This is a genomic window from Nocardioides sp. NPDC000445 (assembly GCF_040300245.1).
Classification (GTDB): Bacteria; Actinomycetota; Actinomycetes; order Propionibacteriales; family Nocardioidaceae; genus Nocardioides.
The window spans coordinates 281969-338424 of sequence record NZ_JBEPDH010000001.1; the positions used below are offsets into that span (position 1 = coordinate 281969).

The window sequence follows — 56456 nt, forward strand, 5'->3', positions numbered from 1 at the left end:
CCCCGGAAGGAGGGCGTGCCCCGCCCGTCATCCTCACCGCTGCGCGTCAGTCCCGGACTTTCACCGGGTTCCCTGACCCCATCAGGCATGGAGTACGACTGGCAGGGCGAGACTACCGACTTGGGGACACGGCGCCGAATTGCTCGCCGCCCGGCCGGGTTTGTGCCAATGTTCGGCTACTCGAAATCTTCCGAGGCCACCCCATAGATGGAGTCTTCCGTGACAGGCTCGGCTCACCGGCAGTTGTTCGTTCTGGCGCCCATCCCGGCGCTCGCGCTCGGCCTCACGGCCTGCGCCACGACCTCGGAGTCGAAGGTCTCGATCGGTCTGGTCGTGCCGACCTCCGGCGTCCACAAGTCGATCGGCACCGACATGAGCCGGGGCTTCGACCTCTACCTCGACCAGCACGGCGGGGAGCTCGGCGGCCGGCTGGTCGACGTGATCGAGGCCGACGAGGGCGACCGCGCCGAGACCGGCGTCACCGCGGTGACCAGGCTGATCCAGGACGACGAGGTCCAGGCGGTCGTCGGCCTGGCGAGCTCGGAGACGGCGCTCGCGGCCAAGGACGTCGCGAACAACAGCGAGACGCCGCTGATCGTGACCGGCGCCGGCGCCGACGAGTTCGCCGATGGCTCCGACTACCTGTGGCGTACGTCCTCGACCAACTCGGACCTGGGCGGTGCGCTCGGGACGGCGGTCGCCAAGGAGACCGACGGAGGCACGGCGTACGTCATCGGGTCCGACGACGCGGCCGGTCACGAGTTCTCCGACAGCTTCATGATCTCCCTGGAGGCGTCCGGCAGCAGCGTCGCCGGTCAGAGCTACACGCCGGCGGGCGTGACCGAGGAGTGGTCGGGGCTCTTCGACAAGGCGAAGGACTCGGGCGCCGACGCGATCTTCGCCGCCTATGCCGGCAAGGAGGCGGAGGCGTTCGTGCAGCAGTACCGCGAGTCCGGGCTGGCCAAGAGCACCCGGCTCTACGGCCCGGGCTTCCTCACCGAGGGCGACGTGCTGTCCGCTCTGGGCAGCGCCGCGTCCGGCGTACGGACCGCGCTCCACTACAGCGACACGATGGACTCGCTGATGAACGACGCCTTCGTGAAGGACTACCGCGAGGCGTACGACGCCACCCCGACGGTCTACTCGGTGCAGGCCTACGACGCCGCGGCCGCGCTCGACAAGGCGCTCGACCTCTCCGACGACGTCAACCGCAACGAGATCGCCGACTCCCTCGGCTCGGTCGGCACCATCGTCAGCCCGCGCGGGAACTGGACCTTCGACCCCAACCACAACCCCGACCAGCCCTACTTCCTGCGGGTGGTCAAGGGCACCGCCGACGGTCCCCGCAACATGGTGGTGCAGGAGATCGCCTCAGCGGGCAGCTGAGTCCGATCTCAGCTCGGCCCGGGTGGCGGCCAGCTCCTCGCGTACGGCGGTGAGGTCCTCCCGCAACGAGGTGAGGATGGCCATCATCTCGGCGTCGGACTTCTCCTCGTGCTCGGCGAGCGTCTCGACGCTCTCCATGCCGGAGACGACCACGGCGAGGAAGAGGTTGAGGACGGCGAAGGTCATCACCAGGATGAAGACGACGAAGAAGATCCAGGCGGAGGGGTCCACGGCCATCACCTCGCGGGCGATGTCGGGCCAGGCCTCGCCGGTCATGGTCTGGAACAGCGTGAACGCGCTGGTGCCGAGGTCGCCGAAGTACTCCGGCGCGATCTCGCCGTAGAGGTTGGTCGAGATGACCACCGCGACGTACATCATCAGCCCCAGCAGGGCCGCGACCGAGCCCATCCCGGGCATCGCCGCGATCAGGCCGTCGACGACGCGGCGCATGGACGGGACCGAGTTGACCAGGCGCAGCACGCGCAGGATCCGCAGTGCCCGCAGCACCGACATCGGCCCGGTAGCCGGCACCAGCGCGATCGCGACGATCACGGTGTCGAAGATGTTCCACGGGTCGCGGAAGAACTTCGGGCCGTACGCCACCAGCCGCAGCACCAGCTCGACGACGAAGACTCCGAGGAGCACGCTGTCGAGGAGCGCCAGCTCGCGGGCGAGGTGTTCGGGGACCATCGTCTCCACACCGAGGACCACCGCGTTGAGGATGATCACCCCGATGATCGTCTTCTGGAAGAGGTCGTCCTCGACCAGCGCACGCACCCGGGCGCGCACCGAGATGTTGCTCGAACCCATGCTCGCGATGTCCTCCTGTGACCGTGACCGCGGCCGGAGCCTATCGGGCCGAGCCGGGTCTCAGGTCGTCGCCAGGTGCAGCGCGAGCCCCAGACCGGCCAGACCGACCAGCCAGCGCAGCGGGCGCTCGGGGGCGACCCGGACGATCGCCGGCCCCAGGAATCCGCCGATCACGGCACCCGCTCCGAGGGCGATCGCGGCCGGCCAGTCCACGGGGGCGAAGAAGACGTACGCGATCGCGGCGGTGCCGTTGGCCACGCCGGTGGCGACGTTCTTGACCGCGTTCGTGATCGCCAGGGCCTCGGTACGCTCGAGCACCAGGACGGCCAGCGCGATGATCCCGACCCCGGCGCCGAAGTAGCCGCCGTAGATGCCGAGCACGAACACGATGACGCCCCAGCCGAAGCCGCGGGCGAGCGTACGTCGCCCCTCGACGTCTGTCGACGAGTCCTGCCGCGGCGGCCGCGCGGCGGCGCGGGCAGCCGCCCAGGACCGGATCCGGTCGCGGAGCAGCAGGAGCAGCGCTCCACCACCGACGAGCCAGGGCACCACGGTCTCGAACGCCTCGGCAGGCGTGGTGAGCAGCAGGGCCGCGCCGACCGCGCCGCCGAGGAAGGAGGCCAGGGCCAGCCAGGCGATCCTTCTGCCCTGGCCGCGCAGCTCGCGCCGCGAACCCGCGACGGTGCCGCCGGTGACGCCGAACATGGCCACCGTGTTGGTGACGTTGGCGACGACCGGCGGCAGCCCCGCGGCCAGCAGGGAGGGGTAGCTGACCAGCGAGGCCAGACCGGCGACCGAGCCGGTCAGTCCCGCACCGATGCCGGCGAGCAGGAGCCAGGCGAGCTCGGCGCTCACCGGGCTGTCAACGGACCAGGCACGGGCGCTTGGGGTCGAAGGTCCACCCCGGGACCAGGTACTGCATGGCGACGCCGTCGTCGCGTACGCCGAGCCCGTGCTCGAGGTAGAGCTCGTGTGCGGCCGCGACCCGGTCGCGGTCGAGGCGGATCCCGAGCCCCGGGGCGGTCGGTACCGCGACGGCACCGTCCCGGATCTCCAGCGGAGACTCGGTCAGACCCTGGCCGTCCTGCCAGATCCAGTGGGTGTCCAGCGCGGTGATCTCCCCCGGTGCGGCGGCGCCGACGTGGGTGAACATGGCCAGCGAGACGTCGAAGTGGTTGTTGGAGTGGGAGCCCCAGGTCAGCCCGAAGTCGTGGCACATCTGGGCGACGCGGACGGAGCCGGACATGGTCCAGAAGTGCGGGTCGGCCAGCGGGATGTCGACGGCGTTGGTGCGGATCGCGTGGGACATCTGGCGCCAGTCGGTGGCGATCATGTTGGTCGCCGTACGCAGCCCGGTGGCGCGCTTGAACTCGGCCATGATCTCGCGGCCCGAGTAGCCGCCCTCGGCGCCGCAGGGGTCCTCGGCGTACGCGAGCACGTCGTCCTTGCCCTCGAGCAGCCGGACCGCGTCGGCGAGCAGCCAGCCGCCGTTGGGGTCGAGGGTGATCCGGGCGTCGGGGAAGCGCTCGTGGAGCGCGGTCACCGCGGCGACCTCCTCCTCACCGGCGAGGACGCCGCCCTTGAGCTTGAAGTCGGCGAAGCCGTAGCGGGCCTGGGCGGCCTCGGCGAGACGTACGACCGCCTCGGGGGTCAGCGCGACCTCTCGCCGCACGAGCTCCCAGTCGTCGGCGCCGTCCTTCTCGCGGAGATACGGCAGGTCGGTCTTGTCGGGGTCGCCGACGTAGAAGAGGTAGCCGAGCATCGGCACCGAATCGCGCTGTTGCCCGTCGCCGAGCAGCTCGGCGACCGGCACACCCTGCGCCTGACCTGCGAGATCGAGGAGCGCGGACTCCAGCGCGGTGACGGCGTGGACGGTCGTACGCAGGTCGAAGGTCTGGGCTCCGCGGCCGCCGGCGTCGCGGTCGGCGAACCGCTCCGCGACCTGCCGCAGCAGGGTGCGATAGCGGGTGACGGGCTGGCCGACGAGCAGCTCGGCCGCCTCTTCGATGGTGCGCCGGATCGGCTCGCCGCCCGGCACCTCGCCGACACCCTCGCGACCCTCGGAGTCGGTGAGGATCGCGATGTTGCGGGTGAAGAACGGCGCGTGCGCGCCGCTGAGGTTGAGCAGCATCGAGTCATGGCCCGCGACGGGCACGACCTCGATCTTCCCAATGGTGGGCACAGTGGTCGTGGTGGTCATGGCAGCTGCAGCTCGCCGTCGATCCGGCGGGCGAGGTGCCACGGGTTGTCGTCGCGTACGGCCTCCGGGAGGATCGCGGCAGGTACGTCCTGGTAGGCGACGGGGCGCTGGAAGCGCTCGATCGCGAGGCTGCCGACCGAGGTGGTGCGGGAGTCGGAGGTGGCCGGGAACGGGCCGCCGTGGACCATCGCGTGCCCGACCTCGACGCCCGTGGGCCAGCCGTTGAAGAGGATCCGTCCGGCCTTGAGCTCGAGGGCCTCGACGACCTGGGCCGCGGCCTCGTTGTCGGCGTCTGTCGCGTGGACCGTCGCGGTGAGCTGGCCCTCGAGGGAGGCCAGGCTGGGCAGCAACTCCTCGACGGTCTCGTAGCGGACCACGACGCCGGAGGCACCGAAGACCTCGTCGGTCACGCCGGCGAGACCGGCGGCCTCGACGAGCTGGGGCGCGGGGGCGTCGGTCTCCCCGGCGGTGCCCTCCCCGACGACGGTGACACCGTCGGTGGCACGGAGGGCGGCGGTGCCCTTCTCGTAGGCGGCGGCGATGCCGGAGGTCAGCATGGTCCCACCGACCGCATCGGCCGTGGCCCGGCCGGCGGCGGCCAGGAAGGCGTCGCCCGCCCCGCTCTTCGGGAGGAAGAGCAGGCCGGGGTTGGTGCAGAACTGGCCGGAGCCGAGGGTCAGCGAGCCGACGTACGCCGTGGCGAGCGCATCGACGTCACCCTCGAGCGCCCCGGGGAGGACGACGACGGGGTTGATCGAGGACATCTCGGCGTAGACCGGGATCGGCTCGGGTCGGGCCGCCGCGGCCGCGACGATCGCCAGCCCGCCGCCGCGGGAGCCGGTGAAGCCGACGGCCTTGATCCGCGGGTCGACGACCAGGGCCTGGCCGAGCTCGATGCCGCCCTTGAAGTCGGTGTCGAGGAGGAAGGAGAAGGTGCCGGCGTGCAGTCCGGCCTTCTCGACCGCACGGGTGATGGCCTGCGCGACCAGGTAGCCCGTGAGCGGGTGGGCAGGGTGGCCCTTGACCACCACGGGGCAGCCCGCGGCCAGCGCCGAGGCGGTGTCGCCGCCGGCGGTGGAGAAGGCGAGCGGGAAGTTGCTGGCACCGAAGACCGCCACCGGGCCCAGGGGAATCTGGCGCTGACGGATGTCGGCCCGCGGGAGCGGGGTCCGGTCGGGGATGGCCGGGTCGATGCGTACGCCCAGGTGGTCACCGCGCCGCACGACGCCGGCGAACATCTTCAGCTGGCCGGTGGTGCGGCCGACCTCGCCGCTGATCCGGCCCTCGGGCAGGTGCGACTCGGCGACAGCGGCCTCGACGATCTCGGCGCGGGCCGCCTCGATCTCGGCGGCGACGGCTTCGAGGAAGTCCGCCCGGGCCTCAGGGGATGTGGCGCGGTAGCCGGCGAAGGCCTCCGCCGCGGCGCTGGTGGCGGCGGTGACGTCGGGCTGCTCGGAGTCGGCTCCGGCGATGATCGAGCGGTAGCTCATGTTCCCTTCCTATCGGGTCGGTCTCTCAGGGGCGGATCGGCGTCAGGCGATCCGGGCGATCAGTTCGCGCAGCTCGTCGATCTCGTCCTCGCGCAGGTCGGTCAGCGGCGGGCGGACCGGGCCGGCGGGCCGGCCGATCGCGGTCAGGCCACCCTTGACGATCGACACGGCGTAGCCGGCCGTGCGGTCGCGGATGTCGAGGTAGGGGATCACGAACTCGTTGAGACGACGGTAGACCTCGTCACGATCCTGGGCACGCACGGCGTCGTAGAACTCGATCGCCCACTTCGGCGCGAAGTTGAACAGCGCCGAGGAGTACGTGCTCACGCCGAGCTGGAGCAGCGGCAGCGCGAAGGTCTCCGCCGTCGGCAGGCCGCCGATGTAGATGAGCCGGTCGCCGACCCGGGCGTAGGTGCGCGTCATCTGCTCGACGTTGCCGACGCCGTCCTTGAAGCCGATCAGGGTCGGATTGCGCTCGGCGAGCTGGTCGACGGCCTCGTCCCGCAGCACCGCGTTGGCACGGCTGTAGACGATCACGCCGAGCCCGGTCGCCTCGCACACGCGGCTGGCATGCTCGACGAGCCCCGCCTGCCCGGCCTCGGTGAGGTACGGCGGCATCAGCAGGATCCCGTCCGCGCCCGCGGCCTCCGCCGCCTTCGCCTGCGCGACCGCGTTGGCCGTGCTGCCCGTCGCCGGTGCCAGCACCGGCACGGCCCCCGCGACCTCGTCGACCGCGGCGCGTACGACCTGGTCGGTCTCCTCCGCGTTCAGCGAGAAGCCCTCACCCGTGCCGCCGGCCGCGAAGAGCCCGGCCACGGGGTACTCGGCCAGCCAGCTCAGGTGCTTGCGGTAGCCCTCTTCGTCGACCTGGAGGTCCTCGTTGAAGTGGGTGACCGGGAACGAGAGAAGCCCGCTCTTGAGCTGGGCGGCCAGGTCGGTCGGGCTGTACTCGGTCACGAGTCACGTCCTTCAGGTGTTGGGTGTGCTGTGGGGAAGGTGGTGACCATCACGTTAGGAACGTTCGATGATGCTTGTCCAAGCCCGAATTTGAATCTCGTGATACTTTGGGGGCATTGCGGGGTCTGCTTGTTGCAGGCGGGTTCTTTGGGGCTGGAGGGCCGCCGACCCTTGCTTTGAGGGTCTTCTCGCCGAACCCCGGAGTCAAGGACGGCCTTCGGCCGCCGGCTTCGCCGGCCGCTTCGCGGTCCTTGACACCGGGGCCCGTCGAGAAAGAACTTGGCTGGCTATCGGGGCGGCGGCCCGGGTGTGGCGCAGCGCAATCGTGCTTGGGACGGGTGAGGTTGATGGGGTGGAAGGGTGGCCCTTCGGGCCACTTACCATCCACAGAAGCGAGGTCGTTCGCTCACCGCGAAAATGGGGCCTGATCAGGGAAAATAGATAGCCAGACAAGGGCGGGGAGCGTAGAATCAGACCCATCACAGCACACCTCCGAGGAGAGGACAGCGATGAGTCTCGGCCGCTCGATCGACCCCTGGGGCACCAACCCCGGCGACGCGATCGACGCTGCCCTGAACGCCATCGAGACCGCCCTCCACGACCTCCTCTCGACCGATCCGGCCTATTGGCGGACCGGGCAGAAGAAGGACCTCCTCGAGCGGCTGGAGAAGCTCCAAGCCCAACAAGCCGCATTGAAGCTGCGAGTGCTCGCCACAGCCGGCGACATTGCTGAGGAGACCGGCGCGAAAGACGCCTCCGGATGGATGCGGACCGAGCTCCTCGTCGACAAGGCGGTGGCTCGCTCCCAGGTGAAGCTCGCGGCGGCAGTCGCGAAGTACGACCTCGTCGCTGACGGTCTGGCCGAGGGTGTGGTGTCCCAGGACAAAGCACGAGTGATCACCCAGGCCCTCGACAAGATCGAGACCGACCCCGCCGCGAGCACCGAGGACCTGGTGTTGGCCGAGAAGCTGCTGGTCGACTACGCCACCCGTCTGACCGCCAACGAACTGCGCATCGTCGGGAACCGGATCCTGGCCGAGATCGACCCCGAACGATTCGAAGCCGCCGAAGCCAAGGCGTTGCAGCGCGAAGAAGAGCACGCCCAACGGCGCACCTTCTTCTCCTCCCGCGACAACGGCGACGGCACCATCGACATCCACGCCCGGGTCTCCCGCGCGGTCGGGATGCGGCTGCGAACCTTGCTGGACTCGCTGGCCCAGCCCAGGAAGCTCTCCGCCGAGGACAAGGGCCGCAAAGCCCCCTACGACCGGCTGCTCGGCCAGGCGTTCGCCCGGGTGGTCGAGACCTACGACGTCGACCAGTTGCCCCGCCACGGTGGCCACGGCACGACGGTGTTCATCACCATGAGCGTCGAGGACCTCCGCAGGGACCTCGGCACCGCCGCCCTGGGGTTCGACGGGGAGCAGATCACCGCCGCCGAAGCCCGACGGATGGCCTGCAACGCAGACCTCGTCCCGGTCGTCCTCGGCACCGACTCCGAGATCCTCGACTTCGGCCGCACCGCCCGGTTGGCGTATCCAGTCCAACACCGAGCGCTCCGGCTACGGGACAAGTGTTGCCAAGCCGAAGACTGTGACGCCCCAGCGGCCTGGACCGAAGCCCACCACCTGAAACCGTGGTCCGAGGGCGGGAAGACCGACATGGCGAACATGGTCTTGTTGTGTGCGAGTGATCATCGCCGGATCCACGACCCCGACTACGCCTATGAGCGGCTTCCGGATGGGCGGATCCGGTTTACCAGGCGCACCCGAACCACCTGATCGAGGCAGGGCCGACCGGCATCGCCGTGCCGGTTCCACCCGATCCTCTTCAAGCGAGAGCGTCGCAGTCCTCGGCATGGCCGCTGTCCGTCCACCCGATCCGATCCATATCCAGGGCAGGGTGGCGAGCGGCTAACCGGGCAGCATCCCCGCCAAAGGTCAGCGCGCACGCACTGCTGGGCCCATTCGGACCGCCATTGTCCCACCCTTTACGGCCTCGCTTGTGAAGCGTTCACAAGGTGTCATCGTCTTGTAAAAGGGTGAGGAGACCATCCGTTCCCAGGGATACCTGGCCCGAACGCCCAAGCCCGTACGCAACCCAAGGAATCCGCGCCACACCCCGCCGCCGACCCGATAGCCAGCCAAAATTCTCGACGGAGCCCGGTGTCAAGGACCGCGAAGCGGCCGGCGAAGCCGGCGGCCGAAGGCCGTCCTTTACTCCGGGATTCGTTGAGAACACCATCCGTAACGGGTCGGCGGCCAGTCCCTCAGCGATTCATCTCGATGATCGCATCGAGAACCCGGCGTACGACCGGACTGACAGACCCTCGCGCCCAGATCGCATGGAGCTCGACGGGGCGCTCTGGGTCCTTGTCGAGGCGAGTGTCGCCGCCGCCGTGCTCGATGGGGCGGAAGACGACGCCTTCCACGTGCAGCGAGCTGGCCGAGACCGGGACGAAGCCGACGCCTCGCTCGGCGGAGACCAGGAGCATGGCGGTGAGGACCTGATGCACGCGCTGCTCGATGCGGGGGTGGGCGTTGGCCAGGAAGCGTACGGACAGCTCGTGGAAGTAGCGCGACTGCTGGGGGTGATAGCCGATGACGGGTTGGCCCTCGAAGTCCTGCGGCGTCAGCGGTCGGTCGAGCTCGGCCAGGGGGTGGCCCTGCGGGAGTACGGCCATCAGGGGCTCGCGGGAGACGACTCTCGAGGAGAGCAGCTCGGTGTCGAACGGCGGGCGGGCCAGGCCGATGTCGAGCTCGCCGTGGCGGATGCCGTCGACCTGGGCCAGGGTGACCCGCTCGGAGAGCCGCACCTCGACATCGGGGAGCTCGACGGTGAGGCGGCGCAGCAGGGGTCCCAGGATCGAGATCGCGGAGACCGCGGTGAAGCCGAGCCGGACCACGCCGGCGGCGCCCGCGTCCACCCGGCGGGCCAGGTCGCCGGCGCTCTCGACCAGGTTGAGCATCCGGTAGGCCTCGTCGAGGAAGGCCGCTCCGGCACCGGTGAGAGCGACCCGGCGGTTGTCCCGCTCGAGCAGCTGGGCGCCGACCGCTTTCTCCAGCTTCTGGATCTGTCGCGACAGCGGCGGCTGCGTCATCCGCAGCCGTTCGGCTGCGCGGCCGAAGTGGAGCTCCTCGGCGACCGCCACGAAAGAGCGCACCTGATCGAGCGTGATCATCTGGCCAGAGTAGACCACGATGCACCAGGTGGAACACTCTATGCCGAATCGGGCTTGGACCGGTATCGCTAAGACTCTTAGTGTCGGTGGTCACACGACGTCGGGCCATCCCCTGCCACAACCAGCCCGACCACCAGGACCTAGGAGCAACGATGCGTACCACCACCCACCTACTCGCCGCGACCGCCGGCGTCGCGGCCCTGGCCCTCTCCGCCTGCGGTGTCTCGAACACCACCGGAGGCAGCGATGACGGCGAGGACTACCCCGCCGGCAACGTCGAGATGTACGTCGGTGCCTCGGCCGGCGGCTCCAGCGACCTGATCAGCCGGGCGGTCTCCAAGGGCCTCTCCGACGAGCTCGGCGCCTCCTTCCCGGTGATCAACATGGAGGGCGCCAACGGTGCTCTCGCCGCCAACAAGGTCGCCAAGGCCGAGCCCGACGGTCAGACCATCGCGATCCAGAACGCCTCCCTGTTCGCCATCACGCCGCTCGCGGTCAGTGAGGAGGAGGCCACCAGCATCGACGACTTCGACGTCGTCCAGGGCGTCTCCCGCGACGACTACGTCATGGTCGCCGGCCCGAAGAGCGGCTTCAAGTCGCTCGACGACATCAAGGCGGCCAAGAAGAAGCTCACCTACGGCACCACCGGTGTCGGCACCGGCTCACAGCTCTCCTGCGGCCTGACGTTCGGCACCAGCGACGTCGAGGCCGAGGCCGTGCCGTTCGACGGCGGCGCGCCCGCCCTCACCGCGGTGCTCGGCGGCCAGGTCGACACCGCCTGCATCCAGGTCGGCGAGGCCATCGAGAACATCGAGTCGGGCAAGCTGACCCCGCTGAGCGTCTTCGGTCCCGAGCGGGTCGACTACCTGCCCGACGTCCCGACCGCCCAGGAGCAGGGCCTCGACGTCGAGGTCGCGCAGTACCGCTTCATGACCGTCCCCAAGGGCACCCCGGACAACGTCAAGGACACCCTCGCCGAGGCGATGCAGGCCACGTTCAAGACCGAGGAGTACCAGGCCTTCAACAAGCAGAACAGCCTCACCCCGATGGAGATCTCCGGCGACGAGGTGGTGACCCAGCTCGAGGAGGACAAGAAGCGGTACGCCGACCTGGTCGAGCAGTACGGTCTCGACCTCGGCGAGGGCTGAGCCTCTCCCGGCGGCGCAGCACCCAGCACGTACGAACCCACGAAGGCATGACGATGAGCGACGAACGCACCCCATCTCCTGACCAGGACATCCTGGCCGAGATCCAGGCCGAGGTGGCCCATGAGCTGGAGGAGGAACGCCCTCCCGCCGGCGGACCGGTCTACCAGGTGGTGGGTGCGCTCGTCGCTCTCGTCGTCGGCATCGGGGGCGCGGTCCTCTCCTACGGCTACGGCCTCGGCTCGCTGCGCCAGCCCGGGCCCGGCCTGTGGCCGTTCGTGGTCAGCATCGCCATCACGCTGATGGCCGCGGCGCTGCTCGTCGTCGGCCGGCGACTGACCGACAGCGAGAAGTTCACCCGCTCCAGCATCCTCCCCGCGGTCGGCCTGGTCACCTTCATCGTGCTGGCCCTGCTGATGCCCGTGATCGGCTTCGAGATCCCCTCGCTGCTGCTGTGCGTCGTCTGGCTGAGGTTCCTCGGCGGCGAGTCCTGGCGCAGCACGATCATCACCTCGGTCGCCACGGTCGCCGCGTTCTACTTCCTGTTCCTCTACGGGCTGCGCATCCCGCTGCCCCACCTGTTCTGAGCGGAGCCCCCAGTGGACGTCAACGCATTCCTCGACGGCTTCGGGCTCGTCACCGAACCGCAGAACCTGCTCTACTGCCTGATCGGCGTGCTCATCGGCATGCTGATCGGCGTACTCCCCGGCCTCGGGCCGGCGGCCACGATCGCCATCCTGCTGCCGATCACCTACAGCATCGACCCGGTCTCCGCGATCATCATGCTGGCGGGCATCTACTACGGCGCCCAGTACGGCGGCACGATCACCTCGGTGCTGCTCCGGCTGCCGGGTGAGGCCTCATCGGTCGTCACCGTCTTCGACGGCTTCGCCCTAGCCAAACAGGGCAAGGCCGGCACCGCCCTCGGCATCGCCGCGATCGGCTCCTTCGTCGGCGCGACCGTCTCCATCCTCGGCCTGACCCTGGTGGCACCGCTGATCGCCGGCTGGGCGCTCAACTTCGGTGACCCGGAGTACGCCGCCCTGGCCCTGCTCGGCGTCCTGCTGGTCGCCACCATCGGCAACGGCAACAAGCTCAAGGCCATGATCGCGGCCGCGTTCGGCCTCCTGCTGGCCACCATCGGCCGCGACAGCTTCAGCGGCGCCGAGCGCTTCACCTTCGGCAGCCTGCAGCTCACCGAGGGCATCGACTTCGTGGTCGTCGCGATGGGTCTGTTCGGCGTCGGCGAGATCCTCTACAACCTCGAGGAGCGGCACGGGAAGCCCCACGTACCCGCCGCCGTGGCAAACATCTGGCCCTCCCGCAAGGACCTCAAGCAGTCCTCCGGCGCGATCGGCCGCGGCTCGGTGATCGGCTTCGTGCTGGGCGTGCTGCCCGGTGGCGGCGCCGTGATGTCCTCCCTGGCCGCGTACGCCACGGAGAAGCGGATCTCGAAACACCCCGAGCGCTTCGGGCGCGGTGCCATCGAGGGCGTCGCCGCCCCCGAGACCGCCAACAACGCGGCCGCGACCTCGTCGTTCATCCCGCTGCTGACCCTCGGCATCCCGGCCAACGCGTCGATGGCGATGCTCTTCGGCGCCCTGCTCATCCTCGGCATCTCGCCCGGTCCGCAGCTGGTCGAGGAGCGCCCCGACCTGTTCTGGGGCGTCATCAACTCGATGTACATCGGCAACCTGATCCTGCTCGTCCTGAGCATCCCGCTGGTCGGCATCTTCGTCCGCATCCTGCGGGTGCGGCCGGCGATCCTGGCCCCGATCACCGCGCTGATCACGATCCTGGGCGTCTACACGATCAACAACTCCACCTTCGACATCTTCGTGATGATCGTCTTCGGTCTGATCGGCTACCTGATGAAGAAGGTCGGCTTCGAGCCCGGCCCGTTGGTGCTCGCCTTCGTCCTGGGCTCGATCGTCGAGGACGGCGTACGCCGCTCCCTGCTGATCTTCGACGGTGACCCGACCGGGTTCTTCACCCGCCCGATCTCGGGCACCATCCTGGCCGCCTTCCTCCTGGTCGCCCTCTGGCCCGCGGCCAAGGCGATCCTGACCCGGCGCAAGGCCGCCACCGTCACCGCGGCCCCGGCCGAGCGCGACGACGCCGACACCCCGACCCGCTGAGAGAGGCACACCATGACCATCCTGATCGGCTACGTACCCACACCGGTAGGTGAAGCGGCTCTCGAGGCCGGCCTGGCCGAGGCGGCAGCCCGCGGCGACGACGTCGTCATCGTGAACAGCCCGCGCCGCGGCGCCACCGTGGACGCCGACCTCGTCGACGAGGCCGCGGCCGCGAAGCTCGTTGCTCGCGCCGCCGAGGCCGGGGTGAGCGCCCGCGTCGACCACACCACGCACGGCGCCGACGTCGTGGAGACCTTCGACGGCCTGGTCGCCTCGACCAGCGCCCGGCTGATCGTGATCGGGCTGCGCCGCCGTTCGCCGGTCGGCAAGGCGCTGCTGGGCAGCGACGCCCAGCGCATCCTGCTCGACGCCGGTGTGCCCGTCCTCGCCGTGAAGCCGACCGCATGAGCCGCATCTCGAAGGTCGTCGTCACCCCGGTCGCGTTCGCCGACCCGCCGCTGCTCAATGTGGTCGGCGTCCACCAGCCGTGGGCGCTGCGCGCGATCGTCGAGCTGCACACCGACACCGGCCTGGTCGGCCTCGGCGAGACGTACGCCGACGAGACCCATCTCGCCCGGCTCGACGCCGTCGCCGCCGTCCTGCCAGGACGGGACCCCTACGACACCCACGGCCTACGACGGCTCGTCGTCGACGTACTCGGCAAGGAGACCGGCGGGGCGGGTGCCTCCTTCGGCGGCATGCTCGACGTCTCCTCCGCGGTCGACACCGTCTACTCCCCCTTCGAGGTCGCCTGTCTCGACCTGGTCGCCCGCGAGGCGGGCCGTCCGGTGAGCGACCTGCTCGGCGGCGCGGTGCGCGACCGGGTGCCGTTCAGCGGCTACATGTTCTACAAGTGGGCCGGCCACCCCGGCCAGCCCGACGACGAGTGGGGCGAGGCGCTCAACCCCGACCAGATCGTCGCGCAGGCGAAACGGCTGGTCGAGGGCTGGGGCTTCGGCTCGCTCAAGCTGAAGGGTGGGGTCTTCCACCCCGACGAGGAGTGCGCCGCGATCGAGGCGCTGCGCGAGGCCTTCCCCGAGCTGCCGCTGCGGCTGGACCCCAACGGCGCCTGGACGCCGGAGACGTCGGTCAAGGTCGCCGAGCGGCTGGCCGGCGTCGTGGAGTATCTCGAGGACCCCACTCCCGGGATCGAGGGGATGGCGCAGGTCTCGGCCCGCACCGACGTACCTCTGGCCACCAACATGTGCGTGATCGCCTTCGAGCACCTCAAGCCCGCGATCGCGGCCGACGCGGTCCAGATCGTGCTCTCCGACCATCATCTGTGGGGCGGGCTACGCCAGTCGGCGCTCCTAGGCGGCATCACCGACACCTTCGGGCTGGGCCTGTCGATGCACAGCAACTCCCACCTCGGCGTCTCCCTGGCCGCGATGGTCCACCTGGCCGCCGCGACCCCCAACCTGACCTACGCCTGCGACACCCACTACCCGTGGAAGACCCAGGACGTCGTACGCCCCGGAGTGCTCGACTTCGACGACGGCTCCATCGCGCTGCCGACAGGTCCGGGCCTCGGCGTCGAGCTCGATCGCGACCTCCTCGGCGAGCTGCACGAGCAGTACCTCAGCTGCGGCGTGCGCCGCCGGGAGGACACCGTCTACATGCGTTCGTTCGAGCCGGATTTCACGCCGAACACGTCGCGCTGGTGACCCCACGAGGCAATACCGTCAGGGTATCGCCTCATGCGATAAGTGGCTTGGACACGAATCGCCAATCCTGACAGTCTCCTGTGACCGGGGCCACACGTGGGCCCGGTCACAGTACGACGAGCCAGGAGCAACCACCGGTGACACAGATCGACAGAGGCGAGACCGGGGCAATACTGCCAGTACCGGTCGTCGGCTATGCCTACCCCTGGGACGTGATCGGCGATCCGACCTTCGCCGATCGCGCCCGCAGCCTCGGAGTCACGAAGGTCGCCCTCGCCGCGGCCTACCACACCACCCGCGCCGCGACCCCGCTCCACCCCGAGCACCGGTTCGTCGAGGCGCGCACCGCCGCGCTCTACCGCCCGGTGCGCACCGAGGCCTGGGAGGGCGCCCGGCTGGTGCCGCCCGCGGCGACCTGGGTCGCTTCCGAGGATCCGTTCGGCGAGGCCGCCGCCATCCTCGCCGAGGCCGGCATCGAGGTCGCCGCCTGGATCGTGCTGACCCACTCGACCCTCCTCGGTGAGGCCAACCCGGACCTCGCGGTGGTCAACTGCTGGGGCGAGCCCTACCCCTACGCCCTGTGCTCCCGCCACGAGGACGTCCGCCGCTACGCGGAGACCCTGGCCGCCGAGGCCGTACGCGACACCCCGGCCAGCACGGCCATCCTGGAGGCGTGCGGCCAGCTCGGCTTCGGCCACGGCGGACACCACGAGAAGACCGACGGGGCCTACGACGAGGCCACCCAGGAACTGCTCTCGATCTGCTGCTGCCTCGCCTGTCAGGAGGACTGGGCCGCCCGCGGGCTCGACCCCGCGGCGACCGTGGCGGCGCTGCGTTCCGCGACCGGAGTGGATGCCGCCGGCACGACGGTGGACGCAGCGACTCTGGACACGATCCTCGCCTCCCGCCACGCCGCGGCCGACGAGCTCCGCCACCGGGTGATCGCGGCCGTCCGCGAGGCCGCTCCCGACGTCGTCGAGATCGCCCTGCACGCCCAGCCCGACCCCTGGGCCACCGGAGCCAGCCCGGGTCTGACCCCGACCACGGCCGACGACGTCGACCTGGTCGTCGCCTTCTGCTGGCCGACCACCGAGGCCTCGGTGGAGACCGGGCGCCGGCTCGTCGAGGCGGTCTCCGGAAAGGCAGCAGCCGCTGCGTACGTCACCGTTCTCCCGCCCACCACCGAGGACGCCTTCGGTGGCCATGTGCGGGCGCTGGTCGATGCCGGGATCGACCAGATCCACCTCTACCACCTCGGTCTGGCGGGTGCGGACAGGCAGCACCTGCTCGCCGAGGCGACCAAGGTCCCCACCACCGCCGCGACGAGGACGGAATGAGATGAGCACAACCTTCAAGCGCGCCTGGCGCGCGGTCGACACGGTCTTCGAGGCCTTCTGCATCCTGTGCCTGGTGGCCACGCTGCTGATCGTGCTGTGGCAGGTGTTCAGCCGTGAGCTGCTGAGCAACTCGCCCAGCTGGAGCGAGGAGACGGCCCGCATCCTGCTGGTCTGGATCGGCTTCCTCGGCGCCGCGATCGGCTTCCGCGAGGGCGCCCACATCGCGGTCACCTTCCTGGTGGACAAGTTCCCGGCGACGCTCCAGGCGGTGATCGACCGGTTCGTCCAGGTGCTGCTGCTCGCCTTCGGGCTCTTCCTGGTCGTCCAGGGAAGCCAGTTCGTCATCGACGCCCAGACGGCGACCCTTGCCGGCACCGGGCTCCCCCGCAGCGTCCTCTACCTGATGATGCCGGTCGCCGGCGCCATGATCCTCCTCTACACCGTCCTCCAGGCCTTCGGCACCAGTACCCAGCGGTACACCGAGCCTGACGATGCAGCCGAGCTCGGCTGAGCCGCCGAAAGTCGAAGGACTCCCCCATGCCCATCGATCCACTTGCCATCGCCATCCTGCTGGGTGGCTTCGCCGTCCTCGTCCTGCTCCGCGTCCCAGTCGCCCTGGCTCTCGCCCTGGCCGCCATCTTCGAGGCGCTCTACATCGGCCTTCCGCTGACCACCGTCGGCCAGCGGATGGTCGCCGGTCTCGACACCTTCGCCCTGCTGGCCATCCCGTTCTTCATCCTCGGTGGCGAGATCATGGGCACGGGCGGCATCTCCCGCCGCCTGATCGCCCTGGCCGGACTGCTCGTCGGCTGGGTCCGTGGCGGCCTCGGGATGGTCAACATCGGCGCCAGCACCTTCTTCGGCGCCCTGTCCGGCTCCTCGGTCGCGGACGTCTCCGCGATCGGGTCGGTGACCATCCCGATGATGAAGAAGCGCGGCTACGACACCGACTACGCGGTCGCCGTGACCGTCTCCGGTGCCACCCAGGCGGTCATGATCCCGCCGAGCCACAACCTGATCATCTACTCGATGGCCGCCGGCGGCGTCTCCATCGGCGCCCTGTTCACCGCAGGCGTCATCCCCGGTCTGCTGCTCGGTGCGTCGCTGATGGTGATGGCCTACATCGTGGCGGTCAAGCGCGGCTACCCGAAGGAGGAGCTCGTCCCCCTCAAGGACGTACCGAAGATCGTCGCCGAGGGCCTGCTCAGCCTGCTGATGCCGGTGATCATCCTGGGCGGCATCCTCAGCGGCGTCTTCACCGCGACCGAGTCGGCGGCGATCGCCTGCCTGTACGCCTTCATCCTGACCTTCTTCGTCTACCGCGACCTGCCGCTCAAGGCGATGATCCCGATCCTGCAGAGTGCCCTGCGCACGCTCGGCGTGGTGCTGTTCATCATCGCGGCGGCAGGTGCGTTCGGCTACTTCCTGGCGTTCCTGCAGGTGCCGGCGCTGGCCACCGACGCCCTCCTCGGCATCTCCGACAACATCGTCGTGGTGCTGCTGCTGATCAACCTGCTGCTGCTCGTGCTCGGCGCGATCATGGACATGGCCCCGCTGATCGTGATCATGACGCCGATCCTGCTGCCGGTCGCCACCGGACTCGGCATGGACCCGGTCCAGTTCGGGATCATGCTCGTCTTCAACCTGGCCATCGGCCTGATCACCCCGCCGGTCGGCAACGTCCTCTTCGTCGGCTGCGCCATCGGACGTACGTCCATCGAGAAGGTCATGAGGATGGTCGGCCTCTTCCTCATCCCGATGCTCATCGTCCTGCTGCTGATCACGTACGTCCCGTTCTTCTCCCTCGCCCTCCCTGATGCGCTCGGCCAGTAACTCCCCCTCTGGAAAGGAACCACCCGTGAACACCACGTCCCCCCAGCCGGTCGCCCGGCGCTCCCTGTTCAAGGCAGGCGCCTTCGGCGCCGCGGCCGTCGCCGGCGGCCTCGCCCTCAGTGCCTGTGGCGGCGGGTCTCTCGCCGGCAGCGGCGGAGGCGGCGGTGGCTCGAAGACCTTCAAGCTGGCCGAGACCCACCCCGACGACTACCCCACCACGCTGGGCGACAAGAAGTTCGCCGAGCTGGCCGAGAAGTACAGCGACGGCCGGATCAAGATCCAGGTCTACCCCAACGCCCAGCTCGGCGAGGAGTCCGACGCGATCGAGCAGGTCCAGATGGGCTCGATCGAGATGACCCGGATCAGCTCGGCCCCGATGGGCGAGTTCGTGCCCGCGATGGGGCTGTTCAGCCTGCCGTACCTCTTCGACGACGCCGATCACCTGTGGCGCTTCCTGGAGAGCGAGAGCGGCAAGAAGCTGCTCGGCGAGGCCGACGGTGCCGGATTCAAGGGTCTGGGCTACTTCGACCCGGGCGCCCGCAGCTTCTACACCTCGAAGAAGCCGATCAAGGCGCCGGCGGACGTCAAGGGACTCAAGATCCGGGTCCAGGAGTCGCAGGTGCAGATCGACTTCATCAAGGCTCTCGGCGGCTCCCCCACGCCGATGGACTACGGCGAGGTCTACAGCTCGCTGCAGAGCGGGCTGCTCGACGGTGCCGAGAACAACGAGCCGTCCTACTACTCCGCCTCCCACTACGAGGTGGCGACGAACTACACCCTCGACCGGCACATGCGCGTGGCCGAGGTGCTCCTCATCAACAAGGACACCTGGGACGGGCTCGACTCCAAGGACCAGGAGGCGCTCCAGAAGGCCGCCGACGAGGCCGCCCCGTTCCAGCGTGAGAAGTGGGACGCCCAGGTCGAGGCCGACCTGGAGAAGCTGCGCGGGGAAGGCGTCACGATCAACGAGATCAGCGACCTCGCCCCGTGGCGCGAGGCCACCAAGTCCGTCATCGACAAGCACGGCGCCGACCTGGGTGAGTACATCACCGCCGTCGAGGAGCTGCGCACCGCATGACGCAGACGATCCTGATCACCGGGGCGAACGGCGGCGTCGGGAGGCTGATGCGCACCCGCCTGGCCCGCGAGGGCCGGGTGCTTCGCCTCCTCGATGTCGTACGTCCCGAGGACTCCGCCGAGGGCGAGGCCGTCGAGGTCATCGAGGCGTCGGTGACCGACGAGGCGGCGATGTGCGCCGCCTCCGAGGGCGTGGAGGCGATCATCCATCTCGGCGGCATCAGCGTCGAGGCCCCGTGGGACGACATCCTCTCGGCCAACATCGACGGCACCCGGGTGGTCCTGGAAGCCGCCCGGGACGCCGGGGTGGCACGTGTGGTGCTCGCCTCGAGCAACCACGCGGCCGGCTTCTACGACCTCGATGACGCACCCGCAGAGGGGCTGGCCGCCGACGCCTTCCCGCGACCGGACACCTACTACGGGGTCAGCAAGGTCGCGATGGAGGCGCTCGGCAGCCTCTTCCACGACCGCTACGGCATCGACGTGACCGCGTTGCGGATCGGCTCGTGCTTCGAGAAGCCGTGGGACCGCCGCTCGCTGTGGACGTGGATGTCGCCCGACGACGGTGCCCGGCTCCTCGAGGCGTGCCTGGCCACTCCCGAGCCCGGCTTCCGGGTGGTGTGGGGCATCTCCCGCAACACCCGGCGCTGGTGGTCGCTGGAGGCCGGCGAGGCGATCGGCTACCACCCGCAGGACGACTCCGAGGTCTACGCCGCCGAGCTGCTCGGCGACGCGATCGACGACGGCCCGCAGGGCCCCGAGGAGCGCCTGGCCGGAGGGAAGTTCTGCTTCACCCCGCTGGGCGAGCACCAGAAGAAATAGGCCCCCATGGGGAACGGGTGGTCCGGCTGTCGCCGGGCCACCCGTTCTCCTTCTCCCAGGCGGTCAGGAGGCTGCGTGAGGCCGTGCGGTGGCTCCGGACGTGATCACTGCCGCAGACGGCGGCGGGTGCTGCCCAGATGCACCCGCATCGCGGCCCGGGCGGTGTCGGCGTCACCGGCGAGGATCGCGGATGCGATGTTGTCGTGCTCGCGCTGCACCCGCTCGACGTGGAGCGCGTCGCTGGGCGAGTACGCGTCGCCGAGCCGGGTGCGGGGCAGCATGATCATCATGGGGCCCAGCGAGTCCATCAGGTCGAGGTAGAAGCGGTTGCCGGTCGCGGCCGCGACGGCGCGGTGGAAGGCGAAGTCGGCCTCCACCGCTCCGTCGGGATGCGCATCGGCCAGCGCGGCGAGCGCCTCCTCGATGGCGCGCGAGCCCTGCTCGTCGAGGTGGGCGGCGGCCAGGGCCGCCGCCTCACACTCCACGCCGAGCCGGAAGTCGACCATGTCGAGCACGTCGTGCTGGGTGCGGATCGCGGAGGACTCCAGCGCGAACGGCGAGGGCTCCGGCACCGCCAGGACGTACGAGCCGCGCCCCTGGAAGGTCTCGACCAGGCCTTCGGCGCGCAGGCGGGTGACCGCCTCGCGCGCCACCGTCCGCGACACGCCATAGGTGCCGACCAGGTCGGACTCCGAGGGCAGCTTCGCTCCCGGAGCGAGGTCTCCGGCGAGGATCTGGTCCTTGATCCCGGAGACGACGCGGTCGGCGAGCCCGGCACTGATCGTCATGCCGAGAACTTAGCGCTCTCGACGGTGAGCTTGCGCATCTGGTCGCTGAGCGTGAAGCCGAGACCCGGACGGTCCGGCACCCACATCTGGCCGTCGTGGATGTCGATGCGCTCCTCGAAGAGCGGGTTGAGCCACTCGAAGTGCTCGACCCAGGGCTCGGTCGGGTAGGCCGCGGCCAGGTGCAGGTGGATCTCCATCGCGTAGTGCGGCGCGAGCGCCAGACCGGCGTGGGCGGCGAGGGTGGCGAACTTCAGGAACGGGGTGATCCCGCCGATGCGCGGCGCGTCGGGCTGCACGATGCCGCGGTAGCCGGCGTCGATGAGCGCCATGTGCTCGGGCACCGAGGTCAGCATCTCGCCGGTCGCGATCGGGGTGTCGAACGTACGCGACAGGTCGGCGTGGCCGACCGCGTCCCAGGCGTCGAGCGGCTCCTCGATCCAGATCAGGTCGAACTGCTCGAGCTCACGGCACATCCGGCGGGCGCGGGCGCGGTCCCACTGCTGGTTGGCGTCGACCATGAACGGGGTGTCGCCGAGGTGCTCGCGCAGCGCGGCGACGCGGCGCAGGTCCTCGGCCCAGTCGGGCTGGCCGACCTTGATCTTGATGCCGCCGATGCCTGCCTCGAGCGAGGCGGTGGCCTTCTCCTTGATCTCCTCGACGCTCGCCTGGAGGAAGCCGCCGGAGGTGTTGTAGACGCGGCAGGAGTCGCGATGGGCGCCGAGCAGCTTGGCCAGGGGCAGGCCGGCACGGCGCGCCTTGAGGTCGTAGAGCGCCACGTCGAGGGCGGCCACGGCCTGGGTCGCCACACCGCTGCGGCCGACCGAGGCACCCGCCCACATCAGCGACTCGTAGATCTTGGCGATGTCGGAGGGGTCCTGGCCGATGGCGACCTGGGCGATCTCCTTGAGATGGGCGTACTGCGCCGGGCCACCGGCGCGCTTGGAGTAGCTGAAGCCCATGCCCTCGAAGCCCTGCTCGGTGGTCACCTCGACGAAGAGCAGCACGGTCTCGGTGAGCGGCTTCTGCCGCCCGGTGAGCACCTTGGCGTCACTGACCGGGTTCTCGAGCGGGAGGACGACGTGGGAGAGGGTCAGTGACGTGATGCGGTCGGCGGCCATGGCGGGATGCTCCTCGATGGGCTAAGTTGTATGACAAGTTCAGAACTTATCCGATGAGTGGTGAGGAGTCCAGAGCGTGGCCGCCGATTCTCAGGTTGTCCGGCAGTTCGTCCGGCAGGTCCCCCGATGGCGCGATCTCGCGCCCTTCCTGCGACCGCGGCCGTTCCGGTGGCGGGCGGCCGACCGCAGGCTGGCCCGCTGCCTCAGCGTCGACGATCTGGAGCGGGCCGCGCGCCGGCGGGTGCCGACGGCGGTCTGGGACTACGTCTACGGCGGCTCGGACGGCGAGCACGCGATGCGCCGGAACCGGGCGGCCTTCGACCGTGTGGAGCTGCGGCCCACGGCCTTCGGCCAGGTGGGCGATCCGGAGGTGCGTACCTCGATCCTCGGGCGGCCCGCGGCCGCACCCATCGTGCTGGCCCCGACCGGCTACACCCGGCTCAGCCACCACACCGGCGAGCGCGCGGTCGCCGCGGCGGCGGCCGCTGCTGGCCTGCCCTACACGCTCTCGACGTACGCGACGACCTCGATCACCGACGTCGCGCACGCGGCCCCGCAGGGACGCAACTGGTTCCAGGTCTATCTGATGAAGGACCGGGCGGTGACGCTCGAGCATCTTGCCGAAGCTGCCGAACAGGGCTACGAGGCGCTGATGCTGACCATCGACACGACCGTGACGGGGATGAAGCGCAAGGACAAGATCAACGGGTTCGCGATCCCGCCGCAGCTGAGCCTGCGTACGTTCGCGGACATGACCCGCCATCCCGGCTGGGTCGCCAACATCCTGACCACCGAGCCGCTGCGGTTCGCGACGTTCCCCGAGGGGTCGCACTACGGCCGCTGGGGCATGTCCAACGAGCTGCGCGAGCAGGCGATCCGGCCCTCCGACATCGGCTGGCTCAAGGAGCACTGGGACGGCCCGGTGGTGGTCAAGGGCGTGCTCTCGGTCGCCGACGCGGTCGCCTGTGTCGAGGCCGGGGCCGACGCGCTGGTGCTCTCCAACCACGGCGGCCGTCAGCTCGACCGCGCCCCGGTGCCGCTGGAGCTGCTGCCGGCGGTGGTCGACGCGGTCGGCGACCGGACCGAGGTGTACGTCGACTCCGGCGTCCGCTCCGGCGGCGACATCGCGGCGGCGCTCGGCCTCGGCGCCCGCGGCGTGGTGATCGGCCGGCCCTACCTCTACGGCCTGATGGTCGCCGGGCAGCAGGGCGTCGACGCCACCCTGACGCTGCTGGTCGAGGAGCTGCGGCGGGCGATGTGCCTGCTCGGCACCCCCGACATCGCCTCGATCGGCCCCGAGCACGTCCGGCTGCGGTCCTCATGACTGCGGCCGCCCCCACCGACCGAAGGAGAACCGTGACCACCGACCTCGTCCACGACCTGCGCACCGCCCTCGGCGAGAGCGCCGTGCTGACCGATCCGGCCGACATGGCGGCGTACGTCACCGACTGGACCGGCAGCTTCACCGGCACCGCCCTCGCGGTGGTGCGCCCGGCCTCGACCGCCGAGGTCGCCACCGCGGTCAGGCTGTGCGCGGCGGCCGGCGTCGGGGTCGTCCCGCAGGGCGGCAACACCGGCCTCGTCGGCGGCGGCGTACCGGACTCCGGAGGCGACCAGGTGGTGCTCTCGCTCGGCCGGATGCGTCGCATCCGGGAGATCGACCCGGTCGCCGACACCCTCACCGTCGAGGCCGGCACCGCGCTGGCGACCGTCCAGGAGGCCGCCAGGGCAGCCGGGCGGCTCTTCCCGCTCTCCCTCGGCTCGGAGGGCTCGTGCACCATCGGCGGCACGGTCGCGACCAACGCCGGCGGCACCGCGGTGCTGCGCTACGGGATGATGCGCGAGCTGGTGCTCGGCCTCGAGGTCGTGCTCCCCGACGGCCGGGTCTGGGACGGCCTGCGGCCTCTGCGCAAGGACAACACCGGCTACGACCTCAAGCAGCTGTTCATCGGCTCCGAGGGCACGCTCGGCGTCGTCACCGCGGCGGTACTGCGGCTTCTGCCGGCGACGCCGCGCCGGGCGACGGCGTTCGTGGCGCTGGAGTCGGTCTCGGCTGCGACCGAGCTGCTTCCCCTGCTGCGCGAGCACGGCGGCGGGCAGCTGACCACCTGGGAGCTGCTCGGACGCCAGGCCGTCGACCTGGTCCTCGCCCACCTGCCGGGGGTCCGCGACCCGTTCTCGGACCGGCACGTGTGGTACGGCCTCGTCGAGCTCGCCGGCACCTCCGTCGACGTCGACGAGCGGCTCGAGTCGGCTCTCGCGGCGGCTGCCGAGGAGGGGCTGCTCCTCGACGCCGTGGTCGCCGGCAGCCCCGCTCAGCGCGAGTCGCTGTGGGCGCTGCGCGAGGGCGTCTCGGAGGCGCAGAAGAGCGAGGGTGCGACCCTCAAGCACGACGTCACCCTGCCGATCACGGCGCTGCCCCGGTTCGTCGCCGAGGTCGGGCCTCTCTTGCTGGAGGCGCTGCCGGGGCTGCGGCTGGTGACGTACGGACACATCGGGGACGGCAACCTGCACTACAACATCTCCGCCCCCGTCGGCGACGATGCGGCGCTCCGCGCTCGGGCGAGCGCACTGACCCGGATCGTCTACGACGCCGTCACCGCGCTCGGCGGCAGCATCTCCGCCGAGCACGGGATCGGCACGCTCAAGCGGGATGCTGCCGCTGCGTACAAGACGGGTGTCGAGGTCGACCTCATGCGCGCCGTGAAGCAGGCGATCGACCCCGACGGGGTCATGAACCCCCGCAAGGTGCTGTGAGTCTCCCGGTATCCAGGATCTGCCTGAAGCAGAACCGCTTGCCGCGTGGCGCTCGCGGGTGATTGCGTGTCCGCATGCGAATCCTGGTGCTCGGCGGCACGGTCTTCCTCTCCCGCGCAGTGGCGGAGTCGGCAGTACGCAGCGGTCACGAGGTGGTCTGTGCAGCGCGCGGCCGGTCGGGAACCGTCCCGGAGGGCGCGGAGCTGGTGCCGTGGGACCGTACCGAGAAACCTCCCTCCGCCCTGACGACTGCGGAGTTCGACGCGGTCGTCGACGTGGCCCGGACCCCCTCGTGGGTTCGCTCTGCCATCGCCGCCTTCAGCGAGGCCCACTGGGTCTTCGTCTCGACCATCAGCGTGTACGCCGACCACAGCACCCCCGGCGGCACTCCGGAGTCGCTCCCTGTCCTCACTCCGACCACGGACGACGTCGAGGACGACGACCCCGATGCGTACGGCTCGATGAAGGTCGCCGGCGAGGAGCTCGTCCGCGCGGGTGCAGCCTCGGCCACCGTCATCCGCCCCGGCCTGATCGTGGGCCCAGGGGATCCCAGCGGCCGGTTCTCCTACTGGCCACAGCGCCTGAACGCCGGCGGCGAGATCCTCGCTCCCGGCTCGCCCGACGACAGCACCCAGGTCATCGACGTACGCGACCTGGCGGACTGGATCCTCCACTGCGCCACCGCCCGGGTGGAGGGCACCTTCGACGCCACCGGCCCGTCGATGCCGATCAGCACCTTGCTGACCGAGACCGCGAGCGGCGTCGGCGCCATCCAGACCTGGACCTGGCTCCCCCAGGACTTCCTGCAGGCCAACGAGGTCGACCCCTGGTCAGGCCCCGGCTCGATCCCGCTGTGGCTCCCCCGCCCTGAGTACGACGGGATGCTCGCCCACGACACCACCTCGGCCATGGCGACCGGTCTCACCACCCGCCCGATCGCCGAGACCGCCCGGGACACCCTCGCCTGGCTGCAGGCCTCCCCCGATGCGTACGTCACCGGCATCTCGCCGACCCGCGAGGCCGAGCTCCTCGACGCCTGGCGTCAGAGCCCCTGAGCAACCCGGTAGAACACCTGGTTCCAGCGCACCTGGTCGGCGAAGCCGCGGCGGGTGGTGGACTCGTCGATGACCAGCAGCTCGGTGCGGGCGATGTTGGCGAACACCTCGAAGGCCTCGATCCCGGCGGCGGTCGACATCACCGTGTGGTGCGCGCCGCCGGCGGTCAGCCAGGCCTCGGCCGAGGTCGCGAAGTCGGGACGCGGGGTCCAGACAGCGCGCGCGACGGGCAGATTGGGCAGCGCCTCGGTCGGGGGGACGACGTCGACGACGTTGGCGGTCAGCCGGAACCGGTCGCGCATGTCAGCCAGGGAGACGACCACGGCGCCCTCGGTGGTGTCGGCGTCGAAGACCATCCGGACCGGGTCCTCGCGGTCGCCGATCCCGAGCGGGTGGATCTCGACGCGCGGGGTGGAGGTGGTCAGCGAGGGGCAGACCTCGAGCATGTGGGCGCCGAGGATGACCTCCGCGCCCGGGGTGAGGTCGTAGGTGTAGTCCTCCATCAGGGAGGCGCCACCGGGCAGCCCCTCCCCCATCACCTTGGCGGCACGCACGAGCACGGCGGTCTTCCAGTCGCCCTCGGCGCCGAAGCCGTAGCCCTTGCTCATCAGCCGCTGCACGGCGATGCCGGGGAGCTGGCGCAGACCGCCGAGATCCTCGAAGTTGGTGGTGAACGCCTTCGCGTCACGCTCCACCAAGAACGCCTCCATGGCGATCTCCTGGCGGGCTGCGTAGCGGAGCGAGTCGTGGCGCTCGCCGCCCTTGCGGAGCTCGGGGACGACGTCGTAGAGGGCCTCGTACTCGGCGACCAGCGCATCCACGGTCTCCTCCGACACCGCCTCGACGGCCGCCACCAGGTCGTTGACGCCCCAGGTGTTGACCGAGACGCCGAAGCGCAGCTCCGCCTCGGTCTTGTCGCCCTCGGTGACCGCGACGTTGCGCATGTTGTCGCCGAAGCGGACCAGGTTGAGCCCGTGGGTGGCGTCCCAGCCCGCGGCGCCGCGGACCCAGGTGCCGACGCGGCGGGTGACCGCCGGGTTGGAGACGTGGCCGACGACGGTGGTGCGGGCGACGCCGAGGCGGGTGGCGATGTAGGCGTACTCACGGTCGCCGTGCGCGGCCTGGTTGAGGTTCATGAAGTCCATGTCGATCTCCGACCAGGGGAGCTCGACGTTGGCCTGGGTGTGCAGGTGCAGGAGCGGCTTCTGGAGGGCGTCCAGTCCGGCGATCCACATCTTGGCCGGGCTGAAGGTGTGCATCCAGGTGATGACGCCGAGGACGTTGTCGTCGGAGTTGGCATCGAGCATCGCGCGGCGGATCGCCGCGGAGTCCTTCAGGACGGGCTTCCACACGACCTTCGCCGGTACGTCGCCGGAGGCGTCGAGGGCGCGAGCGACCTCCTGGGACTGCTCGGCCACCTGACGAAGGGTCTCCTCGCCGTAGAGGTCCTGGCTGCCGGTGAAGAACCAGACCTCGCGGTCGCCATAGGGTTTCAACGCTGCGGGCTTGCTCATGTGGGGTCCTTCCAGTGCTGAGATTCGGGGGACGGGCAGCTCAGTGCTGGCCGTAGACGTTCTGGTAGCGGTCGTAGAGCGAGTCGATGTGGCCCTGGTCGATCGGCAGCGGCTGGCCGAGCTGGCGCGCGATGTGCACCGTGCGGGCGACCTCCTCGCACATCACCGCGGCCTTGACCGCGGAGCGGCCGTCCTTGCCGATGGTGAAGGGACCGTGGTTCCGCATCAGCACCGCGGGGCTGCGCGACTCGCGCAGCGTCTCCACGATGCCGCGCCCGATCGAGTCGTCGCCGATGATCGCGAACGGGCCGACCGGGACCGGTCCGCCGAACTCGTCGGCCATCATCGTGAGCACGCAGGGGATCTCCTCCCCGCGGGCGGCCCAGGCGGTGGCGTAGGTGGAGTGGGTGTGGACCACTCCCCCGACCTCGGGCATGTTGGCATAGACGTACGCATGGGCGGCCGTGTCCGAGGACGGCGACCGCTCGCCCTCGACGAGGTTGCCCGCCAGGTCGCACACGACCATCGCCTCGGCGGTGATGTCCTCGTAGGCGACCCCGGAGGGCTTGATGACCAGCAGGTCCTCACCGTCGGGGTTCGGTACGCGCTCGGAGACGTTGCCGGCGGTCCACACGACCAGCTCCCAGCGGGGCAGCTCGGCGTGCAGCGCCGCGACACGCTCCTTGGCGGCGTCGACAGCGGCGCGAAGAGCGGCAGGTACGCCTGTCATCACTGGTCTCCTTCTGCTGCGTTGGGGGCGAGCGAGGCCACGGCGGCGCGCTCGATGTCCAGGCCGGCCTCGTAGCGCTCGAGGTAGGTGCGGAACCCGGCGAGGTCGGCGGCGTCCGGCTCGACGACCTCGAGGTCGATGTCGCCGAAGACGCGCTCGGCGAGATAGGTGCTCAGGCTGAGGTCGCCCTCGGCCTCGGCGGCCCGGGTGTACGCCGCCAGGACCGCGATCCCCCAGGCACCGCCCTCGCCGGCGGTGCGGCCGACCGCGACCGGGGCGCCGATGGCGGCGGCGAGCAGCCGCTGCGCGACGCCCGCGGTGCGGAACAGGCCGCCGTGGGCGAACATCGCGTCGATCTGGACACCCTGGTCGGCGAGTACGCGCATGCCGAGGGCGAGGGTGCCGAAGACGCCGTAGACCTGGGCGCGGGCGAACCCGGCGAGGTCGAGACGGCTGCCGGGGGTGCGTACGAACAGCGGACGACCCTCGTCGAGGCCGGTGATCGGCTCGCCGGCCAGGTAGTTGTAGGCCAGCAGGCCACCGCCGTCGGGCGAGCCCTTCAGCGCGGCGGTGAGCAGGGCACCGAAGACGGCGTCGGGCTCGCAGGGGTGGCCGAGCGCGGCGGCGAACTCACCGAAGACCCCGGCCCAGGCGTCGAGCTCGCTGGCGCCGTTGTTGCAGTGCACCATCGCGACCGGGTCGCCGGCCGGGGTGGTGACGATGTCGATGGCGTGGTGCACGGTGGCCAGCGGCGCCTCGAGGACGACCATCGCGAAGATCGAGGTGCCGGCGCTGACATTGCCGGTGCGCTTGGCGACGGAGTTGGTGGCGACCATCCCGGTGCCGGCGTCGCCCTCGGGCGGACACAGCGGGATGCCGGGCTGGAGCGTACCGGTCGGGTCGAGCAGCGCGGCGCCGTCAGGGGTGAGCCGGCCGGCGTCGGCGCCTGCCGGGAGGACCTGCGGGAGCAGCCCCTCGACCCGCAGGCCGGGGCGCTTGGCGGCGGCCAGGTGACCGAGCTGCTCGAGCATCCGCTGGTCGTAGGTCCCGGTGGCCGGGTCGATCGGGAAGACGCCGGAGGCGTCGCCGACGCCGAGCACGTGCTCGCCGGTCAGGGCCCGGTGGACGTAGCCCGCGAGCGTGGTGAGCGAGGCGATCTCGGGCAGGTGGGGCTCGTCGTCGAGGATCGCCTGGTAGAGGTGGGCGACCGACCATCGCAACGGGATGTTGGTGCCGAAGAGCTCCGACAGCTCGGCGGCGGCGACGGCGGTGTTGGTGTTGCGCCACGTACGGAACGGCACCAGCAGCTCGCCGGCATCGTCGAAGGCGAGGTAGCCGTGCATCATCGCCGAGACGCCGATCGACCCGAACGCGGTCGGGCGGGTGCCGTAGCGGCGCTCGACCTCGTCGCCGAGGGCGGCGACCGCGCCCTGTACGCCGGCCCAGACCGCCTCGAGCGAGTAGGTCCACAGGCCGTCGACGAGCTCGTTCTCCCACAGATGGGACCCGGTGGCGACGGTCGCGTGATCGGGCCCGATCAGGCACGCCTTGATGTTGGTGGAGCCCAGCTCGATGCCGAGCGAGGTCTCTTCGAGGTCAGGCAGGTGGCCTGCTCGCTGCGTCATCACGGCTCCGTTTCTGCCCGTCGGCTCGGGGTGGGGTTTCGAGGCAATGTGAACGCTAACATATGACGGGCAGGTTACCGCTGGGTTCCCCGTAGAGCTCTTGCCGAAGCGTCACCCCGGTCGGCCGAAGCGTCACCCCGGTCGACCGAAACGTCACTGCGGTCGGCCGAGTGGGCAGCGTCGTGCCAGCTCGGCCGACCTAACCGACGTCTCGGCCGACCTAACTGACGTCTCGGCGGGGAGACAGCGGGGCGGCCGAGGAGCGCACGACCAGCTCGGGCTGCAGCAGCGGCGGCACCTCGACGGTGCCGTCGGCGATGGCCTTGGTGGCGACCTCGACGGCGAGCTCGCCGAGGGAGGCGAAGTCCTGCCGGACGGTGGTCAGCGGCGGCCAGAGGTACGCGGCGTCCGGGACGTCGTCGAAGCCGACGACGCTCACGTCCTGCGGGACCCGGAGGCCGGCCTCGTGCAGCGCCCGGATCACGCCGAGCGCCATCGAGTCGTTGGCCGCGAAGACCGCGGTGACCGAGGGGTCCCGGGCGATCTCGGCCCCGGCCTCGTAGCCGCTCTTGCTCGACCAGTCGCCGAAGATCTCGGGCCCGGGTTGCACGTCACTGTCCCGGAGCGCGGCCATCCATCCTTCCCGGCGCTGCCGGGCGTCGATCCAGCCGACCGGACCGGCCACGTGGGCGATGTTGCGGTGGCCGATGTCCAGCAGGTACTGCGTGGCCAGCACGGCCCCGGCGTGCTGGTCGATCCCCACCGAGCGCACTCCCGCCGGCGGGTCGCTGTGGATCATCACGACCTCGACGGTCTCCGTGAGCTGAGCGACCAGGTCCTCGAACGACTGGTGCGAGACGCCGAGGAGCACGGCCTCGACCGCGTCGTCGAGGAGCGCCTCGATCGCCCGCTCCGCCGAGGTCGCCTCCAGGTGCGGCACGGGGCTCAGGATGACGTCGTAGCCGGCCTTCTGACCGGCCTGGTGCACCGAGGCGGCCAGCGTGCCCGGTCCGTAGAGGTGCGGCTGGGTGTAGAGCAGGCCCAGGCGTCCCGACTTCCGCGTGACCAGAGCGCGTGCCGACTTGTTGCGCCGGTAACCCAGCTCCTCGATCGCCGCCAGCACCCGGTCGCGGGTGTCGCCACGTACGGCGTCGGAGCCGTTGACGACCCGGGACACGGTCTGGTGCGAGACCCCTGCCCGGGCCGCGACATCTGCCATGCTCGGCGCGTTCTTCGACTCCCCGTTGACCATGCGGTGATCCTAGGCGGGATCTCCGCGGGCGGTGGGACTGCCTCAGGTCTCCTCGAGATCGGGAAGCCCGTGGCGTGCTCGGGTGAGGGCCGCCGCGAGCGGGGCACAGCGTCCGTCGGGGACCAGCGACGCGAGCTCGTCCGGGTCGTCGGGCAGGCCGAGGTGACGAGCCTGGTCGAGGAGCGGGCCGTCGAGGAAGGGCGACAGCTCGGGCCACACGTCCTGCACCTCACGGCAGAAGATCCGGGCGCCCACCGGGCCGATGCGGGGCGACTCGGTGAGCGCGTCGATCAGGGCGTCGGCGCCGTCGCGCGAGGTCGGGCGGAGCCGGCGCAGGTCGCCGCGACAGGTCTCCAGCAGCCACTGCGCCTGCTCTTCGAGCTTGGTCGCGGTGCTCTCGTCGTAGCGGCGGTAGTGGGCCCGGCCGAGGGCATCCACCCGCTGCTGCCAGGTCGAGTCGAGCAGCCGGTGCGGCGTACGCCATCCTGCGGCCGACAGCTCGCGGGCAGCGGCCACCGCGATGTCGGTCGAGATCCGGGTCGAGGAGAGCATCGCCAGGACGAGGAGACGATAGAGCGGCGACGGCTTGTCCCGGAGCCGGATGCCGGCCTCCTCGGCGTACGTCGTGCCGCCGGCGTCCAGCAGACGCCGTACCAGGTCGCGGTCCCGTTCGCTCACCTTGTCGACGTACCCGGCGCGAGCCGGGGACATGCGCTGACGTTCCAGGCTGGGATCGGCAGACCCTGGATAGAACCTGGTGGCCGACCGAGGATGGATCCGACCCCAGAGCCTCTCTCCAGGAGCAGACCGATGCCACGTCGATCCATCGACATCCCGATCCCCGACCTGTCCGGCAAGCGAGCCCTGGTCACCGGGGCCAGCGACGGCATGGGCCTGGTGATGGCCACCCGGCTGGCGGCGGCCGGGGCCGAGGTCGTGATGCCCGTACGCAACGCCGCCAAGGGCGAGAAGGCACTGGCCACGATCCGCGGACACGTCCCGGAGGCCCGGATCTCGCTGCGCGACCTCGACCTGTCCTCGCTGTCGTCGGTGACGGCGCTCTCCGAGACGCTGCTGGGCGAGGACCAGCCGTTCCACGTGATGATCAACAACGCCGGCGTGATGACGCCGCCGGAGCGGCAGACCACCGCCGACGGGTTCGAGCTCCAGTTCGGCACCAACCATCTCGGGCATTTCGCCCTCGTCGCCGGGATCCTGCCGCTGCTGCGAGCCGGGCGGGCCCGGGTGACATCCCAGGTCAGCGTGGCGGCGAGGCGCGGCGCGGTCAACTGGGAGGACCCCAACTGGGAGCAGAGCTATGAGGACATGAAGGCCTACAGCCAGTCCAAGATCGCCGTCGGCCTCTTCGGGCTCGAGCTGGACCGGCGCAGCCGGGCCAACGGCTGGGGTATCACCAGCAACCTCTCCCACCCCGGCGTCGCACCGACCAACCTGCTGGCCGCTCGCCCCGAGATCGGCCGCACGTCGGACACCCTCTCCGTGCGCATGATCCGCTGGCTCTCGGCCCGAGGGATCCTCCTCGGCACCCCCGAGACCGCCGCCCTTCCCGCGCTGCTGGCCGCCACCTCTCCCGAGGCGACCGGCGGCCGGCTGTACGGCCCCAGCGGCCCTGGGCACCTCGGTGGCGCCCCCGCCGAGCAGGCGCTCTACCGGCCGCTGGTCAGCGCCGAGGACGCCACCCGGCTGTGGGAGATCTCCGAGAGCCTCACCCGGACCGCGCTCCCGGCTTCCTGACCGGGCGACGCGGGAGCCTATGCTGCCGTCGTCTCTCGGGCCTGGCCCGATGCCCTTGGAACGGAGCCATGGATGCGTGTGCTGTTGTCGACGTACGGGTCGCGAGGAGACGTCGAGCCGATGGTGGCGCTCGCGGTGCAGCTGCAGCGGAGGGGCGCGGAAGTGCGGATGTGCGCGCCGCCGGACGAGGAGTTCGTCGATCTGCTGGCGCGGGAGGGCGTGCCGTACGTGCCGTTCCTCAAGCCGTGGCGGTCCTGGGAGCGGCCGCCGACGTCCGAGGAGCGTCACCAGCGAGTGACCGACTTCATCACGGCGCAGTACGACACCGTGGCCGAGGCCGCTGCGGGCTGCGACGCGGTCGTCGCGACCGCGATGTCGCAGTTCGTCGCACCCTCGGTCGCCGAGGCGCGGGGCGTCCCCTATCACTATGCCCTCTTCTGCCCGGACGTCGTCGACGGCCTGGACGGGCGCGGCTTCAACGAGCTGTTCAAGGAACCGGTCGACGCCCACCGGGCCTCGATCGGGCTGCCGCCGGTCAGCGATGTCACCGAGTTCATGTTCACCACTCGTCCCCTGCTCGCGGCCGATCCCACCCTGGGTCCATGGCACGGGACCTCCAGACTCGACGTCGTGCAGACCGGCGCCTGGATGCTCGATGACGACCGTCCGCTCCCGGCCGACCTGCTGGGCTTCCTCGACGCGGGGCAGGAGCCGGTGTACGTCGGTTTCGGCAGCATGCGCACGGTCGGCGAGGAGAGCGTGCGGGTCGCGGTCGAGGCCATCCGCGCGCACGGCCGTCGCGTGGTCATCGGGCGCGGATGGGCTGGGCTGGACGTCATCGACGGCCGTGACGACTGCTTCGTCGTCGGCGAGGTCAACCACCAGCGGCTCTTCGGCCGGGTCGCCGCCGTCGTCCACCACGGCGGCGCGGGCACCATGACGACGGCATACCGGGCCGGCGCGCCCCAACTGGTGGTGCCGCAGGCCGGCGATCAGACCTACTGGGCCGGGCGGGTGGCCGCGCTCGGCATCGGGGTCGCCCACGACGGCGCCGCACCGACGTTCGAGTCGCTCACCGCCGCTCTCGGCCCGGCGTTGGCGCCGGAGGTCCGAGCGCGGGCGACCGCGATGGCCGCTGACGCCCGGGGCGACGGGGCGGCCGTGGCCGCGGAGCTGCTGCTGAGCGGTGTGGCCTGACCCTCAACGACCGAGTACGTGGCGCAGCGCCGCCTCCAGCGTCGGGTGACGGAACTCGTGCTCGCTCCCGAGAGCGGCCGGCTCGACCCGCTGGCTCGCCAGTGCCATCTCCTCGGCGCCCTCCCTGCCGAGCAGGAGCCGTGGGCCGAGAGCCGGCGTGGGCAGGAGCGCGGGCCGGTGGAGCACGTGCGCGAGGATCTGGGCGTAGACCCGGCCGGTGACCGGCTCGGGGGCGACCGCGTTGACCGGGCCGACGAGCGTCTCGTCGAGGACCGCGCGGTGGTAGACGTCGACCAGGTCGTCGATGCCGATCCAGCTCAGCCACTGCTCACCGCTCCCGAGCCGGCCACCCAGACCGGCCGCGAACAGCGGTCGCTGAAGCCTCAGCGCTCCCCCGGCGGGCGTCTGCACGATCCCGGTCCTGACCTGGACCGCCCGTAGCCCGTCCACCCGGCTCGCCGCCTCCCAGTCGGCGACCACGTCGGCGAGGAAGCCCGCGCCCCGGACCGAGGGTTCGGTGAGGACCTTGTCGCCCCGGTCGGCGCCGTAGAACCCGATCGCGGAGGCGCTGACGAAGGTGCGTACGCCGCTGCGTGCCGCCGCCTCGGCGAGCCGTCGGGTCGGCTCGATCCGGGAGTCGCGGATGGCCGCCTTGTGCGCCGCGGTGAAGCGGCCCGCGATGGGCGCCCCGGCCAGATGGACGACCGCGTCCACCCCGTCGAGCAGGTCCGAGCCGGGCGCCGACGGATCCCAGTGGCGCTCTCCCTCCCCTGCCGGTGGGTGCCGAACCAGCCGGATCACCCGGTGGCCGCCGGTGGTGAGGAACGGGACCAGGGCGCGCCCGACGGTCCCGCTCGAACCGGTGACCGCGACGGTGAGCGACCTGCCCGCTGCGTACGCTCTGCGGTGTGCGGCGAGGTCGGCGACCAGCTGATCGTGACGGTAGCCGAGCATCCGGTCCACCATCCGCCCGAGCACGTTCGTCTCCACCCGGTCGGTGACCAGGGTCGCGTCGCCGTCGGCGGCGAACTCGTGCCTGTGGGTCCATGTCAGCGGCCGCAGCGAGGCGAGCCGCTCGGTGAACAGGTGCGGTGGGTCGTAGGCGTCAGGATCGTGACGGGCCACCCAGTCCACTCCGCGCCCGAGCGAGATCACCGCCGTCCCGTCGGCGAGGTCGGCCGCCTCGACCCGCACCTCCCCCGGCGTCCACGGCGGCGTCAGCCGGCGGATCGCTCCGGGGCGCCGATGCCACCCGAAGACCTCCTCGACCGGCGCGTCGATGCGCGTGGTCAGCGTGTGGACCCGGACCAGCGGGAACGTCATGCCAGCAGCCTCGCGCGGATCGGCCGGACGTACAACCGGCACGCCGTCCGGCCTCACGCAGTGATGAAGTCCGGCCTCCGGCGCTCGAGGAATGCGGCCCGGCCCTCGGCGAACTGCCTGCCGGTGAGCAGCTCGACCTGGAGGTCGGCCTCGGCCTCGAGTACGCCGTCGAGGCTCTGGTCGGGCTGGGTGAGGATGCGCCGGGTGCCGGCGACCATGGGCCCCGAGAGCTCGGACAGCCGCGAGGCCAGCTCGACCGCATGGTCGAGGGCGGTGCCGTCGTCGACGACGGTCTCCACCGCTCCGATCCGCTCGGCCTCGGCCGCGTCGAAGGTGCGTACGGTCAGGAGCAGCTCGCGCGCTCTCCCCTGCCCGACGCGCCGCGGGAGCGTGTAGGCGAGCCCGGTGTCGGGGCCGAGCCCGATCTTCCCGAAGGACGTGGAGAAGGTGGCCGAGCGGCCGGCGACCACCAGGTCGCAGGCGGCTGCCAGCGCGAGGCCGAGCCCGTAGGCGCCGCCCTCGACCGCGGCGATGACCGGCCGGTCGCCGGTGACCAGCTGACGTACGACGGCGTTGACGACCTCGAGCCGCTGCCGGGCGACGTCGCGGTCCTGCGACATCGACCGGATGTCGCCACCCGCGGAGAACACCGAGCCCGCGCCGGTCAGGACGACGGCGCGCGCCTCCTGGTCGGCGGCCCGGAGCGCGGTGAGCAGATCCAGCCGGTCGCCGAGGTCGAGCGCGTTGCGACGTTCGGGACGGTCGAGAGTGAGGATCCGGACGTGGCCGCGGTCCTCGACGCGGACCGCCCCGGTCCGCGGCGCCGCGCTCACCCCTGGAACTCCTTGACCATCTGCTTGGCGATGATCAGCTTCTGGATCTCGCTGGTGCCCTCGTAGAGCCGGAACAGTCGCGCGTCGCGGTAGAACCGCTCGACCGGCACGTCGCGCATGTAACCGAGGCCGCCATGGATCTGGACCGCGCGGTCGGCGATCCGGTCGACCGCCTCGGTGCAGAACAGCTTGCACAGCGACGGCGCCGTACGCCGGTCGCTGCCGTCATCCCAGCTGCGGGCGGCCTCGAGCACCATCGCGCGACCGGCGTACGCCTCGGTCCGGCTCTCGGCGAGCATCGCCTGGATCAGCTGGAACTCGGCCAGCTTCTGGCCACCCTGGCTGTTGGTCGTGGCGTGGCGCAGGCTCTCCTCGATCAACCGGTCCGCCAGACCCACCGTCAGGGCGGCGATGTGCAGCCGGCCCTTGGCCAGCGATCGCATCGCCGCGGAGAAGCCCTCGCCCTCGACCTCGCCGACCAGGTTCTCGGCGGGCACCCGGACGCCGTCGAGGAAGATCTCCGACGTCACCGTGCCGCGCTGGCCCATCTTGTGGTCCTTCGGACCGATGGTGACCCCGGGGGTGTCGGTCGGCACCACGAACACCGATATGTTCTTCGCGCCCTCGTCGAGGTCTCCGGTGCGGGCGAACACCATCAGCAGGTCGGCCCAGATCGCGTTGGTGATGAAGCGCTTCTGCCCGTTGATGACGTACGCGTCGCCCTCGCGGACCGCGCGCGTGCGCAGGCCGCTCGGGTCGGAGCCGGCCTCCGGCTCGGTGAGCGCGAACGAGGCCACCAGCTCGCCGCTCGCCAGCCCGGGCAGGTACTGCTGCTTCTGCCGCTCGGTGCCGCAGTTGACCAGCACCTGGCCGGCGATGCCGTTGTTGGTGCCGAACATCGAGCGGAACGACGGCGTGGTCCAGCCGAGCTCCATCGCCAGCCGGACCTCCTCGGACATGGTGAACCCGAGACCGCCGTACGCCTCCGGGATGGCATAGCCGAACAGCCCCATGGCCGCGGCCTGCTGCCGGAGCCGGTCGGGGATCTGGTCGGTCTCCTCGATCTCGTCCTCGGCCGTGACGACCTCCTTGCGGACGAACGCGCGGACGGCGTCGAGGATCGACGTGAACTCGTCGGGCTCCATGGGTGCTGCTCCTTCGTGCGGACGGATCGAGGGGATCATGGCGTGGGAACGGGTACGTCGGTGTGCCGGCCGACCACGCCGCGGGCGGCCAGCCGGTCGATCGTCACTGCGTCGAGACCGAGCTCGGCGAGCACGGCATCGGTGTGGGCACCGAGCTCGGGGATCGCGCCCATCGGCAGCTCGACGTCGCGGAACGTCATCGGCGGCAGTACGCCGCGGACCGGCCCGGCAGGAGTGGCGACCTCGCGCCACCGGTCGCGACCGGCGAGCTGCGGGTGCTCGACCAGGCCGGACATGTCGTTGATCTGGGCGGCCGGAACGCCGGCGGCGGCGAGCCGGGCGTCGAGGTCGGCGGTGGCGAAGCGGCGGGTGTGCTCGGCGACGACCGCATCGCACTCCTCACGGTGGGCGACCCGCAGCGGGTTGGTGGCCAGCCGGGGGTGGTCGGCGAGATCGGGCCGGTCGAAGACGTCGGTGACCAGCGCGCGCCAGCCACGGTCGTTCTGGACGCCGATCAGGATCTCCCCGTCGGCCGTCGGATAGGCGTCGTACGGTGCGATCGAGGCGTGGCTGAGCCCCATCCGCGGCACCTGGCGGCCGCCGTACATCTGCATGTACATCGGGTGCCCGAGCCACTCGACGGTCGCGTCGAACATCGACACGTCGACGATGCCGCCCTTGCCGGTGCGCTCTCGGCGGAACAGGGCCGCGACGATCGCCTGGCTCGTGTAGAGGCCGGCGGCGATGTCGGAGCTGGGGACGCCGGTCTTGGTCGCCGTCTCCGGGGTGCCGGTGACGGAGATCAGCCCGGACTCGGCCTGGATCAGCATGTCGTACGCCTTGCGGTCGCGCAGCGGGCCGCCGGTGCCGTAGCCGGAGATGCCTGCGACGACGAGCTGCGGGTGCCGTTCCGCCAGCTCGTCGGCGCCGAGCCCGAGCCGCTCGGCCGCTCCCGGCGCGGCGTTCTGCAGGAACACGTCGGCGCGGGCGACCAGCCGGCGCGCGAGCTCGGCGCCGTCGGGCGACTTGAGGTCGAGCGCCACCGACTCCTTGCCCCGGTTGAGCCAGACGAAGTGCGAGGCGAGGCCGTGCACCGCATGGTCGTAGTTGCGGGCGAAGTCACCCTCGCCCACCCGCTCGAGCTTGATCACGCGGGCACCGAGGTCCGCGAGGTGACGGGTGGCGAGCGGGGCCGCGACGGCCTGCTCGAGGGCGACCACGGTGGTGCCCTCCAGCGGCAGCAGGTCGGTGGTCATGCAGCAAGCATCCCGCGACTTCTTATGCTCGTCCAATACCTAATCCTTGGAGGATTGTTCCTACTGATGCAAGGGTTGTCCCTATGGACCTGCACCATCTCGAGGCCTTCCTGGCCGTCGCCGAGGAGCTCCACTTCGGCCGGGCGGCCGAACGGCTGCACATCGCCCAGCCGCCGCTGAGCCGCACCATCAAGCAGCTCGAGCGCGACCTCGGCGCCCAGCTCTTCGACCGCACCACGCGGAGCGTGCGGCTGACCTCAGCTGGGGAGGCGCTGGTGCGGCCCGCGCAGGAGGTGCTCGAGGGCATGCGCACCGCGCGCCGGGCGGTCCGCTCGGCGGGCCGCGGTGAGACCGGCCGGGTCCGGATCGGCTTCGCCGGCCCTTCCTCCCACGTGCTCGTGGGCCAGCTCGGTCGCATCGTCCGCGAGCAGCATCCGGGGATCGAGTTGATGCTGCAGAGCACGACGTACAACTACGAGGCGCTGCGCTCGCTGCAGGACGGCGAGCTCGACCTGGCCATCGCCCGGTGGCGGATCGAGCCGCAGGGTCTGGCACACCGCGTGATCGCGGTCGAGCACTACGTGCTCGCCGTTCCCGCCGGCCACCGGCTCGCCGGCCGCGGGGAGGTCAGCATGGCGGAGTGCCGAGACGAGCCGTTCGTCGCGCTGCCCGCCGACCCGGGCTCCAGCGTGCGCGACGCCTTCATCGAGACCGCCTCCCAGACCGGTTTCGTGCCGAACATCGTGCAGACCGCGCCGGACAGCTGGACCGCGGTCGCGCTGGTGGCGGCCGGTGTCGGCATCACGTTCACGCTCGACACCGCGATCGCCAACGTCGTGCAGACCGGCATCGAGGTGGTCCGGATCATCGAGTGCGACCGCCCCACGTTCCAGCAGCTCGCCTGGCGGCAGGACGACCGGAGCCCCGCGCTGCACGCGGTGCTGCGCGCCTCGGAGGAGGCGCTGCCTACTCCCGAACTGCCGCCGGAGTCTTGACCAGTCCCACCTGCGATGCGGTCGCCACGTGGCGCCCGGTGACGTCGAACAGGTCACCGACGCCATGGGCTCGTCCGTGCGCGATCGACGCCACCCGGCAGTCGAACTGGTGCCAGTCGGTCAGGTCTGACGCGGCATGGAAGGTCAGCGCGTGCGTCAGGCTGAGGATCCTGGCGCCGGGCACGTGCCGTGCTGATCCGAGCGCCAGGAACGACGGCTCGAGCACGCTCATATCGGTGACATAGGCGACCATCGCGGCCTGCACGACCGGGTCGTCGGGCAGCGGACCGGTCGAGCGGAGGAAGGTGGTCTGCCGATCGCCGGGTTCGGCGGCAGCGACGTACGGCGGTGCCACCGCGTGCCGGAAGTGGACCGGACGCTCCAGGCGCCACCACGGCGGGATCCGCTCGTCCGAGCCGAACCGGTCGGCCAGATCCGGCAGCGTCTCCGGCTCGGGGGCCGGCCACGGCCGGGCGGCACTGTAGGACGGCAGGTCGGCACGTACGGTCGCCCATCGGCTCACCGCGCCGAAGAGCTCCTCGCCCGCCTCGTCGAGCAGCCGGCTGCGGCGGGTCGCCAGCGACGGCGCGTCGGAGACGACCGTGACCTCCCAGTGCAGCGGCCGGTCCGTGGGCACCCCGCCGACGAAGTCGGCCTGCAGGCTGACGACCCGCTGGTCGGCCTGGACGACGCGGCCGGCCGCGACCAGCGCCTGGGCGAGGAGGAGGCCACCGAAGATGCGGTCGGCGGGGTGCTCCTGCGGCTTCCCCACCCAGTGGCTGACCCGGGCCGACGGGTCGTCGGCGCAGGTCAGGTCGAGCAGCTCGAGCAGCTCGTCGAGGGTCACGGCAGCACGGGTGTCAGCAGCAGGAGAGGCAGGTTCCACCCGGCTCATTGTGCCGTCGTTTTGTCATCACTTTCGATATCTGTCTCGAACTATTCATACGCATCTGTCAACAGTGAGCAGCGGAAGAAGTATTGGAGTTCGGCATGCGGCTGGCGGCAGGCTGGGGCCACTGACCCATCCCCGTCCGCCCTCGAGGAGCACCCATGGCCGCGCCCGACAAGGTCACCGATCTCAGCTCGGCGGTGGCCGCCCACGTACGGGACGGCATGACGGTCGCACTCGAGGGCTTCGGCCACCTGATCCCGTTCGCCGCGGGCCACGAGATCATCCGCCAGGGCCGTCGGGACCTGACGTTCTGCCGGATGACCCCCGACCTGCTGGCCGACCAGATGATCGCCGCCGGCTGCGTCTCCAAGCTCGTGGCCTCGTTCTTCGCCAGCGGCTCGGCGGGCTCCCTGCACGAGGTCCGGCGCCGCGTCGAGAGCGCCGACCCGAGGCCGCTCGAGGTCGAGGAGTACAGCCACTACGGCATGGTGTGCCGCTACCAGGCCGGCGCCGCCGGGCTGCCGTTCTTCCCGCTCCGCTCGTACGCCGGCAGTGACCTCCCGAAGCTGAACCCGCTGATCCGCAAGGTCACCGATCCCTACGGCGGACCCGACATCTACGTCGTGCCGCCGCTGCGCCCGGACGTGACGATCGTCCACGCCCAGCGCGCCGACCGCTCCGGCAACGTGCAGATGTGGGGCATCGTCGGGGCCCAGCAGGAGGCGGCGTACGCGGCCGAGACCGTGATCGTGACCGTCGAGGAGATCGTCTCCGAGGACGTGGTCCGCTCCGACCCGAACCGCACCGTACTGCCGTCCCATGCGGTCACCACCGTGGTGGAGTGCCGCGGCGGCGCCCATCCGTCCTACACCCAGGGCCACTACGACCGCGACAACGCCTTCTACCGGGAGTGGACGCCGATCAGCCGCGATCGTGAGGCGGTGCTCGGCTGGCTCGAGGAGTGGGTGCACGGCGTTCCCGACCGGGAGGCCTATCTCGCCAAGCTCGGAGCCGAGCGCTGGGGCGGACTCGGCGTCGCTCCTCGCCCCGCGCAGCCCGTCGACTTCGGCCGCCGCCGGGTGGCCGCCCAGGAGGTCTCATGAGTGCGCCGCTCTCGGACGTGGCTCCGGCCAGCACCGAGTTCCTCGCCGCGGTCGCCGCCCGCCAGCTCGTCGGCAAGCACCGGGTCTTCGCGGGCGTCGGGCTGCCGACCCTCGCCGTCGACCTGGCCCGCCGCACCGTGAACCCCGACGTCGAGCTGGTCTACGAGTCGGGCATCTGCGGCGCCCAGCCGGAGGGCCTGGCGGAGGGCATCGCCGACTCGGTGCTGGTCTCCGGCGCCGCGGCGGTGCTGAGCATGCCCGCACTCTTCGGCTACGTGCTGCAGCGCGGCCACGTCGACGTCGGCTTCCTCGGTGCCGCCCAGGTCGACCGCTGGGGCAGCCTCAACACCAGCTTCATCGGCGACTGGGACAAGCCCACCGTCCGGCTCCCCGGTGCCGGCGGCGCCGCGGAGATCATGCCGAACGCCGGCGAGTGCATCGTCGTGCTGCGCCGCCACGACCCCGGCGCCCTTCCGGCGCAGCTCGACTTCTGCACCTCGCCGAGCCCGGTGCGCGCCTACGAGGAGGACCCCCGGATGGTGCCTCGCGGCCACGGAGTCTCGACCGTGATCACCCCGATGGCCGTGCTGCGCCGCCCCGACAAGCTCGGCGAGCTCGAGATCAGCGAGGTCCACCCCGGCCTCACCATCGACGACGTCCGCGCCGCCACCGGGTGGGACATCGCCGTCGCCGATGACGTACGCGAGACCGCACGGCCGACCGTCGAGGAGGTCCGGCTGCTCCGCGACGAGATCGACACGGTGCGGCTCTACCTCCGATGAGCGCGTCCACCCTCACGTACGAGCCGCGCCGGTCGGCGTACGTCGCTCTGCTCGCGTGCTCCACGCTCGGCACCCTGTCGAGCACCATCATCAGCGCGCCGATCAACGTGATCGCCCACGCGATCGGGGCCTCGCCGCGGGGGATCGTCTTCGCAGTCAGCGCCTTCACCCTGGCGATGGTCGTCTTCGCCCCGGTCTCGGGCTGGATGTGCCAGCGGTTCGGCTCCCGGCGGGTGCTCGCCGGGTCGCTGCTGCTGATGGTGGCCGCACAGGCGGGCGCGGCGTTCAGCCAGGGGCTCGGGTTCCTGGTCGTGATGCGCGCCCTGCAGGGCGTTGCCTGCTCGGCGGTGCCGCCCGCGATCCAGCAGGTGCTCGGCCGGCACTGGGCCGGCAACCGGGCCCGGGTGATGGCCGCCTGGGCGGCCGCGATCGGCGTCGGCCAGGCGCTCGGGCCGCCCCTCGGCGGGCTGGTCGCCGACACCCTCGGCTGGCGCTGGGTGTTCCTCACCCACGCCTCGCTCAGCGCCGTGCTGCTGGTGCTGTGCCTGACCGTGGTGCCCGACGTGCCCGCGTCGTACGCTCCGCTCCACGTCAGCGGAATGGCCACCCTCCTGGTCGGGATCGGAGCGCTCGTCGGCGCCGTCAGCTGGCTCGGGCAGCACGGCGAGATCGCGGTGGCCGCGGGCATGGCAGCCGTGGGTGTGCTCGCCCTGGTCCTGCACACCCAGCTCGGGCGCACCAGCGCCGGACCCTTCGTCCCGCCCGGCCTCCTCACCGAGCGGAGGTTCGTGGCGAGCACGATGGCCGCCGGCACCGTGATGGGCTGCCTCGGGGTGGCGATCGTCGCCACTCCCCTGCACCTGGGCCGCGACCTGGGCCTGGGCCCGGGACACATCGGCATCACCATGCTCGCGCTGGCTCTGGCGATGACGCTCGCCGCGCCGCTCTCCTCCCGGGTCACCGAACGGTTCACCGCCCGGCGCACCCTGCGCGGCGGGCTCGTGCTCCTCGCCCTCGGCCTGCTCGCCCTGCCCCTGGCCGCGACCGGCTCCGGGCACGACACGGTCGTCGCGCTCACCGTGGCCGCGCTCGCGCTGACCGGCGCGGCCATCGGCGTCGTCCAGGCGACCTCCGCGCTCGGTCTGATGACCTCGCCGGCCGCCGCCGACGGTGTCGCGCTCGGGCTCCACAACATGCTCCGCTTCACCGGCCTCGCCGTCGGCTACTCCTGGGTTGCGATCGCCTACCCGACCGGAAACCTCTCCCTCGTCTACGGCGTCCCGGTCGCCGCTGTCGCCCTGACCTGGGCGATGGCCGGTCCGACGGCCCCGTCCACCGAGCCCGCCGCAGAAAGGGTGTTCCATGACCATCGCTGACCCCGTTCCCGAGCCCGCTCCGACGGCTCCGCTCGCCGGGCTGCGGGTGGTCGAGGTGTCCAGCTTCGTCGCCACGCCGCTGTGCGGCACCACTCTGGCGCAGCTCGGCGCGGAGGTGATCCGCGTCGAACCGCTCGAAGGTGCGCCGGACCGAACCCGTTGGCCGCTCACCGACGACGGCGCCAGCCTCTACTGGAACGGGCTCAACCCCGGCAAGAAGGCCATCGCCGTCGACTGCACCCACCCGGAGGGGCGGGCGCTGGTCGCGGACCTGGTCGTCTCGGGCGGCCCGTCGGGCGGCATCGTGGTCACCAACACCGAGCGCTGGACCGAGCTCGGGTACGCCGCGCTGCGCGCCCGCCGCGACGACGTCATCCACGTTCTCCTCACCGGGCGCCACGACGGCGGGACCGCCGTCGACTACACCGTGCAGGCCGGCACCGGGTTCCCGCTGGTGACCGGCCCGGAGGAGCATGCGGCGCCGGTGAACGGCGTGGTCCCGGCCTGGGACCTCGCGGCCGGTCTCCACCTCGCGACCGGTCTGCTCGCCGCCGAGCGCCGGCGCGCGGTCACCGGCGAGGGCGCCGAGGTGCGGGTCGCGCTGGAGGACGTCGCCCTCGCGGCTGCCGGAAACCTCGGCTATCTCGCCGAGGCGCAGCTGCGGCCGGGGGGCGAACGGGGCTCGATCGGCAACCACGTCTACGGCACCTTCGGCCGCGACTTCACCACCGCGGACGGCGACCGCTTCATGCTGGTGGCCCTCACCCCGCGGCAGTGGTCGGACCTGCTGGGCATCACCGGCCTCGCCGAGGCGGTGGCCGCGCTGGCCCGCGCACTCGATGCCGACTTCTCCGACGAGGGCGCGCGGTTCCGGCACCGCACCGTGCTCGGCGGCCTGATCGCCGCCTGGTTCGAGCAGCACGAGACGGCGTACGTGACGAGGGCGCTGGCGACGACCCGGATCCTGTGGTCGCCCTACCGCAGCTTCCGCGACCTCGCCGCCGACGACGCCCGGCTGCTGCGCGAGCACCCGCTGTTCTCGGCGATCACCCAACCCGGCGTCGGCGAGCTGCTCGCCCCCGGCGCGCCGGTCACCATCGACGGGCGCCGGAGTGCGCCCCGGCCCGCGCCCACCGTCGGGCAGGACACCGGTGGGGTGCTCGCCGACGCCCTCGGCCTGGCCACCGAACGGCTCGACGACCTCGTCAGCCGCGGCGTCATCGGCACCCGGGAAGTGGTGGCCCGATGAGCTCCGCAGAGACCGCGCGCACCTGGCTGTTCGTCCCCGGGGACCGTCCGGAGCGGTTCGCCAAGGCCGCTGCCGCCGGCCCCGATGTGGTCGTCCTCGACCTCGAGGACGCGGTCGCCCCGGCGTCCAAGGACGCGGCCCGCGACCACGTCATCGACTGGCTCCCCCGGGCCGAGGTCACCGTCGCCGTCCGGGTCAACGCCGCCGGTTCCGCCTGGCACGACGCCGACATCGCCGCGCTGGCAGCCCTCGACAGTCCGACGACCGTGGTGCTGCCGAAGGCCGACGGCCCCGAGACCGTGGCGGCCGTCCTGGCCGCGCTCCCCGACGGCTCCGCCGTCGTGGCGCTGGTCGAGACCGCGCTCGGCGTCGCGCGAGCCATCGACCTGGCCCGCTCCCCCGGAGTCGTACGTCTGGCCTTCGGCAGCTACGACCTGGCCGCCGAGCTCGGCGTCGATCCCGACCACGCACCCGCCCTCGCGCCCGCGCGGGGCGCCCTGGTGCTCGCCTCGGCCGTCGGCGGCCTGGCCGGGCCGATCGATGGCGTCACCGGCGACGTACGCGATCACGAGCGGCTGACCGCCGACGTCACCACGGCCGCGGCCCTCGGGTTCGCCGGCAAGCTCTGCATCCACCCCGGCCAGGTGGCCCCCACCGCCGCGGCCCTGGCGCCCAGCCCCGACGAGGTCGCCTGGGCCGAGCGCGTCCTGGCCGCCGCGACCGAGGACGGCGTCGCCCTCGTCGACGGCCGGATGGTCGACGCCCCCGTCGTCGCCCGCGCCCGCCGCATCGTCTCCCTCAACCGACCCACCCCAGGAGCAGCCAGATGAGCAGCCTGACCCCCGACGAGCAGGACATGGTCCGGCTCGTCGCCGACTTCGTCGACGAGCGCGTACGCCCCCGGGTCCGCGAGTTCGAGGCGGACGACATCTATCCCGAGGAGCTCATCGAGGAGATGAAGAAGCTCGGCTTCTTCGGCCTCCTGGTGCCCGCCGAGCACGGCGGCGTCGACGTGAGCACGGCCTGCTTCGCACGGGTCACCGAGGAGCTCGCCCGCGGCTGGATGAGCCTGGCCGGCGCGATCGGCGGACACTCGGTGATCAGCTACCTGGTCCGCCATTTCGGGACCCCGCAGCAACAGCAGGACCACCTGCCGAGGATGGCCGACGGCAGCCTGCGCGCCACGATGGCGCTCACGGAGCCGTCCGGCGGCAGCGACCTGCAGGGGATGCGTACCTTCGCCGACGCCGACGGCGACGAACTGGTCATCACCGGCTCGAAGACCTGGATCTCCAACGCCCAGCACGCCGGCCTGATCGGGCTGCTCTGCGTCACCGACCGCTCCGCCTCGCCCGCACACCAGGGCATGAGCGTGGTGCTGGTCGAGCCCGGCGACGGGCTGACCGTCTCGGGCAAGATCCCCAAGCTCGGCTACCGCGGCGTCGAGGCCTGCGAGCTCACCTTCGACAAGATGCGCGTCCCGGCGACCTCGGTCCTGGGCGGCGCCCCCGACCGAGGCTGGGGCCACATGATGCGCGGCCTCGAGGTCGGCCGGATCCAGGTGGCGGCCCGCGCCGTCGGCGTCGGCCAGGCCGCGCTCGACGACGCGCTCTCCTACGCCCAGACCCGGGAGAGCTTCGGCAAGCCGATCTGGAAGCACCAGTCGGTCGGCAACCTGCTCGCCGAGATGGGCACCAAGATGCGTGCCGCCCGGCTGATGACCCTCGACGCGGCCGAGCGGCTCGACGCCGGCGACCGCGCCGACATGGAGGCCGGGATGGCCAAGCTCTTCGCCTCGGAGGCGGCCATGCAGGTCGCCCTCGACGCGGTGCGGGTGCACGGCGGCTACGGCTACGCCAAGGAGTACGACGTGGAGCGCTACTTCCGCGACGCCCCGCTGATGATCGTCGGCGAGGGCACCAACGAGATCCAGCGCAACGTGATCGCCGCCCAGCTGGTGGCGCGCGACCAGAAGGGAAAGAACTGACATGGCACTTCTCGACAGCAAGACCGCGGTGATCACCGGAGGTGCGCAGGGCATCGGGCTGGCCATCGCCGAGCGCTTCGTGGCGGAGGGGGCACGGGTGGTGCTCGCCGATCTCGACGGCGCCGCCGCCGAGGCTGCGGCCAAGGAGCTGGGCCCGGACGTGGCCACCGGCGTGGCCTGCGACGTGGTGAACGGCGAGGACGTGGAGCGTGCGCTGGAGACCGCGGTCTCGACGTACGGCTCGCTCGACATCGTCGTCAACAACGCCGGCATCACCCGCGACGCGACGATGCGGAAGATGACCGAGGACCAGTTCGACCAGGTCATCGCCGTTCACCTCAAGGGCTGCTGGCACGGCACCCGGCTCGCCGCCGCCCGGATGCGCGAGCAGAAGTCCGGCGCGATCGTGAACATCTCCTCGATCTCCGGCAAGGTCGGCATGGTCGGGCAGACCAACTACTCGGCCGCGAAGGCCGGCATCGTCGGGTTGACCAAGGCCGCGGCCAAGGAGATGGCCCACCACGGGGTCCGGGTCAACGCGATCCAGCCGGGGCTGATCCGCTCGGCGATGACCGAGGCGATGCCGCAGCGGATCTGGGACGAGAAGATGGCCGAGATCCCGATGGGTCGCGCCGGTGAGCCGGCCGAGATCGCGAACGTAGCGCTCTTCTTCGCCTCCTCGCTCTCCTCCTACATGACCGGCACGGTCGCCGAGGTGACCGGCGGAAGGTACATGTGAGCTGGCGGCCGCACCGGGTGAGGTCGACCGAGACCCTCGACGCGGGTCCGGCCGCCGCCCTCGGCGCGCTCCTCGACAGCGGTGCTCGGGTGCCGGCCGCCGGGGACGTACTCCCGCCGCTGTGGCACTGGGTCGCGCTCCCGCGGTGGCCGGCGTCGTCGGTGATCGGCGTCGACGGCCATCCGCGCCGCGGTGACTTCCTGCCGCCGATCGACCTGCCCCGGCGGATGTTCGCCGGCGGCGAGGTGACGTTCCACGGCGACCTCCGCGTCGGCACCGAGGTCGTCCGTGAGTCCGAGGTCGTCTCCGTCGAGGAGAAGGACGGCCGCAGCGGCCGGTTGGCGATCGTCAAGGTGCTCACCCACCTGGTCGACGGCGAGCGCGACGACCTGCTCGTGGAGGAGCGGCAGGACCTGATCTACCGCGAGGCCGCGCCGGCGCCGACGTCGTTCCCGGACCCCGGGCCCGCCTCGACGTTCTCCCCGGCCGGACCGCCGCTGGTGGCCGAGGACGGCGGCTGGCGGTTCGTCACCGACCCGACCCTGCTCATGCGGTTCAGCGCGGCGACAGCCAACCCGCACCGGATCCACTACGACTGGCCCTACGCCACCCGGGTCGAGGGATATCCCGGACTGGTCGTGCACGGCCCGCTGTCGACCCTGGTGCTCGCCGAGGCCCTTCGGCTCGCCCACCCCGACCGAGTCGTACGCCGTCTGAAGCACCGCAACACCGCTCCCCTCTTCTGCGGCGACCCCGCCCGGGTCCGGGTCGACCGCCCCGACCCCGACACCGCGCCCGACTCTGTCGAGGTCGCGCTGCGGCGCCCCGACGACACCGTGCTAGCCGGCCTGACGGCCGAGCTGGCGACCGCAACCCTCTGAAAGGCCCCAACCATGAGTCACACTTCTCGCGACGTGGTCATCTGCGAACCCGTCCGCACCCCGATCGGCCGCTACGGCGGCGTCTTCAAGGACCTGAGCCCGGTCGACCTCGGCGTCACCGCGCTGCAGGGCCTGCTCGCCCGCACCGGCATCGACCCGGAGCGGATCGATGACGTCATCCTCGGCCACTGCTACCCCAACGCCGAGGCACCGGCGATCGGCCGGGTCGTCGGACTCGACGCCGGGCTCCCGGTCACCGTAGGCGGCCAACAGGTCGACCGCCGCTGCGGCTCCGGGCTGCAGGCCGTCGCCAACGCGGTGATGCAGGTGGCCTCCGGCGCCAGCGAGATCGTGGTCGCCGGTGGCGCCGAGTCGATGAGCAACGTCGCCTTCTACTCCCTCGACATGCGCTGGGGCGGGGCGCGCACCGGCGTGCAGATCCACGACGGCCTCACCCGTGGCCGCCAGACCCCGGGCGGCCGGTTCCACCCCGTGCCCGGCGGCATGCTCGAGACCGCCGAGAACCTGCGCCGGGGGTACGCCATCGGCCGCGAGGAGCAGGACCGGCTCGCCGTCAGCTCCCACCAGCGCGCCGTCACCGCCCAGCAGAGCGGCGTCTTCGCCGAGGAGATCGTGCCGGTCACCGTGCCCTCACGGAAGGGCGATGTCGTCGTCGACACCGACGAGCACCCCCGCGCCGACACCACGATGGAGTCGCTCGCGAGGCTGCGGCCGATCCTCGGCTCCTCCGACCCGGACGCGACCGTCACCGCCGGCAACGCCAGCGGCCAGAACGATGCGGCCGCCATGTGTCTGGTCACCACTGCAGACGTCGCCGAGAGCCTCGGCCTGCGACCGCTGGTCCGGCTCGTGTCCTGGGCCGCCGCCGGCGTACGTCCTGACGTGATGGGCATCGGCCCCGTCCCCGCCACGGAGGCGGCCCTCGCCAAGGCCGGTCTGACCCTGGCCGACATCGACGTGATCGAGCTCAACGAGGCCTTCGCCGCCCAGGCGCTGGCGGTAATGCGCGAGTGGAAGTTCACCGACGACGACCTCGAGCGCACCAACGTCCACGGCTCCGGCATCTCGCTGGGCCACCCGGTCGGCGCCACCGGCGTACGGATGCTCGGCACGCTCGCCCGCGAGCTGCACCGCCGCGAGGCCCGCTACGGCCTCGAGACCATGTGCATCGGCGGCGGCCAGGGCCTCGCCGCCGTCTTCGAGCGGGTGGTCTGATGCGTACGTTCACCTCGGTCGAGGACATCGAGGCCGCTGTCGGCGAGGAGGTCGGCACCACGGACTGGGTGCAGATCACCCAGGAACGCGTGGACCGCTTCGCCGAGCTCAGCGGCGACCAGCAGTGGATCCACGTCGACGTCGAGCGGGCCACCACCTCGTCCTTCGGCGGCACCATCGCGCACGGCTACCTCACGCTGTCGATGCTGCCGGCCTTCGCCGCCGAGCTCTACACGATCGATACCGGCTCCGCTCGGCTCAACTACGGCCTCGAGAAGGTGCGGTTCCCCGCCCCCGTCAAGGTCGGCTCGAAGATCCGGGCCACGCCGCGGATCAAGGAGGTCCGACCGGTCCCGGCCGGGACCCAGGTGCTGGTCGCCTGGACCGTCGAGGCAGAGGGCACCGAGCGACCGGTCTGCGTCGCGGAGAGCATCACGCTGGTCCTGCCCTGACGCCTCATGAGTGCCGCCGATCTTCCCGCCGGGAGGTCGGCGGCCTTGGCATGCCCGGAGCGTCATTGGGCTCACGAGTGATATCAATGCCATCTAGATTTGGTGTTGGACGTGCAATGGCGCGGGTTCTTAGTGTGAACGCGGTCACACAGCATTCCGGTGCGTGACGACACACAACCCCCGGAGGAGCAGTCCCCATGACCCAGTCAACGCGCGTCACCGACGAACGGATGGCCCGCAAGGCGGGCATAGCCGCCTTCGTCGGCACCACCATCGAGTGGTACGACTTCTACATCTACGGCACCGCGTCCGCTCTGGTCTTCGGGCCGCTGTTCTTCAGCAACGCCGAGCCCGCTGTCGCGACCCTGCTCTCCTTCGCGACGTTCGCCGTGGGCTTCCTGACCCGGCCGCTCGGCGGCGTGGTCTTCGGCCACCTCGGTGACCGGATCGGCCGCAAGCGCTCCTTGATCCTGACGCTGCTGCTGATGGGTGTCACCACGGTCGGCGTCGGCCTGCTGCCGACGCACGCGTCCATCGGTGCCGCCGCGCCGGTGCTGCTGATCGTGCTCCGGCTGCTGCAGGGCCTCGCCGTGGGCGGCGAGTGGGGCGGCGCGGTGCTGATCGCGACCGAGCACACCCGCCCCGACCGTGGCTTCCTGTTCGGTGCCTTCGCCCAGCAGGGCTCCCCCGCCGGCCGGATCCTGGCGACCCTCAGCTTCCTCGCCGTCACCGGCCTGCTCCCCGACGACGCCCTCCTCGAATGGGCCTGGCGACTGCCGTTCCTGGCGTCGGCCGCGCTGGTCGTGGTCGGGCTCGTGATCAGGCTCAGCCTCGAGGAGTCCCCGGCGATGAAGGACCTCCACGAGCGCAACGAGGTCGTCCGGGTCCCGGTGATCGAGCTGTTCCGCAGCAACTCCCGTGAGCTGATCCTCGGCGTCTTCGGCATCCTGTGCGTCTTCGTGGTCGTCTACGCCCGTGACACCTTCGCGCTCTCCTGGGCCACCACGTACCTCGGCTTCGAGAAGGACTCCTTCCTCACCATCATCCTGATCGCCAGCGTCGTGCAGTTCTTCGTGCAGCCGTTCGGCGCGGTGCTCGCCACCCGCTGGAACCCGCGCACCCTGGTCACCGTCCTGCTCGCCCTCGAGATTCCGGCGCTCGCGCTGATGTTCGTGCTGATGAGCACCGGGAACTGGACGCTCGCGATGATCGGCGCGGTGATGGCCACGATCCCCGACGTGATGTTCTACGCGGTCATGGCGGGCATGCTCGCCCAGGCCTTCCCGGCCCGGGTCCGCTACACCGGCATCTCGGTGACGTACGGCCTCTCCGGTGCGCTGTGCGGGACCACGCCGATGATCCTGCAGTGGCTGCTCGACACCTCCGGCAGCATCGTCGTGCCTGTCGCCTTCGGGGTCGTGACCACCGTGATCTCCCTGGTGTGCTCCCGTGCGCTGCTCGGCCGGGGCGCCGCCGAGACGGAGACCGCCGACGACACGGCGACCGTTCCCGTCGCTCGCTGAGCCGCCAGACCGAGACCCAGCTGCCCCGCGTCGCCGACGGCGACGCGGGGCTGCGTGTCGTCAGGGCTTGCTAAAGGATTCCCTCACTCCAAGGCAGGACTCCTCCAATGGCCGGTTGACCTGCATGATTTCTAGTGTGCTGGGGTCCACACCACACCAGGAGACCGCATGACCGACACCACGGCACCGGAACGCATCGCACCTGCCCAGACCAGACGACTGGCCATCGGCGCGGGCGCCGGGACATCGCTGGAGTTCTTCGACTTCTCGATCTACACCGTCGCCTCGGCGCTGGTGTTCCCGGCCGTCTTCTTCTCCGGGGACACCGATCCCTGGTTCGCCTCCTTCATGAGCCTGGCGACCTACACCCTCGGGTACGTCGTCGCACCGCTCGGCGCCGTCGTGATGGGCTGGGTCGGCGACCGTCACGGCCGACGGAAGGCCATGCTCATCACCTTCTACCTGATGGGTGGCGCCACCGTGCTGATGGGCCTCCTCCCGTCGTACGCCTCGATCGGCGTCGCCGCGCCGGTCCTGTTGATCGTGCTGCGGATGGTGCACGGGTTCTCCCGCGGCGGTGAGCTCGGCGGCGCCTCGGTGCTCGCGGTCGAGCACGCCCCCGTCACCCAGCGAGCCGCGTACGGCGCCTTCGTGGCGCTCGGGTCCCCGCTCGGCGCGCTGCTCGCGAACCTGGCGTTCGTGCTCGTCTTCTACCTGCCGGCGAGCGCCGTGCAGAGCTGGGGCTGGCGCATCCCGTTCCTCCTGGGGGCCCTGGTCCTCCTCGTCGGGATCTGGGCCCGCCGCGCGCTCGAGGAGTCGCCGGTGTTCCAGGAGCTGGCCTCCGAGCAGACGGCTCAGCACATCGTCCGCATCCCGATCTGGAACGTCCTGCGCGACAACTGGCGCCGCCTGCTGCTGGCCGCCGGCGCCAACATGGGCCTCAACGCCGTGATGTTCGTGCTGGCCGGCTTCATGCTCTCCTACGCCGCCTCCCCGGCTCCCCAGGGACTCGGCCTCGAGATCAAGTCCGTCCTGTGGTGCACGCTGCCGGGCCTCGCTGTCCACGCCGTCACGGTCGTGGCCGGGGCCCGGCTCTCCGACCGTCTCGGACGCAAGCCGGTGATGCTCGCCGCTGCGGTGGCCGTGCTGGCGTACATGCTGGTCCTCTTCCCCATCGCCCAGCAGGGATCGCTGGCCTCGTGGGCGCTCGCGATCGCCGGCGGCTTCTTCCTGACCGGCTTCCTGTTCGGGCCGCTCATCACCTTCCTCACCGAGCTGTTCACCCCCGAGCAGCGTCAGTCCGGCGCCGGCCTCGCCTACCAGGTCGGCGCTGTACTGGGTGGCGGACTGTCTCCCTCGATCGCCAACCGACTCATCGAGTGGACCGGCCAGGCGGCCTCCGTCGGCTACTACCTCGCGGCCGGGATGGCCGTGACCGTGGTGTGCCTGCTGGTGCTCCCGGAGACCGCGCCGATCCGCACGAGGACGGGTCGATGACCGACGAGCTCGAGGCGCTGCGGCGCCGCGTGGCGGACCTGGAGGCGGAGGCGGAGATCCGCCGCCTCCAGGCCCGTTACATGTTCCTGTGCGACACACCCTGTCCCGAGGCGGGCGTGGGCGACGACGCCCGGCGGATCGACCTGGTGATGGACCTCTACTCCCCCGACGCCGTCTGGGAGGGGGTCGGGGAGTACTACGACGGCCAGTTCGGGCGGGCGGAGGGCCATGACCAGATCCGGGCCCACTTCGAACGGTTCTGGTCGCCCGACCGGACACCCGCTCTGGTGCTGAACGCCCACTACCTGACCTCGGAGCAGATCCAGGTCGACGGCGACCGGGCTGAGGGGCAGTGGATCCACATGCAGCCCTGGCTGTACGCCGACGGGACCGCCCTGCTCCGCTCGAGCCGGCTCAACAACGCGTTCCGGCGCGAGGACGACGGTCGCTGGCTGATCACCCGCACGCGCACCGAGAACGTGTTCGTCGCGCCGCTGCCCGACGGCTTCGCCACGGCGTATCCGGCGACGTCGGTTCTGATGGATCCGCCGGGAGCTAGACCGTGACGCGGTACTGAAGTACGTCCCGGACGAGCGTGCCGAGGCTCTCGGCCTCGGTCTTCGCCTTGATCCGGGCGCGGTGCACGTCGACCGTCTTGACGCTGGTCCCGAGCTGGCGCGCGATGTGCTGGCTCGGGAGCCCGGCGATGACCAGGCGCAGCACCTCCCGCTCGCGCGGGGTGAGGGAGTCGATCCGGGCGGAGACGGCGCGGCGGCACCGGTCCTCGGCGAACCGCCTGGCCGCGACCGCGAGCTGCTCCTGGACGACCTCGAGCATCTTCTGCGGCTCGTAGGGCTTCTCCAGGAAGTCCACCGCGCCTTGGCGCAGCGCGCGCACCGACATCGGGATGTCGCCGTGGGCCGAGCAGAAGATCACCGGCGCGGGATACTCCCGTGCCACCAGCTGCTCCTGCAGCTGGAACCCGCTCAGTCCGGGCATCCGGACGTCGACGATGACGACGCTCGGCTCCTCAGGGTCCATCTCGTCGAGGAAGGTCGGCGCGTCCGGGTAGATGAACGCGGTGATGCCGACGCTCTCGAACAGGAACACCAGCGACTGCCGGAGGTCCTCGTCGTCATCGACGATGTGGACCACCGGAGCCACTGGGTCATCGGGCTGCGCATAGTCGGTCGGGTTCATCGGGCACCACCCTCACTCTAGGACCGGAGCGACCCGGTCAGGTGTCGTTCCACCCACGCGGCATGGCCGAGCAGATCCGTCTCGCCGCGGCTGGGGCCGATCAGCTGGACACCGAGAGGCAGCCCGTGACTGTCGGTCAGGCCCGGGACCGCCACCGTCGGCAGACCCATGGCCTGCCAGGCCCGGCTGAGGACCGGGTCGCCGGTGACGTCGAGCCCATGCGGGGCCGGACCGGGAGCGGCCGGACCGAGGACGACGTCGTAGGAGGACAGCAGCCGGGCGACCGTCTCCTCGCCCACGTCGACTACCTCGGACGCGGCCCGGTAGTCCACCAGGGACGTGGCCTCCCCCGTCCGGAGCAGCTGGGCGAGCTGGTCGCTGATCTCGCCGGCCCTGGCGAGCTCGTCGGCGCGCTCGCGAGCGGCCTCGAAGGCCATCACGACCGGATGGGCATGGGTCACGTCGGCGACGAGCCGCTCCTCGGGGAACGGATCGACGACCGCTCCGGCCGTACGCAGCCGCTCGACCGCCACGGCGAGCGCGACCCGCATGGGCTCCTCGACGACGTCGAGCGGATCGGCGGTCCAGACCAGGATCCGGGGCGGGCCCCCGAGCGGGCCGACGGCCACGTCCCGGGCACCGGTGAGCGCGGACCAGGCGAGGGCGAGGTCTGAGACCGAGCCGGCGAGGACGCCGTGGCTGTCCAGGCTCGGGCTCAGGCCGGTGACCCCGGTGACCGGGAAACGTCCGTGGCTCATGACCAGCGACGCGACGCCGCAGTAGGAGGCGGGCCTGGTCACCGAGCCGGCGGTCTGCGAGCCGAGCGCCAGCGGCACCTGCCCGGACGCGACCGCGGCTGCCGAGCCGCTCGAGGAGCCGCCTGGCGTGTGCCCCGGCGCTGCCGGGTTGGCGGTCGGTCCGGGCGCGAAGAAGGCGAACTCGGTGGTCACGGTCTTTCCTGCCGGGACCGCACCGACACCACGCCAGGCCGAGACGATCGCTGCATCCGCCTCCGCGGGCGGCGCGTCGGAGCGCACGGCCGCACCGCAGCGGGTCGGCAGCCCGGCCACGTCGATGATGTCCTTGACGCCGAGCGGGACCCCGGCCAGCGGACGGTCTCCAGGCACCGACGAGGGCGGCTCGGCGAGGGCCACCCACGCTCGCAACGCCGGATCGGTCGTTTCCACCCGCTCGCGGAACCGCGCCCAGACCGCGGCGGACGTGGTGCGCCCGGCTCGCAGGTCCTCGACGAGCGTACGCAACGACCACGAGGGGCGGATCACGCCTCGTCCTCCCAGGTGGCGTCGGCCTCCCAGTAGTCCATGCCGCTCGCGCTCACCGCGTGCCGCCACCCCGACGTACGCCGGAGCGAGGGCTCGATCTGCGCGGTCACGTCGTCGGCGGCGTCGGGGCCGTCTGCGGGCACCTGCCAGTGGACCCAGTTGAGCTCGCGGCCCTCGGCGTCGCGGACGAAGAGATCCACGTGGCGCCAGCCGTAGCCGTGCGTGTCGTTGTAGCACATCAGGGTCGTACGCTCGCTCATCTGTTTCTCCGCCTCAGGCGCTCGCCGCAACCCGCGTCGCGGGCGTGATCCGGTGGAAGCCGCGCTGGAAGTAGAGCAGCGCGCCGGCCTCGTCGTGCACGCTGACGTGGTCGACCTCGACGAAGAGCACGGTGTGGGTCCCCTGGGTGAACTCGGCCCCGACGCGACCGACCAGGACGGCGGCCGCATCGCCCAGCACCGGTACGCCGTGGCGGTCGTGGTCCCAGGCGGGGAGCGCGAACCGCTCCTCCATCGAGAGCCCCGTCGCGCCCGCGAAGTGCATCGCGAGCTCCTCGTGCTGACGGCCCAGGACGTTGATGGCGACCCGGCGGTTCGTGCGGAAGATGTCGTGGGTGTAGCTGGACTGGTTGACACACACCAGCAGCGTCGGCGGTGTGTCGGTCACCGAGCAGACCGCACTGACGGTTATCCCGGCCCGTCCGCTGACGCCATCGGTGGTGACGACGTTCACGGCGGCCGACAGGTTCGCCATGGCGGCGCGGAATTCACGCTGGTTCGTGGTGAGCTCGTCGGACATGTCTCGACGTTATGCCCGGCTCCGGGCGCCGAGATATCGAGAGTTCCACCCCGCCCGCTGAGGATTTCCCCTAGC

At 71.2% G+C, this 56456-nt stretch carries 53 protein-coding genes and 1 riboswitch (1 of these 54 cut by a window edge); of the genes, 31 read left to right on the forward strand and 22 right to left on the reverse strand.

Translation table 11 applies throughout. The annotated features are described in order from the left end of the window. Positions 1–117, reverse strand: a riboswitch (cobalamin riboswitch) (it extends 87 nt beyond the left edge of the window). Between the two features lie 102 nt (positions 118–219). After that, positions 220–1386, forward strand: coding sequence for an ABC transporter substrate-binding protein (locus ABT304_RS01340; protein ID WP_350712987.1), 1167 nt, complete (start codon positions 220–222; stop codon positions 1384–1386). Here ABT304_RS01340 and ABT304_RS01345 read toward each other — a convergent pair. The 5 genes from ABT304_RS01345 to kdgD are packed head-to-tail and all read right to left on the reverse strand — an operon-like array spanning position 1372 to position 6843. Continuing rightward, positions 1372–2196 carry an ion transporter gene (locus tag ABT304_RS01345; RefSeq protein ID WP_350712988.1) on the reverse strand — a complete coding sequence of 275 codons (825 nt, stop codon included), beginning with the start codon at positions 2194–2196 and terminating at the stop codon, positions 1372–1374. The two genes, ABT304_RS01340 and ABT304_RS01345, sit on opposite strands and share 15 nt — an antisense overlap. Positions 2197–2256: 60 nt before the next feature. Beyond that, a complete protein-coding gene (locus tag ABT304_RS01350; RefSeq protein ID WP_350712989.1) occupies positions 2257–3051 on the reverse strand; it encodes a sulfite exporter TauE/SafE family protein in 795 nt (264 codons plus the stop codon). A 7-nt stretch (positions 3052–3058) separates the two neighbouring features. Beyond that, a complete protein-coding gene (locus tag ABT304_RS01355) occupies positions 3059–4396 on the reverse strand; it encodes an enolase C-terminal domain-like protein (protein WP_350712990.1) in 1338 nt (445 codons plus the stop codon). Further along, complete coding sequence (locus ABT304_RS01360) at positions 4393–5886, reverse strand: aldehyde dehydrogenase (NADP(+)) (protein WP_350712991.1); 1494 nt, start codon at positions 5884–5886, stop codon at positions 4393–4395. Before ABT304_RS01360 ends, ABT304_RS01355 begins: the two co-directional genes overlap by 4 nt. Before the next feature lie 42 nt (positions 5887–5928). Further along, on the reverse strand, positions 5929–6843 hold the full coding sequence (gene kdgD, locus ABT304_RS01365; RefSeq protein WP_350712992.1) for a 5-dehydro-4-deoxyglucarate dehydratase: 915 nt from the start codon (positions 6841–6843) through the stop codon (positions 5929–5931). 509 nt (positions 6844–7352) lie between these two features. On the opposite strand from kdgD, the gene ABT304_RS01370 reads away from it, so the two are divergent. Next, entirely contained in the window at positions 7353–8624 is a 1272-nt protein-coding gene (locus ABT304_RS01370) for an HNH endonuclease signature motif containing protein (protein WP_350712993.1), read from the forward strand. Between the two features lie 488 nt (positions 8625–9112). Here ABT304_RS01370 and ABT304_RS01375 read toward each other — a convergent pair whose 3' ends face one another. Continuing rightward, on the reverse strand, positions 9113–10024 hold the full coding sequence (locus ABT304_RS01375) for a LysR substrate-binding domain-containing protein (protein ID WP_350712994.1): 912 nt from the start codon (positions 10022–10024) through the stop codon (positions 9113–9115). Between the two features lie 152 nt (positions 10025–10176). Here ABT304_RS01375 and ABT304_RS01380 point away from each other — a divergent pair, with 152 nt between their 5' ends. From ABT304_RS01380 to ABT304_RS01425, 10 genes are all read left to right on the forward strand, one after another. Then, positions 10177–11172, forward strand: coding sequence for a Bug family tripartite tricarboxylate transporter substrate binding protein (locus tag ABT304_RS01380; RefSeq protein WP_350712995.1), 996 nt, complete (start codon positions 10177–10179; stop codon positions 11170–11172). A 53-nt stretch (positions 11173–11225) separates the two neighbouring features. Next, the gene (locus ABT304_RS01385; RefSeq protein ID WP_350712996.1) at positions 11226–11756 is read left to right on the forward strand and encodes a tripartite tricarboxylate transporter TctB family protein; all 531 of its coding nucleotides are present in this window, start codon (positions 11226–11228) and stop codon (positions 11754–11756) included. Between the two features lie 12 nt (positions 11757–11768). After that, positions 11769–13307 carry a tripartite tricarboxylate transporter permease gene (locus tag ABT304_RS01390; RefSeq protein WP_160028032.1) on the forward strand — a complete coding sequence of 513 codons (1539 nt, stop codon included), beginning with the start codon at positions 11769–11771 and terminating at the stop codon, positions 13305–13307. A gap of 12 nt (positions 13308–13319) precedes the next feature. Next, complete coding sequence (locus ABT304_RS01395; protein ID WP_350712997.1) at positions 13320–13715, forward strand: universal stress protein; 396 nt, start codon at positions 13320–13322, stop codon at positions 13713–13715. Beyond that, positions 13712–14971, forward strand: a complete 1260-nt coding sequence (locus tag ABT304_RS01400) for a glucarate dehydratase family protein (RefSeq protein ID WP_350712998.1) — start codon at positions 13712–13714, stop codon at positions 14969–14971. Before ABT304_RS01395 ends, ABT304_RS01400 begins: the two co-directional genes overlap by 4 nt. 137 nt (positions 14972–15108) lie before the next feature. Beyond that, positions 15109–16308, forward strand: a complete 1200-nt coding sequence (locus tag ABT304_RS01405; RefSeq protein WP_350712999.1) for a hypothetical protein — start codon at positions 15109–15111, stop codon at positions 16306–16308. 1 nt (position 16309) lies between these two features. Further along, on the forward strand, positions 16310–16819 hold the full coding sequence (locus tag ABT304_RS01410) for a TRAP transporter small permease (protein WP_350713000.1): 510 nt from the start codon (positions 16310–16312) through the stop codon (positions 16817–16819). Between the two features lie 26 nt (positions 16820–16845). Next, positions 16846–18141: a TRAP transporter large permease gene (locus tag ABT304_RS01415; RefSeq protein ID WP_350713001.1), complete on the forward strand. Its 1296-nt coding sequence runs from the start codon at positions 16846–16848 to the stop codon at positions 18139–18141. A 25-nt stretch (positions 18142–18166) separates the two neighbouring features. After that, positions 18167–19219 (forward strand): TRAP transporter substrate-binding protein, encoded by a 1053-nt coding sequence (locus tag ABT304_RS01420; RefSeq protein ID WP_350713002.1) that lies wholly within the window; start codon positions 18167–18169, stop codon positions 19217–19219. Next, positions 19216–20040 (forward strand): NAD-dependent epimerase/dehydratase family protein, encoded by an 825-nt coding sequence (locus ABT304_RS01425; protein WP_350713003.1) that lies wholly within the window; start codon positions 19216–19218, stop codon positions 20038–20040. The genes ABT304_RS01420 and ABT304_RS01425 overlap by 4 nt, the downstream gene beginning before the upstream one ends. Positions 20041–20144: 104 nt before the next feature. On the opposite strand, the gene ABT304_RS01430 is transcribed toward ABT304_RS01425, so the two are convergent. Both ABT304_RS01430 and ABT304_RS01435 read right to left on the reverse strand, forming a co-directional pair. Then, positions 20145–20828 carry a FadR/GntR family transcriptional regulator gene (locus ABT304_RS01430; RefSeq protein ID WP_350713004.1) on the reverse strand — a complete coding sequence of 228 codons (684 nt, stop codon included), beginning with the start codon at positions 20826–20828 and terminating at the stop codon, positions 20145–20147. Further along, a complete protein-coding gene (locus ABT304_RS01435) occupies positions 20825–21946 on the reverse strand; it encodes an L-talarate/galactarate dehydratase (protein WP_160028018.1) in 1122 nt (373 codons plus the stop codon). Before ABT304_RS01435 ends, ABT304_RS01430 begins: the two co-directional genes overlap by 4 nt. Positions 21947–22022: 76 nt before the next feature. Between ABT304_RS01435 and ABT304_RS01440 the strand changes: the two genes are divergently transcribed. The 3 genes from ABT304_RS01440 to ABT304_RS01450 all read left to right on the forward strand — a co-directional run bounded on the left by ABT304_RS01440 (position 22023) and on the right by ABT304_RS01450 (position 25758). Next, entirely contained in the window at positions 22023–23270 is a 1248-nt protein-coding gene (locus ABT304_RS01440; protein WP_350713005.1) for an alpha-hydroxy acid oxidase, read from the forward strand. 32 nt (positions 23271–23302) lie between these two features. Next, a complete protein-coding gene (locus ABT304_RS01445; protein WP_350713006.1) occupies positions 23303–24703 on the forward strand; it encodes an FAD-binding oxidoreductase in 1401 nt (466 codons plus the stop codon). A 74-nt stretch (positions 24704–24777) separates the two neighbouring features. Then, positions 24778–25758, forward strand: coding sequence for an NAD-dependent epimerase/dehydratase family protein (locus tag ABT304_RS01450; RefSeq protein WP_350713007.1), 981 nt, complete (start codon positions 24778–24780; stop codon positions 25756–25758). On the opposite strand, the gene araA is transcribed toward ABT304_RS01450, so the two are convergent. The 5 genes from araA to ABT304_RS01475 form a co-directional block, all read right to left on the reverse strand. Further along, positions 25746–27272 carry an L-arabinose isomerase gene (gene araA / locus ABT304_RS01455; RefSeq protein WP_350713008.1) on the reverse strand — a complete coding sequence of 509 codons (1527 nt, stop codon included), beginning with the start codon at positions 27270–27272 and terminating at the stop codon, positions 25746–25748. The genes ABT304_RS01450 and araA overlap by 13 nt on opposite strands. 40 nt (positions 27273–27312) lie before the next feature. After that, the gene (locus ABT304_RS01460) at positions 27313–28002 is read right to left on the reverse strand and encodes an L-ribulose-5-phosphate 4-epimerase (RefSeq protein WP_160028008.1); all 690 of its coding nucleotides are present in this window, start codon (positions 28000–28002) and stop codon (positions 27313–27315) included. Continuing rightward, positions 28002–29627 (reverse strand): xylulokinase, encoded by a 1626-nt coding sequence (locus ABT304_RS01465; protein WP_350713009.1) that lies wholly within the window; start codon positions 29625–29627, stop codon positions 28002–28004. The genes ABT304_RS01460 and ABT304_RS01465 overlap by 1 nt, the downstream gene beginning before the upstream one ends. A 220-nt stretch (positions 29628–29847) precedes the next feature. Next, positions 29848–30879, reverse strand: coding sequence for a LacI family DNA-binding transcriptional regulator (locus ABT304_RS01470; protein WP_350713010.1), 1032 nt, complete (start codon positions 30877–30879; stop codon positions 29848–29850). A 42-nt stretch (positions 30880–30921) separates the two neighbouring features. Continuing rightward, the gene (locus tag ABT304_RS01475; protein WP_350713011.1) at positions 30922–31590 is read right to left on the reverse strand and encodes an endonuclease; all 669 of its coding nucleotides are present in this window, start codon (positions 31588–31590) and stop codon (positions 30922–30924) included. A gap of 99 nt (positions 31591–31689) precedes the next feature. Here ABT304_RS01475 and ABT304_RS01480 point away from each other — a divergent pair, with 99 nt between their 5' ends. Together ABT304_RS01480 and ABT304_RS01485 are read left to right on the forward strand one after the other, a co-directional pair. Continuing rightward, positions 31690–32634: an SDR family oxidoreductase gene (locus ABT304_RS01480; protein WP_350713012.1), complete on the forward strand. Its 945-nt coding sequence runs from the start codon at positions 31690–31692 to the stop codon at positions 32632–32634. A gap of 72 nt (positions 32635–32706) precedes the next feature. After that, on the forward strand, positions 32707–33831 hold the full coding sequence (locus ABT304_RS01485; RefSeq protein WP_350713013.1) for a glycosyltransferase: 1125 nt from the start codon (positions 32707–32709) through the stop codon (positions 33829–33831). 3 nt (positions 33832–33834) lie between these two features. Here ABT304_RS01485 and ABT304_RS01490 read toward each other — a convergent pair whose 3' ends face one another. From ABT304_RS01490 to ABT304_RS01505, 4 genes are read right to left on the reverse strand one after another with little or no spacing between them, the layout of a single operon-like run. After that, positions 33835–35154, reverse strand: a complete 1320-nt coding sequence (locus ABT304_RS01490; protein WP_350713014.1) for a TIGR01777 family oxidoreductase — start codon at positions 35152–35154, stop codon at positions 33835–33837. A 53-nt stretch (positions 35155–35207) separates the two neighbouring features. Further along, a complete protein-coding gene (locus ABT304_RS01495) occupies positions 35208–35987 on the reverse strand; it encodes an enoyl-CoA hydratase/isomerase family protein (RefSeq protein WP_350713015.1) in 780 nt (259 codons plus the stop codon). Continuing rightward, positions 35984–37132 (reverse strand): acyl-CoA dehydrogenase family protein, encoded by a 1149-nt coding sequence (locus tag ABT304_RS01500; RefSeq protein ID WP_350713016.1) that lies wholly within the window; start codon positions 37130–37132, stop codon positions 35984–35986. Before ABT304_RS01500 ends, ABT304_RS01495 begins: the two co-directional genes overlap by 4 nt. A gap of 35 nt (positions 37133–37167) precedes the next feature. Further along, positions 37168–38388, reverse strand: coding sequence for a CaiB/BaiF CoA transferase family protein (locus ABT304_RS01505; protein WP_350713017.1), 1221 nt, complete (start codon positions 38386–38388; stop codon positions 37168–37170). Between the two features lie 83 nt (positions 38389–38471). On the opposite strand from ABT304_RS01505, the gene ABT304_RS01510 reads away from it, so the two are divergent. Continuing rightward, the gene (locus ABT304_RS01510) at positions 38472–39383 is read left to right on the forward strand and encodes a LysR family transcriptional regulator (protein WP_350713018.1); all 912 of its coding nucleotides are present in this window, start codon (positions 38472–38474) and stop codon (positions 39381–39383) included. Here ABT304_RS01510 and ABT304_RS01515 read toward each other — a convergent pair. Then, positions 39355–40269, reverse strand: coding sequence for an acyl-CoA thioesterase (locus ABT304_RS01515; RefSeq protein ID WP_350713019.1), 915 nt, complete (start codon positions 40267–40269; stop codon positions 39355–39357). The genes ABT304_RS01510 and ABT304_RS01515 overlap by 29 nt on opposite strands. 164 nt (positions 40270–40433) lie before the next feature. On the opposite strand from ABT304_RS01515, the gene ABT304_RS01520 reads away from it, so the two are divergent. The 13 genes from ABT304_RS01520 (at position 40434) to ABT304_RS01580 (ending at position 53666) form a co-directional block, all read left to right on the forward strand. Further along, complete coding sequence (locus ABT304_RS01520) at positions 40434–41378, forward strand: CoA transferase subunit A (RefSeq protein WP_350713020.1); 945 nt, start codon at positions 40434–40436, stop codon at positions 41376–41378. Beyond that, entirely contained in the window at positions 41375–42160 is a 786-nt protein-coding gene (locus tag ABT304_RS01525) for a CoA-transferase subunit beta (protein WP_350713021.1), read from the forward strand. The genes ABT304_RS01520 and ABT304_RS01525 overlap by 4 nt, the downstream gene beginning before the upstream one ends. After that, positions 42157–43536, forward strand: coding sequence for an MFS transporter (locus ABT304_RS01530; protein ID WP_350713022.1), 1380 nt, complete (start codon positions 42157–42159; stop codon positions 43534–43536). The genes ABT304_RS01525 and ABT304_RS01530 overlap by 4 nt, the downstream gene beginning before the upstream one ends. Next, positions 43523–44785, forward strand: a complete 1263-nt coding sequence (locus ABT304_RS01535; RefSeq protein ID WP_350713023.1) for a CoA transferase — start codon at positions 43523–43525, stop codon at positions 44783–44785. Before ABT304_RS01530 ends, ABT304_RS01535 begins: the two co-directional genes overlap by 14 nt. Further along, a complete protein-coding gene (locus ABT304_RS01540) occupies positions 44782–45615 on the forward strand; it encodes an HpcH/HpaI aldolase/citrate lyase family protein (RefSeq protein ID WP_350713024.1) in 834 nt (277 codons plus the stop codon). The genes ABT304_RS01535 and ABT304_RS01540 overlap by 4 nt, the downstream gene beginning before the upstream one ends. Then, on the forward strand, positions 45612–46772 hold the full coding sequence (locus ABT304_RS01545; protein ID WP_350713025.1) for an acyl-CoA dehydrogenase family protein: 1161 nt from the start codon (positions 45612–45614) through the stop codon (positions 46770–46772). Before ABT304_RS01540 ends, ABT304_RS01545 begins: the two co-directional genes overlap by 4 nt. Position 46773: 1 nt before the next feature. Further along, complete coding sequence (gene fabG, locus ABT304_RS01550; protein ID WP_350713026.1) at positions 46774–47511, forward strand: 3-oxoacyl-ACP reductase FabG; 738 nt, start codon at positions 46774–46776, stop codon at positions 47509–47511. Next, positions 47508–48392, forward strand: coding sequence for an FAS1-like dehydratase domain-containing protein (locus ABT304_RS01555; protein ID WP_350713027.1), 885 nt, complete (start codon positions 47508–47510; stop codon positions 48390–48392). The genes fabG and ABT304_RS01555 overlap by 4 nt, the downstream gene beginning before the upstream one ends. A gap of 12 nt (positions 48393–48404) precedes the next feature. Further along, positions 48405–49628, forward strand: a complete 1224-nt coding sequence (locus ABT304_RS01560) for an acetyl-CoA C-acetyltransferase (protein ID WP_350713028.1) — start codon at positions 48405–48407, stop codon at positions 49626–49628. Beyond that, positions 49628–50080: a MaoC family dehydratase gene (locus tag ABT304_RS01565; RefSeq protein WP_350713029.1), complete on the forward strand. Its 453-nt coding sequence runs from the start codon at positions 49628–49630 to the stop codon at positions 50078–50080. Before ABT304_RS01560 ends, ABT304_RS01565 begins: the two co-directional genes overlap by 1 nt. 197 nt (positions 50081–50277) lie before the next feature. Continuing rightward, positions 50278–51603, forward strand: coding sequence for an MFS transporter (locus ABT304_RS01570; RefSeq protein WP_350713030.1), 1326 nt, complete (start codon positions 50278–50280; stop codon positions 51601–51603). A 168-nt stretch (positions 51604–51771) separates the two neighbouring features. Further along, on the forward strand, positions 51772–53100 hold the full coding sequence (locus ABT304_RS01575; protein ID WP_350713031.1) for an MFS transporter: 1329 nt from the start codon (positions 51772–51774) through the stop codon (positions 53098–53100). Then, positions 53097–53666: a nuclear transport factor 2 family protein gene (locus ABT304_RS01580; protein ID WP_350713032.1), complete on the forward strand. Its 570-nt coding sequence runs from the start codon at positions 53097–53099 to the stop codon at positions 53664–53666. The genes ABT304_RS01575 and ABT304_RS01580 overlap by 4 nt, the downstream gene beginning before the upstream one ends. On the opposite strand, the gene ABT304_RS01585 is transcribed toward ABT304_RS01580, so the two are convergent. The 4 genes from ABT304_RS01585 to ABT304_RS01600 are packed head-to-tail and all read right to left on the reverse strand — an operon-like array spanning position 53656 to position 56381. Beyond that, positions 53656–54300 carry a response regulator transcription factor gene (locus ABT304_RS01585; protein WP_350713033.1) on the reverse strand — a complete coding sequence of 215 codons (645 nt, stop codon included), beginning with the start codon at positions 54298–54300 and terminating at the stop codon, positions 53656–53658. The two genes, ABT304_RS01580 and ABT304_RS01585, sit on opposite strands and share 11 nt — an antisense overlap. A 17-nt stretch (positions 54301–54317) precedes the next feature. Beyond that, complete coding sequence (locus ABT304_RS01590; RefSeq protein ID WP_350713034.1) at positions 54318–55583, reverse strand: amidase; 1266 nt, start codon at positions 55581–55583, stop codon at positions 54318–54320. Continuing rightward, positions 55580–55843 carry a hypothetical protein gene (locus tag ABT304_RS01595; protein WP_350713035.1) on the reverse strand — a complete coding sequence of 88 codons (264 nt, stop codon included), beginning with the start codon at positions 55841–55843 and terminating at the stop codon, positions 55580–55582. Before ABT304_RS01595 ends, ABT304_RS01590 begins: the two co-directional genes overlap by 4 nt. A 13-nt stretch (positions 55844–55856) precedes the next feature. Continuing rightward, complete coding sequence (locus ABT304_RS01600) at positions 55857–56381, reverse strand: flavin reductase (RefSeq protein ID WP_350713036.1); 525 nt, start codon at positions 56379–56381, stop codon at positions 55857–55859. Between the last annotated feature and the right edge of the window lie 75 nt (positions 56382–56456).

What these genes read in the sequence shown, in the direction of transcription:
- ABT304_RS01490 (WP_350713014.1), bottom strand. Translation starts at nt 35,154, where the DNA reads ATGACGTTCCCGCTGGTCCGGGTCCACACGCTGACCACGCGCATCGAC.
- ABT304_RS01585 (WP_350713033.1), bottom strand. Translation starts at nt 54,300, where the DNA reads ATGAACCCGACCGACTATGCGCAGCCCGATGACCCAGTGGCTCCGGTG.
- ABT304_RS01400 (WP_350712998.1), top strand. Translation starts at nt 13,712, where the DNA reads ATGAGCCGCATCTCGAAGGTCGTCGTCACCCCGGTCGCGTTCGCCGAC.
- ABT304_RS01545 (WP_350713025.1), top strand. Translation starts at nt 45,612, where the DNA reads ATGAGCAGCCTGACCCCCGACGAGCAGGACATGGTCCGGCTCGTCGCC.
- ABT304_RS01435 (WP_160028018.1), bottom strand. Translation starts at nt 21,946, where the DNA reads ATGGCCGCCGACCGCATCACGTCACTGACCCTCTCCCACGTCGTCCTC.
- ABT304_RS01460 (WP_160028008.1), bottom strand. Translation starts at nt 28,002, where the DNA reads ATGACAGGCGTACCTGCCGCTCTTCGCGCCGCTGTCGACGCCGCCAAG.
- ABT304_RS01530 (WP_350713022.1), top strand. Translation starts at nt 42,157, where the DNA reads ATGAGCGCGTCCACCCTCACGTACGAGCCGCGCCGGTCGGCGTACGTC.
- ABT304_RS01450 (WP_350713007.1), top strand. Translation starts at nt 24,778, where the DNA reads ATGCGAATCCTGGTGCTCGGCGGCACGGTCTTCCTCTCCCGCGCAGTG.
- ABT304_RS01580 (WP_350713032.1), top strand. Translation starts at nt 53,097, where the DNA reads ATGACCGACGAGCTCGAGGCGCTGCGGCGCCGCGTGGCGGACCTGGAG.
- ABT304_RS01480 (WP_350713012.1), top strand. Translation starts at nt 31,690, where the DNA reads ATGCCACGTCGATCCATCGACATCCCGATCCCCGACCTGTCCGGCAAG.
- ABT304_RS01505 (WP_350713017.1), bottom strand. Translation starts at nt 38,388, where the DNA reads ATGACCACCGACCTGCTGCCGCTGGAGGGCACCACCGTGGTCGCCCTC.
- ABT304_RS01595 (WP_350713035.1), bottom strand. Translation starts at nt 55,843, where the DNA reads ATGAGCGAGCGTACGACCCTGATGTGCTACAACGACACGCACGGCTAC.
- ABT304_RS01345 (WP_350712988.1), bottom strand. Translation starts at nt 2,196, where the DNA reads ATGGGTTCGAGCAACATCTCGGTGCGCGCCCGGGTGCGTGCGCTGGTC.
- ABT304_RS01540 (WP_350713024.1), top strand. Translation starts at nt 44,782, where the DNA reads ATGAGCTCCGCAGAGACCGCGCGCACCTGGCTGTTCGTCCCCGGGGAC.
- ABT304_RS01380 (WP_350712995.1), top strand. Translation starts at nt 10,177, where the DNA reads ATGCGTACCACCACCCACCTACTCGCCGCGACCGCCGGCGTCGCGGCC.
- ABT304_RS01600 (WP_350713036.1), bottom strand. Translation starts at nt 56,381, where the DNA reads ATGTCCGACGAGCTCACCACGAACCAGCGTGAATTCCGCGCCGCCATG.
- ABT304_RS01535 (WP_350713023.1), top strand. Translation starts at nt 43,523, where the DNA reads ATGACCATCGCTGACCCCGTTCCCGAGCCCGCTCCGACGGCTCCGCTC.
- ABT304_RS01520 (WP_350713020.1), top strand. Translation starts at nt 40,434, where the DNA reads ATGGCCGCGCCCGACAAGGTCACCGATCTCAGCTCGGCGGTGGCCGCC.
- ABT304_RS01470 (WP_350713010.1), bottom strand. Translation starts at nt 30,879, where the DNA reads ATGGTCAACGGGGAGTCGAAGAACGCGCCGAGCATGGCAGATGTCGCG.
- ABT304_RS01565 (WP_350713029.1), top strand. Translation starts at nt 49,628, where the DNA reads ATGCGTACGTTCACCTCGGTCGAGGACATCGAGGCCGCTGTCGGCGAG.
- ABT304_RS01500 (WP_350713016.1), bottom strand. Translation starts at nt 37,132, where the DNA reads ATGGAGCCCGACGAGTTCACGTCGATCCTCGACGCCGTCCGCGCGTTC.
- fabG (WP_350713026.1), top strand. Translation starts at nt 46,774, where the DNA reads ATGGCACTTCTCGACAGCAAGACCGCGGTGATCACCGGAGGTGCGCAG.
- ABT304_RS01510 (WP_350713018.1), top strand. Translation starts at nt 38,472, where the DNA reads ATGGACCTGCACCATCTCGAGGCCTTCCTGGCCGTCGCCGAGGAGCTC.
- ABT304_RS01425 (WP_350713003.1), top strand. Translation starts at nt 19,216, where the DNA reads ATGACGCAGACGATCCTGATCACCGGGGCGAACGGCGGCGTCGGGAGG.
- ABT304_RS01410 (WP_350713000.1), top strand. Translation starts at nt 16,310, where the DNA reads ATGAGCACAACCTTCAAGCGCGCCTGGCGCGCGGTCGACACGGTCTTC.
- ABT304_RS01485 (WP_350713013.1), top strand. Translation starts at nt 32,707, where the DNA reads ATGCGTGTGCTGTTGTCGACGTACGGGTCGCGAGGAGACGTCGAGCCG.
- ABT304_RS01465 (WP_350713009.1), bottom strand. Translation starts at nt 29,627, where the DNA reads ATGACGCAGCGAGCAGGCCACCTGCCTGACCTCGAAGAGACCTCGCTC.
- ABT304_RS01575 (WP_350713031.1), top strand. Translation starts at nt 51,772, where the DNA reads ATGACCGACACCACGGCACCGGAACGCATCGCACCTGCCCAGACCAGA.
- ABT304_RS01415 (WP_350713001.1), top strand. Translation starts at nt 16,846, where the DNA reads ATGCCCATCGATCCACTTGCCATCGCCATCCTGCTGGGTGGCTTCGCC.
- ABT304_RS01385 (WP_350712996.1), top strand. Translation starts at nt 11,226, where the DNA reads ATGAGCGACGAACGCACCCCATCTCCTGACCAGGACATCCTGGCCGAG.
- ABT304_RS01370 (WP_350712993.1), top strand. Translation starts at nt 7,353, where the DNA reads ATGAGTCTCGGCCGCTCGATCGACCCCTGGGGCACCAACCCCGGCGAC.
- ABT304_RS01475 (WP_350713011.1), bottom strand. Translation starts at nt 31,590, where the DNA reads ATGTCCCCGGCTCGCGCCGGGTACGTCGACAAGGTGAGCGAACGGGAC.
- ABT304_RS01560 (WP_350713028.1), top strand. Translation starts at nt 48,405, where the DNA reads ATGAGTCACACTTCTCGCGACGTGGTCATCTGCGAACCCGTCCGCACC.
- ABT304_RS01360 (WP_350712991.1), bottom strand. Translation starts at nt 5,886, where the DNA reads ATGAGCTACCGCTCGATCATCGCCGGAGCCGACTCCGAGCAGCCCGAC.
- ABT304_RS01525 (WP_350713021.1), top strand. Translation starts at nt 41,375, where the DNA reads ATGAGTGCGCCGCTCTCGGACGTGGCTCCGGCCAGCACCGAGTTCCTC.
- ABT304_RS01570 (WP_350713030.1), top strand. Translation starts at nt 50,278, where the DNA reads ATGACCCAGTCAACGCGCGTCACCGACGAACGGATGGCCCGCAAGGCG.
- ABT304_RS01395 (WP_350712997.1), top strand. Translation starts at nt 13,320, where the DNA reads ATGACCATCCTGATCGGCTACGTACCCACACCGGTAGGTGAAGCGGCT.
- ABT304_RS01430 (WP_350713004.1), bottom strand. Translation starts at nt 20,828, where the DNA reads ATGACGATCAGTGCCGGGCTCGCCGACCGCGTCGTCTCCGGGATCAAG.
- araA (WP_350713008.1), bottom strand. Translation starts at nt 27,272, where the DNA reads ATGAGCAAGCCCGCAGCGTTGAAACCCTATGGCGACCGCGAGGTCTGG.
- ABT304_RS01355 (WP_350712990.1), bottom strand. Translation starts at nt 4,396, where the DNA reads ATGACCACCACGACCACTGTGCCCACCATTGGGAAGATCGAGGTCGTG.
- ABT304_RS01375 (WP_350712994.1), bottom strand. Translation starts at nt 10,024, where the DNA reads ATGATCACGCTCGATCAGGTGCGCTCTTTCGTGGCGGTCGCCGAGGAG.